Here is a 56,143-nt window from a genome sequence, read left to right as displayed (position 1 = left end):
CGCACTGCCCGGCCAAGGATGGAAGCACTCCCACCCATCGTTCGAGGAGAGCAACGACATGCGCGTTTTCGTCACCGGGGCCACCGGATTCATCGGCTCGGCCGTCGTACCCGAACTGATCGGCGCCGGGCACGAGGTCGTCGGCCTAGCCCGGTCCGACGAGGGGGCCGCCCGGCTGATGGCCGCGGGCGCCGAGGTGCACCGGGGCGGCCTGGCCGACCCCGAGGACCTGGCCCGCGTCGCCGACAGCGCCGACGGCGTGATCCACCTCGCCTTCGTCCACGACTTCGCCGACGTGCGTGCGGCGGGCGAGACAGACCTGAACGCCATCCGGGCCATGGGCGCCGCGCTCGCCGGCTCCGGCCGGCCGCTCGTCGTCACGTCCGGCACCGCCATCGGCCCGACCGGCCGGCTGATCACCGAGGCCGACGCCCCCGCCCCCGGCACCCACCGCACCGCCTCCGAGGAGGCCGCGACCGCGCTGGCCGAGGACGGTGTGCGCTCCTCCGTGGTCCGGCTCGCGCCCACCGTGCACGGACGCGGCGACCACGGCTTCGTCCCCCGCCTCATCGCGGTCGCCCGCGAGAAGGGCGCCGCCGCCTGCGTCGGGGACGGCGCCAACCGCTGGCCCGCCGTCCACCGGCTCGACGCCGCCCGGCTGTTCCGGCTCGCCCTGGAGAAGGCACCCGCCGGACAGCGCCTGCACGCCGCCGCCGAGGAAGGCGTGCCGTTCCGGCGGATCGCGGACGTCATCGGCCGTCACCTGGACGTCCCGGTCCTCGGCCTGACGAGCGAGGAGGCCGAGGCCCGCTACGGCTTCGTCGGCCGCTTCGCCGGCGTCGACAACCCCACGTCGAGCACGCTGACCCGCGAACTGCTCGGCTGGCAGCCGGTGGAGACCGGACTCCTCGCCGACCTGGAGGAGGGCCACTACTTCCGCGAGACGGACTGACCCCGGGCCGGTTTGAAGAAACCCGCGGGCGGTTAACTGCACCGCATGACCGAGGAGGGAACGCGCACAGGCCGTAGCGAGACCGAGGAGGAGCGGGCCGACCGGCGCTGGGGGGAGCTCATCCAGGAGGTCCGGGTGGCCCAGACCGGCGTCCAGATCCTCTTCGGCTTCCTGCTCACCGTGGTCTTCCAGCCCAAGTACGGCGAGCTGGCCCGCACCGACCAGATCATCTACATCGTCACGGTCGTCCTCGGCGCCTGCGCGACCGGCGCCCTCATCGGCCCGGTCTCCCTGCACCGCCTGGTCTCCGGACGCCGCGTCAAACCCCGCGCGGTACGCCTGGCCGGCCGGCTCACCTTCGTCGGCCTGATCCTCCTCCTCGCCACCATGGCCTCCTCCCTGCTCCTGATCCTGCGCGTCGCCACCCACGACGGCTACGTCCCCTGGCTGGTCGCGGCGGTCGTCGCCTGGTACCTCACGTGCTGGTACGGCCTCCCGCTCTGGGTACGCCACCGGCACACCGACCGGGACTAGCGCCGGGACCGGTGCCGGGACTAGCGCCGGGCCTCCAGCGCGGCCAGCTGCCGGTCGTGGACCCTGCTCAGCAGCAGTAGGGACAGCACCGCGCCGATCAGGGCGCAGAACATGTCCCACTGGGTGTCCCAGACATCGCCCTGGGTCGCCAGGAAGGCGTCCGCGCCGTGGCCGCCGATCTCGGCCGCCGCCCACTCCAGCAGTTCGAAGCAGGCGCTGAAGGCGAGACAGGCGCACACGGTGAGCGGCGCCAGCCAGCGGCTGCCGCGCAACGGCGAGGTGCGGCTGAGGAGTTCACGGACCAGGATCGCCGGCACGAAGCCCTGCATCAGATGGCCGAAGCGGTCGTACGGGTTGCGGCTGAGGTGGAAGGTGTCCCGGACCCAGTCGCCCGCGGGCACCTCGGCGTAGGTGTAGTGGCCGCCGGCCGCCAGGACCAGGGCGTGCGCGGCGAGGAGACCGCACAGCAGGCCGGTCAGCGGGAAGCGCCGCCAGGTGAGCAGCACCAGCGGCAGCCCGATCAGCACCCAGAAGGTCTCCAGGAACCAGGTCGTACGGTCGCGCACGCCGATCGCGGAGACGGCGAGTCCCAGAACGGCGACGCCCGCGAACAGCAGGGGCGGTATCCGGCGGGGCACGGTGCGCGGGGCGGAACGCACGGTGGTCATGGCGGCCTCCAGGCGGGGGTCGGGGAGCCCCCATGGTGGCGTCGCCGGGCCGCACCGGTCATGAGTACGGCTACTCAGGCGCGGAAGGTACGCAGCGCGGTGCGCAGTACGGTCCGGTTCGCCGAGTCGTCCCAGTCGGACGCCGGGGTGGTGAAGCGCAGGGAGTAGCCCCGCCCCCCGCCGAGCACGAAGCCGCGCCCGAAGGTGTGCGTGCGCGCCTGCCCGGTGCCCGACAGCCACTCCATGTCGGCGGCCGGATGGCCCTGTTGCTCGGTGGCCTCGATCTCGCCGACCCGCTGGTAGCCGTCCTCCTGGGCGAGCCCGGGTTCGACGTCGTCGCGCCACACGGCCACGGGGTCGGAGCCCACCCGTTCGCTGTAGGTGACGGCGAGGGTGGGGGAGGAGTCGCCGCCAGGGCCGAAGGTGACCCGGTACGAGTTGGCGGCGCCGGACCTGATCCCGAGGCGCCGCCACTCCTCGGGCAGCGCGAGCGAGAAGCCTTCCGGGGCGGTGTACGCGCGGAACCCGGCGGGGAGGGCGGCGCCTGTCGGGGTGCCGGGCGTCAGGGTGGCGTGGCCCTGGGTGCGGCCGGAGGACGGGGTGGTGGTGGGGCCCTTGCCGGGGGCCGTGCCGTGGCCCGGGGCGGCGTGGCTCGGGCCGGGGGGCGTGGCGCCGCCGGGGCTCGCGGCGGCCGACGTGCCCGTGCCCCCGGCCGCCCCGGAAGGCCGCGCCCCCGCGACCCTCTCCGACGACTGGTGCGCCACGGCCAGCGCGGCGGCGGCCACGGCGGCGACCGCCAGGCACACCCCGGCCACCAGGGCCCGTCTGCTGCGCAGGGGACCGCCGCCCGGCGGGGCCGCCTCCGCCTCCGTCACCGCGTTGGCCCCGGGAGCGGGCACGGGGGCGCCGTACGCGCCGGCGTCCTCCTCCAGCACCCGCACCAGCGACGCCCGCGCCACCGGACGGGTCAGCCGTTCGCGGGAGTTCTTGCGCAGCAGCCCCTCCATGGTCCGGGTCAGCGGGCCCGTGCGCAGCGGGGCGCGCAGCGGCAGCCGGTCCACGGCCCGCAGGGTGGCCTCGGTGCGGCCCCGGTCGCGGAACGGCGGCCGGCCCTCGGTCATCGTGTAGAGGATCGCGCCGAGCGCCCACAAGTCGGCGGCGGGGCCGATCCGTTCGTCCCGGGCCTGCTCCGGTGAGGCGTACGACGGCGCCGCGACCCTCGGGGCGAGGGTGGTGCCCGCGAGGCCGAAGCCGGCGAGCACGACCGTGCCGCCGTCCCGTACGAAGATCTGGCCCGGGCTCAGCTCGCCGTGGGTGATGCCCTCCTCGTGCGCGGTGCGCAGCACGTCCAGCACCTCAAGGCCGATCCCGGCCGCCCGTACCGGATCGAACGGGCCCTCCTCCTGAAGGAGTTGGGTGAGCGGTACGCCGTCGATCCACTGGGCCGCCGTCCACAGGGTGCCCGGCTCCACGACGGCGTCGATCACCGAGGCGACCCCGCCCGGGCACAGCAGCCGCATGGTCTCGGAGGTGCGCACCACCCGGGACCTGGTCCGGCGCAGGGTGTCCGGGTCGGACGTGGACGGCAGCGCGGTCCGGGTCACCAGGCAGGCGCGGTTCTCCCGTACGTCCTCGGCGCGCCACCACTCGCGGCCGGTCTCCCGGGCGAAGACCTCCACGAGCCGGAACCGCCCGGCGACCAGTTCATCTGCGACGACGTACGCCTCGGCCATGGCCATCCCTCGCTGTAACCCTGCCGTTGTCTCCCAGGGTTACGCGAAGGTCACGGTGGAGCGTTCAAAACGATCGTGTTCCGGCCATTCCTGACGGGTCGTCAGTGCTGCTGCGCCGACTGCGGGGTCACCTCGCTCGGCCGCACCACCACGACACCGTCGCCCCGGAGCATCAGCTGCACGGCCTCGCCCGAGCCGCCGCGCAGCATCGAGCCGAAGGACTGGGAGCGGTGCAGCGACGTGTCGAGCCCGGCCGTCCAGCCGACGACGGCGTCCGTGTCGACGTACACCGGGTTCTCCGGGGACACCGGGATCACCAGCGGGTTGCCCTCGCAGACCAGGCCGAGGCGGCCGTGCCCGCTGAACACGCTGTTGAACAGGCCGCCGCCCGCGATGCCGGAGCCCTTCACGGTCTTTATCTCGTAGGAGAGCGTGGCGTCGAAGCACAGGACGTTGCGGCCGTTGACCGTGAACCGGTCGCCGGGCTCCACCTCGACGACGAAGCAGTTCTGCGCCTCGTGCGCGAACCACGCCTCGCCCCGGCCGCGCACCGTCATCAGCGGCAGCCCCTCACCGGTGACGGCGCGCTTGATCATGCCGCCGATGCCCTGGCCCTTGTGCTCGAACTTCAGCTCGCCCCGGTGCGCGACCATCGCGCCCTGCCGGGCGAGCATCTCGCCGTTCACGGTGTACTTCAGACACTTGGCGTTCTCGACGGTCAGGCCCGGCTCCACGGCCGGGCGCACCATGTGCTCGCTGGAAAACAGGTCACCCTTCATGCGGGGCATGGTGTCCCGGAGGGGCGCGTTCCGACAAGATCGCGGAGCGCGCCTGTCCGGGACCCCCAAGACGGCGCCTGTCCGGGCCCCGCCGCTACTGCCGCAGATCCCCCTCGCGCTCGTGCAGTACGGTGCCGCGCCGGGCCGTCCTGGCCGGCTTGCCGCAGAACGCCGACTCCAGGGTGCCCGCCAGGGTGTCCAGGACCTGGCCGTTGTTGGAGGTGTTGACCAGCGCGGTGAGGCTGCGGCCGCCGTCCTTGCTGGTGAACGCGTAGGTGTAGTAGCCCTGTACGGCGCCCGTGTGGCCGTAGACCGAGACGCCGCAGGACAGGTCGCGGCGGCGCAGCCCGAGGCCGTAGGCCGTGGTGCTGTTCACCTTGCTGAAGCGCTCCATCTCGGCCAGGCGTGCGGCGGAGAGCAGCCGGCCGCCCACCAGCGCGGAGTAGAAGGTGTTCAGGTCCTTGGCGCTGGAGATGATCGCGCCCGCGCTCTGCGCCCAGGACACGGTCTGGGCGGTCGCGTCGACGAGCGGCGCACCGGCCTTGTCCGGGGTCAGATAGCCGCGCGCGGAGCGGCCGGGGATCTTCGTGTCCGGGTGGACGTAGAAGGTGTCGGCCAGCTTCAGCGGCTTGATGACGCGGCTCTGGTACTCGGTCTTCACGGAGTGCCCGGTCAGCTTCTCGATGAGCAGGCCCGCCACCACGAAGTTGGTGTTCGAGTAGGAGTAGGCCGCGCCGGGGGCGTTGGTGCGGGGCTTCTTCAGGGAGAGCGCGACCAGTTGGCGGTAGGTGAAGACCTTGTTCCGCACGGCCTCGAAGCCGGAGACGCTCTGGGCGAACATGTCGTTGCTGAAGTCGTACAGCCCGCTGCGGTGGCTGAGCAGATGGCGGACCGTGATGCGGTCGTCGGGGAGCAGCCCGGGCAGATAGCGGTTCACCGGGGCGTCGAGGTCGAGCTTGTGCTCGTCGGCCAGTTGCAGCAGGACGACCGTCGAGAAGGTCTTGGTCACGCTGCCGATCCGGAAGCGGTCGCCGGTGCTCATCGCCCGCTTCGCGCCCCGGTCCGCCAGGCCCCGGCTGATGAGATACGTCCTGCCGCGGTCGTCGATCCGGGCGGCGGCGCCCGGCGCCCCCTGTTCCCGCGCGGTGCGCAGCACCCTGTCGACGCCCGCCGTGTCGGGTGCCGGGAGCGCCGCCGCGCGACGCGGCGCCTCGTCCGCCGCCCGCGCCGGGGCCGCGAGGAGAGACAGCGCGACCGCTCCGAGTACCGCACCCCTGCCCACCGTTGCTGAGACCATCCGGTTCCCACTCCTCGTCCACGCGGTTGTTGATGCGACTTCGGTCACATTCCGGCCTGGAACCTAGGGGATTGAGGCGGAATCCCGCGCTCCGACACACACATGGTCAATCACTGATCACTCTGTGACGTATATTCGCAAAGGATTGTCATCGGGAACCGCGAAATGGATCATTCCGTGTTTACGTGGCCATGACTCATCCGGAAGGGTGAACGCGAGGCCCGGCCCCGGGCCTCCTGGTGCCCAACGGCGCCATGTCGCAAGGCGGTTGGCGCGCCCGGCCGCCTTCGGACAAAGGAACCCTTCCTCGTGCGCAGACCGCACATACGCAGTGTGGCCGTCGCCGTCGCGGTGACGACGGCCATCACGGGCCTGGTCGGCACGGCCGTCGCGGGCCCCACCTCCGTGGACGCACGGGCCGTTCTCAACACCGCCAGGACCGCCCCGGTGGTCCACGCCGCGAGCGCCGCGGCCTTCGCCCACGCGGCCGAGACCGGAGTCGCCACCGGCGACGAACTGGAGCCGCAGGACGTGATGTTCGACCCCGAGGGGGGACGCCACGTCCGCTTCACACGCACCCACGACGGACTCCCGGTCCTCGGCGGCGACCTCGTCGTCCACCTCGACGGGAAGCTCGCCTACGCGGGCGTCACCCGCGCCGCCGACCACGCGGTCCGCCCCGCCACCACCGACGCCAAGGTGACCCCGGGCCAGGCGGCGGCCGCCGCGGCCCAGGCGGCCGGCGGCCAGGCGGGCACCCCGCAGCTGGTGGTCGACGCCCGCGGCGGCTCCGCCCACCTCGCCTACCAGGTGCCGGTGACCGGCAGCGGCCTCGACGACGACGGCGGCTCCCACACGGTCGTCGTGGACGCCCTCACCGGCCACGTGCGCAGCGACACCCCCGACGCCGACGAGTTCATCTCGCCCAAGCTGGTCAGGGCCCTGCGCAGCCACGGCGAGACCATCGCCCCGGCCACCGGCAGCGGCACCACGGCCGCGGCGAGCCCGCTCGTCGCCGGGGTGGCCGCCTCGAAGTACCCGGCCACCGCGCACGGCACCGGCAAGACCCTCTTCGTGGGCAGCGTCGGCCTGACGACCACGCAGACCTCGAAGGGTCACTTCCAGCTCAAGGACCCGAACCGGTACGGCACCGAGACCCGCGACGCCAAGAACCGGATGTCGGAGAAGTTCAGCTCCGGCACCAAGATCACCGGCACCTCCAACACCTGGGGCAACGGCAAGACGACGAGCCGCAACAGCGCCGCCGCCGACGCCCAGTACGGCATCTCCAAGACGCTGGACTTCTACCGCACGACCTTCAACCGCAAGGGCATAGCCGGCGACAGCAAGGCCGCCCGCGCGATGGTCCACTGGGGACGCTCGGTCGCCAACGCCTTCTGGGACTCCGAGTGCGGCTGCATGCTGTACGGCGACGGCGACGGCGACATGATCAAGAAGCCGCTCGTCGTCCTCGACGTCACCGGCCACGAGCTGACCCACGGCGTCGTCGACGCCACGGCCCAGCTGGAGCCGACCTTCGTCGACAAGGACGGCAACCAGTACGGCGAACCCGGCTCGCTGAACGAGTCGCTGGCCGACATCTTCGGCTCCAACGTCGAGTTCTACGCCAACAACGCCAAGAACCCGCCGAACTACCTGATCGGCGAGAAGCTCGGCCTCAAGCAGAAGTTCCTGCGCCGCCTGGACCACCCGTCGCTGGACAAGCTGGAGCAGACCGTCGACTACTGGTCGCCCGCGGCCTACTCGACCGAGGTGCACGCCGGTTCCGGCGTCTCCTCGCACGCCTACTACCTCCTCGCCGAGGGCAGCGGCAAGAAGACGATCAAGGGAGTCGCCTACAACTCCCCGACCTACGACGGCGGTTCCGTCAAGGGCATCGGCCGCACCAAGGCCACCGCCATCTTCTACCGCGCCCTGACCCGGTACATGGTCTCCACCACCGACTTCCACGACGCGCGCGTCGCGACGCTGAAGGCGGCCAAGGACCTGTACGGCGCGAGCAGCACCGAGTACAAGACCGTGGACCGGGCGTGGGCCGAGGTCAACGTCACCGCGGCCAACACCCCCGCCTCCTGACACACGGCGGCCGCACGGCGCCACAGCGCCTGCGGCCGCCCCTTCGGGACCCCTGGACGCCCCGCCCCCGCGCGGGGCGTCCGCACGTCCGGCACCGGCCGGACCGTCCATCGACATGCGCGCGCGGGCCCCCCGGTGGGACCATGACACGCGTGGGGTACGCGGAAGTCACCCGGCCGGTCCGGGAGTCCGGCGCACCGGCCGCTGCCCGGGAGCGGGCCCGGTGACCGGCCGCCTGGGGCGCGCCTGCCGGGCCGGCGTCCTGCTGCTGGCCGCCCTCGCCCTGCAGCCCCCGCCCGCCGCCCATCCCGCCGGGGAGACCGCCCACGCCCTCGGCGTCGTCACCTGGGCCGCGAGCGCCCAACGCCTCGGCGACGCCCCGGCCGGCCGCGGCTACCGGCTCGTCGTGCGCACCAGCGTCGGCGGCAGCGGGCTGCGCGTCCGGCTGTCCAACGCCTTCGGGGACCGCCCGCTGCGCGTCGGCGCCGTCTACGCGGGCCTGCGCGAGCGGGGCGCGGCCGTGCGCGACAACCGCCGGCTCGCCTTCCACGGCCGCCCGTCCGTCACGGTCCCCCGGGGCGCCGCCGTCTGGAGCGACCCGCTGCGCGGCCATGTCCCCGCCGGCACCCTGCTCGCCGTCAGCCTGTACACCCCGGACGCCGCGGGAGAAGCCACCGGACACGCGATGGCCCTGCGCACCTCGTACACCTCACAGGGCGACCACACCGCCGACGGGAGCGCCGCCCCCTGGACCGCCACCACGGACTCCTGGTGGTACCTCGACGCCGTCTCCGTACGCCCCGACCGCCCCGCCACCGGCGCGGTCGCCACGCTCGGCGACTCCATCACCGACGGCCGGGACTCCACCTTCGACCGGGACCTGCGCTGGCCCGACCTGCTCGCCGGGCGGCTGGCCCGCACACCGCTCGCGGGCGTCGCCGACGCGGGGATCTCCGGCAACCGGGTCCTCACCGGCGGCGACACCAGCGCGCCGGGCCGTCTGGACCGGGACGTGCTGGAGCTGCCCGGCGTGCGCACCGTGATCCTCTTCGAGGGCGTCAACGACCTCAAGGACGGCACCGGTGTCACGGCCGCCGCCCTCTTCGCCGGATACCGGGAGATCGTCCGGCGGGCGCACGCGGCCGGGATGTGCGTGACGGGCGCGACCGTCGCACCCTTCCAGGGCTGGCCGGAGTGGAGCCCGGCGGCGGAGGCCGTGCGCCGCGAGGTCAACCACCGGATCCGCACCGGCGGCGACTTCGACGCCGTGGCGGACTTCGACCGCGCCCTGCGCGACCCCCGCCACCCCGAGCGGCTGCGGCCCGCCTACGACAGCGGCGACCACCTCCACCCGGGCGACCTGGGGATGCGGGCGCTGGCCGACGCGGTGGACCTCGGCCGGCTGCGCTGCGCCCGCTGAACCGGGGTGAACCGGCGGGGACCGCTCCGAACCGGCGGGGACCGGCCCCGAATCGGCGAGGACCGGCCCCGAATCGGCGAGGACCGGCTCCGAACCGGCGGCGACCGGCTCCCAGTGGCGCGGACGGCAGGTCAGCGAGTGGTGCGGACGGCCCGTCAGCGCAGCGTCTGCGCCCAGTCCGCCGGAACCCGCCCCGCCGGGCCCGGCACCGGCTGGTCGGCCGGATGGCTCTCCGGGGGCGCCAGTTCGGGACCCGAGCTGTAGATCTCGTTCGTGTCGTAGTCCCAGAACCAGCCCTCGCCCGGCTCGTAGCTGCGGATGACCGGGTGCCCGGTCGCCCGGAAGTGGGCGGTGGCGTGTTTGGACGGCGAGTCGTCGCAACAGCCGATGTTGCCGCACTGCGCGCAGCGGCGCAGGTGGAACCACCACCCGCCCGACTTCTCGCACTCCGCGCAGCCCGTACCGCTCGGCGGCACACTCGGGTCGATGGCGTCCTCGGCGCTCATGCTGCCTCCTCGGGGGTCGGTCCGGGCGCCTGGTCGGGCGCCTCGGCGGTCAGCGGAAGGAAGACCTGGAAGCGGGTGTCGCCGGGCACCGACTCGACCTGGAGGGTGCCGTGATGCTTGTCGACGACGATCCGCCGCGAGATGTCCAGGCCGAGCCCGGTGCCCTCACCGGGCGGCTTGGTGGTGAAGAACGGGTCGAAGACGCGCTCGCGCAGCCCGTCCGGGATGCCGGGCCCGGTGTCCCGGATCTCCACCAGCGCCCGGTCGCCGTCTCGTGTGGTGCGCACCGTCAGCCGTCCCGAACCGCCCATGGCGGAGACCGCGTTGTCGACGAGGTTGGTCCACACCTGGTTCAGCTCCGCCGGATAGCCGGGCACCGGCGGCAGCGCGGTGTCGTACTCCCTGACCACCTCGATGTGCGGGCCGATCTTCGCCGACAGCATCAGCAGCGTGCTGTCCAGGAGTTCGCGCACGTCCACCGGCCGGAACGGCGCCCGGTCGAGCTGGGTGTACTGCTTCGCCGCGTCCACCAGGTGCGAGACGCGGGCGGTGGAGTCCTCGATCTCGTTCATCAGCAGCTCGGTCTCGACGGTGGACTCCAGCCAGCCCATCGCCCGGGGCACCACGTCCTCGCCCACCGCCGCCGCGACCTGCTCCAGCCAGTCGGTGTCGAGGCCCGCCTGCGTGAACGTCGGCGCGTACCGCACGGCCTGCTCGACGCCGTGGTCCTCCAGCCAGTCGGCGAGCGCGTCCTCCCGGTCCGCCGCCTCCAGCGGGCCGAGCGACGGCGCCTTCGCGACCCGCTCGGCGGTGCGCTCCTGGACCTCCACCAGGCGGGCCAGCGTCTCGCGGGAGAGCGGGCCTTCGGCGATCAGCGCCAGCTTGTGCCGCATCTTCGCCACCCGCTCGCGCAGCGCGGAGGTCGCCCGCACCGCCGCCGACGCCGGGTTGTTCAGCTCGTGGGTCAGCCCCGCCGACAACGAGCCGAGCGCCAGCAGTCGTTCACGCCGGGCCACCAGCGCCTGGGCGCTCTTCGAGCCGAAGAACAGCCCCTCCAGCAGATGCGTCGCCATCGGGAACCACTCGTGCATCACGGCGGCGAAGGTCGCGGCGGGCAGCACGAAGAAACGGCTCGGCTCGGTCACCCGCATCGAGTTGTTGTACACCTGCCGCACCCGGTCCCCGAGATACGCCTGCATCGCACCCGCGTACACCCCGCGCTGCGCGGTCCGGGTCACCTCCATGTCCTCGGCGCCGACCCGCCGCGACAGCACCACCGTGCCCTCGATCAGCACGTAGAAGCAGGTCGCGGGCTCGCCCTCGGCGTACACCGGACCCGGCTCGAACAGCTCGACCCGGCCCTCGGCGCACAGCCGCCCGAGCTGCGAAGGCGTCAGCCGGTCGAACAGGAACAGGGTGCCGATCTCCCCGGGGCTGCACGGCATGGGGTGTCCGCTCACGACTGCTCCAGATACCGGTGGACGAGCATCACGGCCATCGCGCCCTCTCCCACGGCGGACGCGACCCGCTTGGCCGACTCCGCGCGCACGTCGCCCGCCACGAACACGCCTGGCACATTGGTCTCCAGGTGGTACGGCGGCCGGTCCAGCTCCCAGCCGGGCGGCGGCGTCCCGTCGGGGGTCAGGTCCGGGCCCGCGAGGACGAAACCGCGCGCGTCGCGCAGCACCGTCCCGTCCAGCCAGCCGGTCAGCGGGGCGGCGCCGATGAACACGAACAGCCACTGGGCGTCGGCCTGTTCGGTCTCACCCGTCGCGGTGTCGCGCAGCGTCAGCCGCTCAAGACGGCCCTCGCCGTGCGCGGCCACCACCTCCGTGTGGCCGCGCACCGAGATGTTGGGGGACTCCCCGATCTGCTGGACCAGATAGTGCGACATCGACGCCGACAGATCGGCGCCGCGCACCAGCAGCGTCACCGACTTGGCGACCCGGGAGAGGAACATCGCCGCCTGGCCCGCCGAGTTGGCGCCGCCCACGATGTACACGTCCTGGTCCTGGCAGGAGGCCGCCTCGGTCAGCGCGGAGCCGTAGAACACCCCGCAGCCGGTCAGCTCCGCGCACCCCTCGGCCGCGAGGCGCCGGTACTGCACCCCGGTCGCCAGGATCACGCTGTGCGCCCCGACCGTCGAGCCGTCCGCGAACCGTACGACCCGCGCGGCCCCGCAGACCTCGAGTCCCGTCACCTCGCGCGCGGTCAGGATCTCGGCGCCGAACCGCGCCGCCTGCCGCCGCGCCCGGTCGGTGAGCTGGGCACCGGAGACACCGTCCGGGAAGCCGAGGTAGTTCTCGATCCGGGAACTCTGCCCGGCCTGCCCGCCGGTCGCCGAGCGCTCGACGAGTACGGTCCGCAGCCCCTCCGAGGCGCCGTACACGGCCGCGCCGAGCCCGGCCGGGCCGCCGCCGATCACCACCAGGTCGTAGAAGCCGGCCGTCGGTGTCGTCGCCAGACCCACCCGGGCCGCCAGCTCCGGCGCCTCCGGCTCGACCAGCGCCGAGCCGTCCGGGGTGATCACCAGCGGCAGCCGCCGTCCGTCCTGCCCGGCCGCCGCCAGCAGCCGCCGCCCCTCCGGCTCCTCGGCCGAGTACCAGCGGTAGGGCACCTGGTTGCGGGCCAGGAACTCCCGTACGTCCGAGGAGCGCGCCGACCAGCGGTGGCCCACCACCTTGGTGCTCGGCACCGCCCGGTGATCGCTCGCGTGCCACGCCTCAAGCAGGTCGTCCAGGACCGGGTAGAGCTTCTCCTCCGGCGGGTTCCACGGCTTGAGCAGATAGTGGTCCAGGTCCACCACGTTGATCGCGTCGATGGCCGCGCCGGTGTCCGCGTACGCGGTCAGCAGCACCCGGCGCGCCCACGGGTAGACGTCCATCGCCTCTTCGAGGAACTCGATGCCGTTCATCCGGGGCATCCGGTAGTCGGCCAGCAGCACCGCCACCTGGTCGCCGCGCAGCTTCAGCTCGCGCAGCGCCTCCAGCGCGGACGCGCCGGACTCCGCGCGCACGATCCGGTACGACTCGCCGTAGCGGCGCCTTAGATCGCGGGCGACGGCGCGGGACACGCCCGGGTCGTCGTCCACGGTCAGGATGACCGTACGGGCGGCGTCGGTGGCCTGTGCCATGGGTCTCCGTCCCGAGCGGTCGGCTGCACGGGCTTCCCTGCGGCGGTGGTACGGGTGCGCGGGTGGCGCGGGAGCGGAACACCGCCTTCCGCCCATCGTAGGTGCGGCCGCCCGGCTTCGCCCCGGCGCGGGAGGTCCTCGTCGCGGGTGCGGGGGTGGTGGTCCGTACGGCCCCTTTCTGTGACAAGGTCATGCCCGAGCGCCGCCCGCGCGGACGGCGGCGCGCGGACGCGGTGATGCGGACGCGGTGACGACGAGGAGGCCACGCATGACACGCCCGATCACGGCCGGGGTGGACGGTACGCCGGAGAGCCTGGCGGCGCTGGACTGGGCCGCCAGGGAGGCCGTACGCCGGGGACTGCCGCTGCGCGTGCTGCACGTCTGGCGCCACGCCGAGTCACCCTCGGCGCCCGACCCGGTCGTCCAGCGCGGCTGGGCCGAGACGGCGGCCGCCGAGGCGGTACGCCCCGTCACCGAGCGCCACCCCGCCCTCCACGTGAGCCTGGAGGTGCCCGAGGGCGACCCCGCCGAGACGCTGACGAAGGCAGCCGACGACGCCGAGCTGCTGGTCCTCGGCTCGCGCGGGCACGGCGGCGTGGTCGGCTTCCTGCTCGGCTCGGTGGGCGGCCGGGTGATCGCCGAGGCCGCCCGGCCCGTGGTGCTGGTGCGCGCCGGGGACAAGGCGGCCGCGGAGGCCGCCGGGCGCGAGATCGTCGTGGGCCAGGACGGCACCCCGGAGGACAGCGCCGCCGCGCTCGGCTTCGCCTTCGCGACGGCGGCCGCGCGCGGCGCCACCGTACGCGTCGTCCGCGCCTGGACCCTGCCGCCCGTCTTCGCCTACAGCCCCGCCTCCCTCAAGCTCCTGGACGACGCGGGCGGCCTGGAACCCTACGAGCGCAAGGCCCTCGCCGAGGCGGTACACCCCTGGCGCGAGCGCTACCCCGACGTGTCCGTCTCCGAGCACGTGGAGATGGGCAGCGCGGGGCAGGTCCTGCTGTCCGTCTCCGGGGGAGCCCAGCTGGTCGTGGTCGGCCGCCGGCGCCACCACACCTCGGTGGGCACCCGCATCGGCTCGGTGGCCCACGGGGTCCTCCACCACGCGCCCTGCCCGGTGGCGGTGGTGCCGGGAGCGGCGCCGCGGGAGTGACCTGTCCGCGCCGCTACGCGGCCCGCTCCACCGCGAGTCGGGCCGCCTCCCGGACCGGGCCCCGGTGCACCGGACCGTGCCCCGGCAGCAGCGTGTCGCCGTCCAGGGCGGCGATCAGGTCCAGGGAGTCCACCGCGCGGCGCCGCTCGTGGTGGAAGAAGCCGGCCAGGAGCTGCGGTCCCTTCACCCGGGAGATCGCGTGCCCGGTGACCAGCGCGTCACCGGAGATCACCACGCCCAGGCGCGGCAGATGGTAGACGCAGTGGCCGTCCGTGTGGCCCGGGGTGTGCACCGGGACCGGGTTCCCCGGCAGGTCGAGCGCGCCCTCGGCGGGGAAGGGCTCCGGCTTGGCGACGGGGTGCTGCTCAAGCCCGCCGACCTGGACGAGGTGCGCCGCCCAGGACAGCACACCGGGCCGCCAGGCGTTCCGCACCACGTCCCCCACCGTGGCCTGCTGGAGGAATTCCCGCCGCGCGTGCGGGACTTCGGCCGGGTGCAGCTGAACCGGCGTACCGTACGCGGCCCGCAGGTGCTCCGCCGAGCCCAGATGGTCGTTGTGCGCGTGCGTGATCAGCACGGCGGCCACCGCCTCCGGTGAACTCCCCACCGCCGCGAGGGACTCCAGCAGCCCCGCGCGGTCGCCCGGGTACCCGGTGTCCACCAGGGTCACCGCGTCCCCGTCCTTGAGGATCACCCAGTTGGTGTGATGACCGTGCACCAGGTAGGTGCCGTCGGCCACTTGGTGTACTTCCGCGCTCATCCGCTCCTCGTCCCCTCGCCGTCGAACCGTCGGTGACAGCCAAGCAGACCCGGCGCGGTAGACGCGTCAGCGCACCCCGTGCGGACGGAACTGCACACTGATCCGGGGCCCCGCCGCGCGGGCGGTCTTCGGTACGCAGTGCTCCCAGGTGCGCTGGCAGGAGCCGCCCATCACGATCAGATCGCCGTGCCCCAGCGGCCGCCGTACCGTGGCCGCCGCGCCGCCACCGCCGTCGGCCGGGCGCAGCAGCAGGTCCCGGGGCGCGCCCACGGAGAGGATCGCGACCATGGTGTCCGCCCGCGCCCCGCGCCCGATCCGGTCGCCGTGCCAGGCCACGCTGTCGCGCCCGTCGCGGTAGAAGCACAGCCCGGCGGTCGTGAACGGCTCGCCCAGTTCGGGCGCGTAGTGCGCGGTGAGCGCGGAGCGGGCCTCGTCGAGCACGGGGTGGGGGAGTGGATCGCGCTGCTGGTAGAAGGCGAGCAGCCGGGGCACGGCCACCACGTTGTCGTACATCTTCCGCCGCTCCTCCCGCCAGGGGACCTCGGCGGCGAGCCGCTCGAACAGCGCGTCCGCGCCGCTCAGCCAGCCCGGCAGGACGTCGATCCAGGCACCCGCCCCGAGTTCGGTACGGCGCAGCCCGGCCAGTGGACCGAGCCGGAGTTCGTCGGTCTGGTCGAACAGGGAGCCCTGGAGGTGCGTGGACATGGGGACAGCGTACTCCCGAATCGAATATATGTTCCCTTCATTGGATCGTGGTGCAGGACTCTTTCGATACGGCGATGTATCGAATACATTCGTGTATCGAACGGAGGTGGCCACCATGACGGACGGCCCCGGCGCCCCCCGCGTCACCAGACGCCGGGCCAGGACCCGCGCCGACCTGCTCGCCGCCGCCTTCGCGGTGTTCGCGGCCAAGGGGTTCGGGCGGGTCTCCATCGAGGAGGTCTGCGAGGCGGCCGGGTACAGCCGGGGCGCCTTCTACTCCAACTTCGCCACCCTGGACGAGCTGTTCTTCGCCCTGTACCAGGAGCGCGCCGACCTCATCGCCGCCCAGGTCGCCGGCGCCCTCGCCCAGGACGGCCCCGGACTCGACGTGCCCGCCTGCGTCGACCGCGTCACCGAGGTGCTGCTGCTCGACGTGGACTGGCTGCTGGTGAAGACCGACTTCCTGGTGCACGCGGCCCGCGACCCCGGCACCGCCCGCGCTCTCCTCGCCCACCGCGCCCGGCTGCGCGAGGCCGTCGCCGAGCGTCTGCGCCGGGCCCGTGACCTCGCCGTCCTGCCCGCCGTGCTCGGTGACGCCGACGGCGCGGCCCACGCGGTGGTCGCCGCCTACGACGGCGTCACCACCCAGCTCCTCCTGGACAAGGACGTGCCCGCCGCACGCGCCTGGCTCAAACAGCTCCTCACGGCTCTGCTGACCGACGGCAGCCGGACCTCCTGACCCACCCGACGGAAGGACACGCACACCATGGACGCGGACGCGATAGTCGTCGGAGCGGGCCTCGCCGGCCTGGTCGCCGCCCACGAACTCACCAGCCGGGGACGGAAGGTGGCCCTCCTCGACCAGGAGAACGCCGCCAACCTCGGCGGCCAGGCGTACTGGTCCTTCGGCGGGCTCTTCCTGGTCGACTCGCCCGAACAGCGCCGCCTCGGCGTCAAGGACTCCCTCGACCTCGCCTGGAACGACTGGCAGGGCAGCGCGCAGTTCGACCGCACCGAGGACGAGGACTCCTGGGCGGTGCGCTGGGCCCGCGCCTACGTCGAGTTCGCGGCCGGGGAGAAGCGCCCCTGGCTGCGCGGCCACGGCATCGAGCTGCTGCCCACCGTCGGCTGGGCCGAGCGCGGCGACCTGCGCGCGGACGGCCACGGCAACTCCGTACCCCGCTTCCACATCGCCTGGGGCACCGGCACCGGCGTGGTCGAACCCTTCGTCCGCTACGCCCGCGAGGCCGCGCGGGACGGACTCCTCACCTTCCACCACCGCCACCGCGTGGACGAACTCCTCGTCCAGGACGGCGCGGTGCGCGGAGTACGGGGCACCCTGCTCGCCCCCGACGACTCCCCGCGCGGTGTCGCCTCCAGCCGCGAGGCCGCCGGCGACTTCGAGCTGACCGCCGGCGCCGTGATCGTCACCAGCGGCGGCATCGGCGCCGACCACGACCTGGTCCGCCGGTACTGGCCCGAACGGCTCGGCACGCCCCCCGCGAAGATGGTCACCGGCGTCCCCGCCTACGTCGACGGCCGGATGCTCGACATCACCGCCGGGGCGGGTGCGCGCCTGGTCAACCGCGACCGGATGTGGCACTACACCGAGGGCATCGCCAACTGGAACCCCGTCTGGCCCGGCCACGGCATCCGCATCCTGCCCGGCCCCTCCTCCATCTGGCTCGACGCGCTCGGCCGCCGTCTGCCCGACCCCTGCCTGCCCGGCTACGACACGCTCGGCACCCTGCGCCATCTGCGCACCACCGAGGACATCGCCGGGTACGACCACTCCTGGTTCGTCCTCACCCGGAAGATCGTGGAGAAGGAGTTCGCGCTCTCCGGCTCCGAGCAGAACCCCGACATCACCGCCAAGGACCGCAAGGCCGTGCTGCGCGACCGGCTGCTCGGCAAGGGCGCGCCCGGACCCGTGCAGGCCTTCCTCGACCACGGCGCCGACTTCGTCACCGCCCGCACCCTGGAGGACCTGGTCGGCAAGATGAACGGCCTCACCGGCAAGTCCCTCCTGGACCCCGCCGAGGTACGCCGCCAGATCGAGGCCCGCGACCTCCAGCTCGCCAACCCCTACAGCAAGGACTCCCAGATCCAGGGCATCCGCAACGCCCGCCGCTACATCGGCGACCGCCTGGGCCGCGTCGCCACCCCGCACCGCATCCTCGACCCCGAGGCGGGCCCGCTCATCGGCGTACGGCTCAGCGTGCTCACCCGCAAGACCCTCGGCGGCATCCAGACCGACCTGGACTCCCGCGCCCTCGGCCCGGACGGCACCCCGGTCGGCGGTCTGTACGCGGCCGGCGAGGTCGCCGGGTTCGGCGGCGGCGGGGTCCACGGCTACAACGCGCTGGAGGGCACCTTCCTCGGCGGCTGCCTCTTCTCGGGGCGCGCGGCGGGACGGGCGGCGGCGAAGGAGACGGCCTGAGACCCCCAGGGCCGAAGCTCCATTCCCGAGGCGTCTCAGTGCTGCTGGAGCAGCTCCAGCAGCACCTCCGCCTGACTGCTCTCCGTGTGCTTCGTCGCCGTGAGCAGCGTGACCGGGCCCTCGCGGACCGACTTCCTGAGGCCGTCGAGCGCGGCGGCGGCCTCGGGAGCGGTCAGCTCCCGCTCGTAGCGGCGCCGGAACTCGTCGAAGGAGCCGCCGTGGTGGTACCAGCGGCGCAGCTCCGTCGACGGGGTCAGCGCCTTGGGCCATTCGTCCAAGTGGGCCTCCTCCTTGGAGACCCCGCGCGGCCACAGCCGGTCGACCAGCACCCGCAGTCCGTCGTCCGGCTCCGGCGGGTCGTAGATCCGGCGCACACGCACGCTCATGACCGGGCTCCCTCAGGTCGGCGGGGGACGCGTCCTGCGAGCGTACTGCGGGCGCCCCGGGGCCGCCGTACGGAGCACAGCGCGTGACGTGACCCGCGCCGGGGCGAAACCGCCGGGTCCCCGCCCTACGCTGTGGACGAAGCGATCATCGCCGGACCCGAGGAGCGCACGTGAGGTCACCCCGCAGAGCCGCCGCCCGACGCACCACGGTCCTCAGCCGCGAGGCGGTCCTGCTCACCGTGCCCGCCGTGGTCGCGGCCCTGCTCGGCGCCGCCGCGCCCGCCGGGTCCGCCGGGTCCGCGAAGCCCGGCGCGCCGGGCGCGGGCGACGCCTACTTCCCGCTCAGCGGCAACGGCGGCTACGACGTGAGCCATTACGACCTCACCCTCCGCTACGACATCGCCTCCCGGCACCTGGACGGCAAGGCCGTTCTCACCGCCCGCGCGACCCAGAACCTCGGCCGCTTCGACCTCGACCTCAAGGGCCTGGGCGTCACCGGCGTCACCGTGGACGGCGCCGCCGCCCGCTTCACCCGCGACGGCCAGGAACTCGTCGTCACCCCGCGCCGCGCCCCGCGCAAGGGCCGGGAGTTCCGCGTCACCGTCACCTACCGGGGCACGCCGAAGCCCGTCAGCGACCCGGACGGCTCACCCGACGGCTGGATCCCCACCGACGACGGCGCCTTCGTCGCGAACGAGCCCCAGGGCGCCATGACCTGGTTCCCCTCGAACAGCCACCCCGAGGACAAGGCGTCGTACGACTTCACGGTCACCGTGCCCAAGGGCTACACGGCCGTCGCCAACGGCGTCCTGCGCGGACAGAGCACCGCCCACGGCCTGACCACCTTCCGCTGGCACGCGGCCGAGCCCATGGCCGCCTATCTGGCCACCGCCACCGTCGGAAAGTTCCGGACCGAGAGCTACACGACCCGCGACGGCCTGAGGGTGTACAACGCCGTCGACGCCCGCGAGGCCGAGAAGGCCGCCCCCGTCCTCAAGAAGCTGCCCTCCGTCCTGGAGTGGGAGAGCAGGCTCTTCGGCCCGTACCCCTTCCGCGCGGCGGGCTCCATCGTGGACCACGCGCCGAGCGTCGGCTACGCCCTGGAGACCCAGACCCGGCCCGTCTACGACTCCGCGCCCGACCTCTCCACCCTCGTCCACGAGAACGCCCACCAGTGGTTCGGCGACTCCGTCTCGCTGACGAGCTGGAAGGACATCTGGCTCAACGAGGGCTTCGCCAGCTACGCCGAGTGGCTCTACAGCGAACAGCACGGCGGCGCGAGCGCCCAGAAGACCTTCGACACGCTCTACGCCCGCCCGGCCAAGGACGGCCTGTGGGCCTACCCGCCCGGCGACCCCGGCAGCGGCAGGAACATCTTCGGCACTCCCGTGTACGCGCGCGGCGCCATGGCCCTGCACGAACTGCGCCGGGCCGTCGGCGACAAGACGTTCTTCCGCATCCTGCGCGCCTGGGCCGGCGCCCACCGCGACGGGCACGGCACCACCGCCGAGTTCATCCGGCTGGCGCAGCGGGAGTCCGGCAAGGACGTGGGCCCGCTGCTGCGCACCTGGCTGTACGCGAAGGGCAAGCCCGCGCACGCCTGAACACGTCCGAGGCGTGCGCGGTCACTTTCGCAGCGCGGCCGCCGCCGTCTCGGTGACCGCGTCCGCGAGGGCGGCCAGGGCGGGGGAGTCCAGCTTCCACTGCTGCCAGTAGAGGGTCACGTCCACCCAGGCGCCCGGCGCCAGCGGCACCAGGCTGCCGTCGGCCAGCAGCGGCAGCGCCTGCGGCTCCGGGATCAGGCCCCAGCCGAGCCCCGCGACGACCGCCTGGAGGAACCCCTCCGAGGTCGGGATGCGGTGGCGCAGCGTGGCCGCCCCGGTGCCGCCGAGCGAGCGCACGAAGCCGTCCTGGAGCCGGTCCTTGAGATCGAAGGTCACCACCGGGACCTCGGTGAGCGCCTCGGCGAGCGGCCCCTCGGGCAGCCGGGCCGCGAACTCCGGTGCGGCGGCCGGGAGATAGCGCAGCCGGCCGAGCGGGCGCACCGAGCAGCCCGGCACCGGGTCGGGCGCGGTGGTCACCGCCGCCATCACCAGGCCCTCGCGCAGCAGCGCCGCCGTGTGGCCCTCGTCCTCCCGGTGCAGCTCGAAGCAGAGCCCGGTCACCCGGGTCAGCGCGCCGAAGAACCAGGTGGCCAGCGAGTCCGCGTTCACCGCGACCGACACGCGCGCGGGCTCCCCGGCCCCGCTCAGACCCAGCTCGCGCCGCGTGTCCTGCTCAAGGCGGGCCAGCTGGCGGGCGTAGCGCACCAGCACCGCGCCCGACTCGGTCGGCCGTACCGGCTTGGTCCGCTGGAGCAGGACCCGGCCGGTGCGCTGCTCCAGCGCCTTGACCCGCTGGCTCACCGCCGACGGCGTCACGTGCAGCGCGGCGGCCGCCGCGTCGAAGGTGCCCTCGTCCACCACGGCCAGCAGCGTCCGCACCTGGTCCAGGGGGAGGTCCGGCATCATGAAGACATCACGAGAGCTAAGGATACGTAAGAATCTTTAGCTGTACGCGCGGTGATCCGTTGCCTAGCGTCGAGGGCATGAACCACGCACTGGCCGCCGCGGCCGCCGGATTCGGTACCGGCCTCTCCCTGATCGTCGCCATCGGCGCCCAGAACGCCTTCGTCCTGCGCCAGGGGATACGCCGCGACGCGATCCTCGCCGTGATCGGCATCTGCGCGCTGTCCGACGCCGTGCTGATCGCGCTCGGTGTCGGCGGCATCGGCGCCCTGGTGACCGCGTGGCCGGACGCGGTGCGCGCCGTGGGCGTCGTCGGCGGGCTGTTCCTCATCGGGTACGGCGTCCTGGCCGCCCGCCGGGTCCTGAGGCCCGGCGGCACCGGGCTGCGCGCCGAGGGCGACGCGGCCGGCTCGCGCCGGCGCGCGGTGCTCACCTGTCTCGCGCTGACCTGGCTCAACCCCCACGTCTATCTCGACACCGTCTTCCTGCTCGGCTCGCTCGCCGCCGACCGGGGCCCGCTGCGCTGGACCTTCGGGCTCGGCGCGGCCGTCGCCAGCCTGTGCTGGTTCGCCGCCCTCGGCCTCGGCGCCCGGCTGCTCGGCCGCGTCCTGGCCCGGCCCGCCGCCTGGCGCGTGCTCGACGGCGTCATCGCCGCCACGATGCTCGCCCTCGGCGCGGCCCTGCTCGCCGGGTACTGAGCCCGCCCGGGGCGGTATCCGGCCGGATCGCGAAACGGGTTCGGCCACAGGCGGGAGTTGCTGCGATAGTGAGGCCCGAATCGAAAGATGTATCGAGCAACGGATCGAGTGACCAGGAACCCCGTGGACACGAGCGAGAGCAGCAGCACCGACCCCGGCACCGCCACCACCCCGCCCGCCGGGACCGCGCCCGCCGATCCGCCGCCCCGGCGCGGCTGGCGCCGCTGGGCCATGGACACCCGGCCCCTGCGCATCCCGGCGTACCGGCGCCTGTGGACGTCGACCATCGTCACCGCCGTCGGCAGCCAGCTCACCGCCGTCGCCGTACCCAAGCAGATCTACGACATCACCCACTCCTCCGCCTGGGTCGGCTACGCGAGCCTCGCGGGCCTGGTGCCCATGGTGGCCTTCGCGCTGTGGGGCGGCGCCGTCGCGGACACCGTGGACCGGCGCAAGCTGATGCTCGTCACCAACACCGGCATCGCCGTCACCTCGCTGCTCTTCTGGGTCCAGGCGTTCGCCGGACTCGACTCCGTGGCCGTGCTGATGGTGCTGCTCGCCGCCCAGCAGGCCTTCTTCGGGCTCAACTCCCCGGCCCGCAGCGCCTCCGTGGCCCGGCTGGTCCCGGAGTCGGAGCTGCCCGCCGCCAACGCGCTCGGCACCACCGTCATGCAGACCGGCCTCGTCGCGGGCCCGCTGCTCGCCGGTGTCCTGATCCCGGTCGTCGGCCTGCCCGAGCTGTATCTGATCGACGCCCTCGCGCTGTGCGTCACCGTGTGGGCCGTCTTCCGGCTCCCCGCGCTGCCGCCGCTCGGCGGGACGGCCGCGCGCCGGGCCGGGGTGCGCGAGATCGCCGCCGGGTTCCGGTACATCGCCGGGCACAAGGTGCTCCTGATGTCCTTCCTCGCCGACATCATCGCCATGGTCTTCGGCATGCCCCGGGCGCTGTTCCCGGAGATGGCCGCCGAGACCTACGCCTCCTGGGGCTCGGGCTTCGCGCTCGGCCTGCTCTTCGCGGCCGTACCCGTAGGCGCCGTGCTCGGCGGGCTGTTCTCCGGCGTGTTCTCCCGGGCGCGCTCCCACGGCTGGATGGTCATCGGTGCCGTCGTCGCCTGGGGCGCGGCCATCGCCGGGTTCGGGCTGAGCGGCAACCTGTGGGTGGCCGTCGCCTTCCTGGCCGCCGCGGGCGTGGCCGACATGGTCTCCATGGTCTTCCGGGGCGCCATCCTGCTCTCCGCCGCCACCGACGAGATGCGCGGCCGGATGCAGGGCGTGTTCACCGTGGTCGTCGCCGGCGGCCCGCGCCTCGCGGACGTGCTGCACGGTACGGCGGGCGCCGCCTTCGGCACCCGGGCCGCCGTGGCGGGCGGCGGCGCGCTGGTCGTGGCCGTGATGCTGGTCCTGGCCGCCGCCGTCCCCGCGCTGCGCCGCTACCGCGTCTGAGCGCTACAGCGGCGTGGTCCGCCGGATCGCGTACTGGTCCATCAGCTTGCCCCGCGTGGTCTCCAGCCGATGGGCCAGGATCTCGGCGACCGTACGCACCAGCGACAGGCCGAGCAGCGGGTCCTCCACGCACAGCCCCAGCACGGAGGGCCCGTCGAACTCGTAGGCCCGTACGTTGCTGAAGGCCACCGCGCCGAAGTCCCACTGGTAGGGCGGGAAGAGCCAGGACCAGCCGAGCAGATCGCCCGCGCCGAGCGTGGCCACCGTGACGTGCTGGCGCGAGGTGACCTGCTGGTCCAGCGAGACCGCCCCCGAGCGGATCACCCAGAACCGGTCGGCGACCCCGCCCGCCTCGAAGATCCGGCTGTCCTCGGGGAAGGACACCTCCTCGGCCAGTTCCATCAGCCGCTCGCGTTGCGCTCTGGGCAGGGCGGTCAGCAGTTTTATCGCCTTGGTCATACGCGGGGCTCCTCACCGGGCGGCGGTTCGGGTGCTGTCCCTCGGACCCGCCGCGGACGTCCCGTCTGCCCCGCAACCGGCCCTAAGCCCATTTCAGCCGCAACCGCCCCGCCGGGCACCTCGGCGGCCCGGCGCCATTCCGGAACACCGGCGCGCGGGCAGAGAAAAGCCCTGGCTGGACGGGGGAAACCAGCCAGGGCGGTCGGACGTGACGCGCGGAAGGGCAGGCCGGGAAAGCCTCGCGTCGCTCCCTCGCCACGTATGGATGAACGATAAACCACTCTCCGGGGCGGAGGCCAACCCCTCTCCGCTCACGTGACCCGCCTCACTCCGGAGCCGACCGGACCCACCGGTCCCGCCGGCCCGGGCTCGTGGGCGGCCAGCGCGCCCGGCGCGATGATCTCCGTCAGCACACTGCCCACCACCTCGTACGTCCGCGCCCGCTCGGACGCCTCGCGCGCCTGGTCCGGATCGGTCGCCGTCAGGCTCTGCGCCCGCTCCCGCCAGACCCGCTCCTCCTCGGCGGCCACGTCCCGGCTCCGCCGGATGCGCCGCAACAGTTCGTCCGCGTCCACCACATCGGTCATACCCGTCCCCTACCCCTTCCGGGCCGGGTGATGACAACGGCACCGACCGTGTTTGACACCGCCACGACAGGCCAGCCGCAGGGAGAGGCCCGGCGCACCCGAGCCACGGGACGGCCGGGGACTTCCGCGAGGGAGGGATCAGGATGATGCGCGAGCGGCAGCACACCCCCGGCCCGGTCACGGCGCCCGAGAAGGCGCCCCGGACCCCGGCCTACCGCCCGGCCGACGCGCGCAGTGCCGTACGGCGCACGCTGAGCGAGCACTGCCGCACCAGGGCCGTGCCGTGCGCGGACGAGACCCTGGACGACGCCCTGCTGGTGGCCTCGGAGCTGACCTCCAACGCCATCGTGCACGGCGGCGGGATCACCGGCTTCGAGGTGGACGTCGACAGCGCGGGCGTACGGCTCTCCGTGAGCGACCGCAGCGACGAACCCCCGGTGTGCACGGCCAGGTCCCGCGAGAGCGACCACTCCCGCACCGGCGGCCGGGGCTGGCCCCTGGTGTGCCTGCTCGCCCGGGACATCCGGGTCTCGGGGCTGCCGTGCGGCGGCAAGCGGGTCACCGCGGTCGTACCGCTGCGCTGACCGACGCCCCGCAGAGACGGGCCTACCGCCGGGCCTTCTCCGGACGGTCGGCCTTCCCGGCTTTACCGTCCTTCCCGGCCTTCTCCGCCTTGCGGGACTTCTCGCTCTTCTCGCCCTTGTCGGCCTTCTCGCTCTGGCCGATGTCCGGCTTCTCGACCGGCACGCCGAGCGGACGCGCCAGACCCGAGACCGCCTCGTCCAGCCGCTGGAGATGGCGCAGCACGCGGTCGGTGACCCGGCCGTAGCGCGGGGTGCCGAAGGTGCCCGGCTCCAGCATCGACGCGATGCTCGGCCCGGTCTCGATCTCGGCCTTGGACCGCGGGTCGCGCACATGCTCGGCGATCGCCTCGATGTTGTGCACGATCCGCCCGCACACCCCGCTCAGACGCGGGTCCGCCGCGATCGAGGGATGGCTCGGCAGCAGCTCGGCCGTGGCCGCGAGCGCCCGGCAGTGGTACGCGCAGGTCTCCAGCAGCGCCAGCACATAGCGGGCGGTGTCCCGGCGCGAGCGCAGCGGGGTGATCGGATGCGTCAGCGGCTGGACGGCGGTGCGCAGATCGGCCAGCGCCTGGTCCATGTCCCGCGCCTTGTCCACGAGGTCGAAGTGGCGCCGGCCGCTGAGCTGGTCCACCGCCGCCCGGGTCGCGTCGGCCAGCTTGTCGAGCACGTCCGCCAGCAGCTCGTTGGTCCGCCGGTCGGTGCGCACCGGCAGCACCACCGCCGCCGTGATGATCCCGCAGGCCGCGCCGAGCGCCGTCTCCTCGATCCGCAGCAGCAGCACCGCCATGCTGTAGGTGTTCAGCAGGGTGTACAGCAGCCCCAGGGCCGCCGTCACGAAGAACGACATGAGCGTGTACGACAGGGGTGCCGTGTAGAACATGGCGAACACACACACCAGCACCAGGATGAACGCCGTCCAGGTGTGGTGCCCCACCACACCGGCGAGACCGATACCGGCGACCACGCCGAGGATCGTGCCGAGCAGCCGCCGGTAGCCCTTCACCAGGATCTCCCCGGTGGAGGCGGTGTTGATGAACACGATCCAGCACGTCAGCACCGCCCAGTACCAGCGCTGGCTGGAGAGCAGCTCGCCGCCCGCGATGGCCAGCGCCGAGCCCACGGCCACCTGGATCGCCGCCCGGGTGGTCGGCCGGTGCAGGCCCGACTCGTCGTGCTTGTCGTCCTCGCTCTCCTCGCTGCCCTCGATGCCCGCCTCCTCCGCGTCCAGCTCCTCGCGGGAGCGGGCGGTGGCGGGGGAGTCGTCCGACTCGTCCTGCGGGCCGTCCAGCGCGGTCCGCAGACCGAGCACCGCGCGCGCCGCCTCACCGATGCCCCGGAACACGTCCTGGAGGGGCGGGGACGCCTTCGGCAGGTTCTCCGCCTCGCGGTAGCCGAGCAGCCGGTTGCGGACCTGGGCCAGCGCCGTGCCCGAGGCCTCGCCCGCCGGGCGCATCACCAGCAGCCGCAGCGCCTCCAGGTCCCGGCGCACGGTCGCCCGCGCCTCGTCGCGCACCGGCAGCTGACCGCGCGAGGGCAGCGAGGCGCCCGGCAGATGCAGGGTCAGGGTGTCGGTCCGCTCGGCGCTGCGCGCGGTCAGCAGCAGCAGCCCCAGGCGCTCGGCGGCGATCTCCGCCTCCGCGGTGCGGCGCTGCAGCAGCCGTGCCACCGCCTCGTCGGTGGTGCCGCGCTCCAGCCGGCCCTGGATCATCAGCGCCGTCTCGTGCAGCCGCGCGGTGCCGGTGCGCAGGTCGCCGAGGACCTTGTCCACGTCGTCCGGACCGGCGTCCAGCAGCTCGATCTGGCTCGTGATCAGCAGGCCGAGCCGGGCGCGGAAGGCCCGCCGCAGCCGGTCCAGGGTGCCCGCGGCGGTCTGCGGAAGGAGCACGAACCGGGCCAGCGCGCTGCACACGAACGCCACCGAGATGACCACGAACAGCGAGGGCAGCAGATCGACCGTGGCCCGTACGAACAGCGACAGGAAGTAGACCTGGAAGCCGATCAGACCGAGCCCGGTGCCCCGGTCGCCGAATCTGCGCCCGTACACCGCGCAGAAGATGAGCAGCAGGAAGCAGACGTCGCTGACCAGCGGCCACTGGTTGAGGACCGCGCCCAGCGACACCGCCGCGAACGCGACGGGCACGCACAGCGCCAGCGTGATCACCTGCGGGCGCCGGTCGATCTCCCGTACGGCGAAGGTCGCGGACATCGCCGCCATGGCGCCCGCGACCAGCTGCGGCACCGGGAAGCGGAGCAGCCCGAGCGCCACCAGCGTCATGGCGATGGCGATGACCGTGCGCAGCCCCGCGGTCAGCCGCAACAGTCCGGGATCGGACGCGGAGAGCCGGTCCCACATGCGTACGCGCACCGCACGTCCCACTGCCTTCACGCCGCCGCGCTCTTTCTTCCGTGCCGGAACATGATCCGCACACCAGCATGTCACGACGTGCGGCGCCGCTCGCCTTCACCCGGCGGGCGGCGCCGCACGTCAGGGTCCCGGGGCCGGGCCCGGGTGCCGTCTCAGGAGCCGCCGACGGCCTTGCCCTTGACCCGTCCCTCGATCCGTCCCTCGGCCTCGGCCCGGTCCACCTCGCCGCGCGCCTGCTGGGGCGTCAGATAGCTGTCGGTGTACTCGAAGTCCTTGAGCTTGGCGGGCTTGCGGGCCTGGAAGCCGGTGCGCACGAAATCGTCGCCCGCGACCGCGTTGAGGAGCCAGTTCACCAGCACCCGCGCCTTGGCGACGTTGGTGCGCAGCGCGGACCAGTGATAGCCGCGGGCCACGAGCTGGGCCAGGATGCCGCGCAGCTCGATGCCGAGCGGCCGCGAGACGGCGTCCTTGCCGCCGAGGTCGACGACCAGCCCGAGGTCCTTGTGCACGTACGGCTTGAGCGGCTGTCCGCGCAGGGAGGCGAGGACGTTCTCCGCGACCCGCTTGCCCTGCCGCTGGGCGTGCTGCGCGGTGGGCGGGCAGATCGCGCCCTCCTCGTGCTTGGCGAGGTCCGGGACGGCGGCGGCGTCGCCGAGGGCGAACATCCCGTCGTGGCCCGGCACCGTCATCTCCGGGGTGACGGCGAGCCGCCCGCGCACCGTCTCGGCGTCGAAGGTGCCGACGAGGGGGCTCGCGACCACGCCGGCGGTCCAGATGAGGGTGTGGGAGGGCAGCACCCGGCCGTCGGTCAGGGTCACCTCGTCCTCGGTGACCTTGGCGACGGAGACGCCGAGCGAGACGTCGATGCCCCGGTCCCGCAGGATCTTCATCGCCTGCTTGCCCAGCCGGTCCCCGAGTTCGGGCATCAGCTTGGGCGCGATGTCGAGCAGATGCCACTTGATCAGGCTCGGATCGAGGCGGGGATAGCGCTGGATGGCGGCGTGGGTGAGGCGTTGCAGACAGGCGGCGGTCTCCGTGCCCGCGTAGCCGCCGCCCACGACGACGAACTGCAGCCGGGCCTCGCGCTCGGCGGGGTCGTCGCTCGCGTCGGCCAGATCGAGCTGGGAGATCACATGGTCACGGACGTACGCGGCCTCGGCGAGCGTCTTCATCCCGAAGGCGTGCTCGGTCAGGCCCGGGATGTCGAAGGTGCGGGTCACGCTGCCCGGGGCGAGGACGAGGTAGTCGTACGGCTCGTTGACGATCTCGTCGGTGATGGTGCGGATGACGCACACCTTCGCCTCGGGATCGACCCCGATGGCACCGCCCGGGATGATCCGCGTGCGGTACTTGCGGCTGCGGCGCAGGGAGACGGCGATCGACTGCGGGGTGAGCACCCCGGAGGCGACCTGGGGGAGCAGGGGGAGGTAGAGCTGATAGGAGAACGGCGTCACCAGTGCGACGTCGGCCTCCCCGGGTGCGAGTTCGCGTTCCAGACGGCGAACGCACTCGACGCCGGCGAAACCAGCGCCGATCACCAGAATCCTGGGTCGTGTCACGGTGTTCATCCCTTTCTGCGGCTCCCGGCGGACCGGCCCGACTGCCGTCCGCCTGCCCTGCACCGCTGCCACCACACACACCGATCCCACCGCGCTGCGGGCCGTTGTGCCAGCCGGGCGGGGCAGGCAGTCGAACATCAGCCGCACCCATGGGGATCACCCTGCCCCCCTGACGGCGGCGGCAACCGGACCCCGCCGGGGCGCCGGTCACCGGCCCTCACCAGGGCAGGAACGCGTGGATGTCCTTGCCGTGGTCGTCCACCACCACGCTCACCTGGTCGCACAGCGTGTGCAGCAGATGCCAGCCGATCCCGCCCCCGCCCGTGGCAGGCCGGAAGGGGCGCGGCTCGGGCCGCACCGTACTGGTGTCGTGCATGATCACATGCACCCCGTCGAAGGTACGGCGCAGCCGCAGCCCGAACGGGCCGGGCGCGTACTGGATGGCGTTGGCCGCCAGCTCCGTGACCACCAGCAGGATGTCGTCCCAGTACTCGGGCGCCCGGGGCGGTGTGTCGGTGGCCAGGGAGCGCAGGAACTGCTCGGCGGCCAGCCGGGCGCCGGTCACGTTGGACAGCTCGCCCGGGAAGGAGAACACACGCTCGTGCGTCTCCTGTGAGGGCGGTGTCCCGTCCCAGCGCGGCTCGCTCGCCATCTCGCGTCCCAGGCCCCGGAAAGCCGGGGCGGTCGTGTTGACCGGTCACTTTCCCTGCTGCGGGTTCCCCTCGCTCACAGGACTACGCGTCCGCCCGGCGACCGGTGATCTCCCACCCGCCGCCAAGCTCGCGCACCCCGTCGGGCCGGCACGACGCCGTCCGCTACCGGAACACGTTGTCCGAGTCGTCCCAGTCGGTCGGCTCCTGCGGCCGCGACCGCCGCGCGGCACGGGACCGGGCCTCGTACATCGCGTCGATCTCCGCCGCGAAGTGCCGCACGATCGCGTCCCGGCGCAGCTTCAGGGACGGCGTCAGCAGCCCGTTGTCCGGCGCGAACGGCTCCGGCAGCACCCGGTAGACGCGTATCGACTCCGCGCGCGAGACCGCGCTGTTGGCCGAGGCGATCGCCCGCGCCAGCTCCTCGCGCAGCGCGTTCTCCTCGCGGGCCTCCCGGCCGCCCGGCTCGCCGTGGAAGGCCAGCGCGGTCCGCCAGTGCGCCAGGAACTCCGGGTCCAGCGTGATCAGCGCGCCCACACAGGGCCGGTCGTCCCCGACGACCACCGCCTGGTGCACCAGCGGATGTTCCCGCAGCCGCTGCTCCAGCGGGGCCGGGGCCACGCTCTTGCCGCTGCTGGTGACCAGCACGTCCTTCTTGCGCCCGGTGATCGTCAGATACCCCTCGCCGTCGAGGCGTCCGATGTCCCCGGTGGCCAGCCAGCCCGAGCGCAGCGCGGCCCGGGTGCGCGGCTCGTCGCCCATGTAGCCCTGGAACACGGACGGACCGCGCACCAGGATCTCCCCGTCGTCGGCCACCGCGATCTCGGTGCCCGGCAGCGGCAGCCCCACCGTCCCCGTCTTCTCCCGGCCCACCGGCTGCATGGTGATGCCGCCGCTGGTCTCGGTCAGCCCGTAGCCGTCGTGGAGGTAGAGCCCGATGCCCTCGTAGAACAGCGACAGATCGCGGCTGAGCGAGGAGCCGCCCGAGGTACCGCGCTGGGCCCGGCCGCCGAGCGCGGCGCGCAGCTTGCGGTACACCGTGCGCTCGTACAGGGTGTGCTGGAGCCGCAGGTCGAGCCCCGGCCCCGGTCCGGTGCCGAGCCGGGCCCGCTCCTGGGCCTCCGCGAAGTCCCGCGCCGTCTCGGCCGCCCGCTCGAACACCGGCCCGCGCCCGGCTTGCTGGGCGGTGCGCAGGAAGGTCTTGTACAGCTTCTCGAACACCGACGGCACGCCGTAGAGGTACGACGGCCGGAACGTCGCCAGCGCCGAGGCCAGCGCCTCCTCGGTCATCTCCGGCTCGTGCGCCATCAGGAAGCCGCCGCGCAGGCACATCTGCATGATCATGAGCCCGTACACGTGCGAGAACGGCAGGAACGCCAGCACCGAGGGCTGCTCACCGGGCGGCCCCGCGGTGTGCCCCCAGCCGGCCAGCAGCACGTCGCACGGGTAGGCCAGGCCACGGTGGCTCAGCGCGCAGCCGAGCGGCCGCCCTGAGGTGCCCGAGGTGTAGGCGATGGCCGCCGTGGAGTCCGGCAGCACGATCCGGCGCAGCGACTCCACCGTGGTCAGCGGGATCTCGGCGCCGCGCTCGGCCAGTTCGGCAAGGGCGCCCGCGTCCAGCTGCCAGACGTGCTTGAGCCGGGGCAGCGCCGCGCACACCGTGCCGACGGTCATGATCCCCTGCTCGTCCTCGACCGCCACGGCGACACAGGACGCGTCCCGCAGGATCCACTCCACCTGCTCCCGCGAGGAGGTCGGATGAATCGGGACGATCTCCGCGCCGACGGTCCACAGGGCGTGCGCCAGGACCGTCCACTCGACGCGGGTGCGGGCCATCAGGGCCACCCGGTGGCCCGGTGATATCCCGGCGGCCACCAGCCCCTTGGCCAGGGCGACCACCTCGTCCCGCAGCGCGGCGGCCGTGACCTCCTCCCACACGGTCGCGGCGGCGTTCTTGCGCCACGCGAGCAGGGGCAGGCCGGGGTTTCGGACCGCGGTCTCGAAGACGGTGTCGGCGAGCCCGCCGGTGGGAGGCGGGACCGCTGCTGGAGCGAGGGCGACGTCGCGCATGGCGCTGCTCCTGGTATGTACCGAGGGTGACTCCGCCGATCGGCTCTGTGTCGGCGGTGCACGAATCTAGCCCAGGTAAGCGCTTTCGGTGAGGGGAAGCGGAAACTCGTGATCGGGTGATGATCTTTCCGTGTCCGGTGGGCCCCGTGAACCGCCCTTCCGCGTGCATATGAGGACGGCGCCCAGGAGCCGGACACGGGGGTACGGCGCGAGGGGCGGCCGGGGTCGTCGTGACCCCGGCCGCCCCTCGGCGGTCTCCCCGGCGGCTCAGCCCGCCGGCGTCAGCCAGACCGTGGCGAGCGGCGGCAGCGTCAGCCGCAGCGCACCCTCCTCCGGCTTGATCCCCCCGGCCGCGCCCGTGGCCACGTCGCCGCCGCCGTACCGGGCCGCGTCCGTGTTCAGCGCCTCCCGCCACACCGGAATCTCGCCGGGCACGTGGAGGGCGTAGTCGTGGCGGACGACGGGGGAGAAGTTCGACACCGCGAGCAGCGGGGTGCCCGCCTCGTCGTAGCGCAGGAACGCGAAGACGTTGTCGTCGGCCGCGTCGCACAGCACCCAGCGGAAGGCGCCCGGGTCGGTGTCCCGCTGCCACAGCGCCGGGGTGTCCCGGTACCGCGCGTTCAGGTCCCGCACGAGATCCTGCACGCCCCGGTGGTCGCCCGCCGAGCAGTAACCCTCGTCCAGCAGCCACCACTCCGGGCCGTGCGCCTCGGACCACTCGCCGCCCTGGGCGAACTCCTGCCCCATGAAGAGCAGTTGCTTGCCCGGGTGGGCCCACATGAAGCCCAGGTAGGCACGGTGGTTCGCGCGGCGCTGCCACCAGTCGCCGGGCATCTTCGACACCAGCGCCTGCTTGCCGTGGACCACTTCGTCGTGGGAGATCGGCAGGACGTAGTTCTCGCTGTACGCGTACACCATCGAGAACGTCATCTCGTGGTGGTGGTACTTGCGGTGCACCGGCTCCTTCTGCACGTACTCCAGCGAGTCGTGCATCCAGCCCATGTTCCACTTCAGCCCGAAGCCGAGCCCGCCGCTGTCCGTCGGCCGGGTCACGCCCTCCCACGCGGTGGACTCCTCGGCGATGGTGACCACGCCGGGGCAGCGCCGGTAGACGGTGGCGTTCATCTCCTGGAGGAAGGCCACCGCGCCCAGGTCCTCGCGGCCGCCGAAGACGTTCGGCTCCCACTGCCCGGAGTCGCGCGAGTAGTCGAGGTAGAGCATCGAGGCGACCGCGTCCACGCGGAGCCCGTCGATGTGGAACTCCTCGCACCAGTACACGGCGTTGGCGACAAGGAAGTTGCGCACCTCGGTCCGCGCGAAGTCGAACTCGTACGTCCCCCAGTCCGGGTGCTCGGCGCGCCGGGAGTCCCCGGGCTCGTAGAGCGGGTCGCCGTCGAAGCGGGCCAGCGCCCAGTCGTCCTTGGGGAAGTGCGCGGGCACCCAGTCCATGATCACGCCGATGCCCGCCTGGTGGAGCTTGTCCACCAGGTACTTGAAGTCGTCGGGGGAGCCGAGGCGCGGGGTGGGCGCGTAGTACGAGGTGACCTGGTAGCCCCACGACCCGCTGAAGGGGTGTCCGGCGACCGGCATCAGCTCGACGTGCGTGAAGCCCATCTCCTTGACGTACGCCGGGAGTTCACCGGCGAGCTGACGGTACGTCAGTCCCGGCCGCCAGGAGGGCAGATGGACCTCGTACACCGAGAACGGCGCCCGGTGCACGGGAGTGTCCCCGCGATGGGCCATCCAGTCCGCGTCCTGCCACGCGTACCGCGACACCGCCACCACCGACGCGGTGTCCGGCGGGACCTCGGTGGCGCGGGCCATCGGGTCCGCCTTCAGGAAGCGGTGACCGTGGCGCGAGGTGATCTCGAACTTGTACCGGGCGCCCTCGCCGATCCCCGGCAGGAACAGCTCCCACACCCCGGACGCGCCCAGCGAGCGCATCGGGTACTGGGTGCCGTCCCAGAAGGTGAACTCCCCGGCCACGCGCACACCTTGGGCATTGGGCGCCCACACCGTGAACCGGGTGCCCGCCACCCCCTCGTGCGTCATCGGCTCCGCGCCCAGCGCCTTCCACAGCTCCTCGTGGCGGCCCTCGCGGATCAGATGCAGATCCAGCTCGCCGAGCGCGGGCAGGAAGGCGTACGGGTCGTGCACCTCGTGCTCGCCGTCGTCGTACGTGACGAGCAGGGTGTACGACGGGATCTCCCGGTACGGCAGGACGCCGGCGAACAGACCGCCGCCCTCCGACTCCAGGGCGGAGCGCTCGCCGTCCACCACGACGTGCACGGCACGGGCGTTGGGGCGCAGCGTCCGGAACAGCACGCCGCCGGGCACCGGACGGGCGCCGAGCAGGGCGTGCGGGTCGTGGTGGGCGCCGCCCAGCAGCCGGTCGCGGTCGGCGGCGTCGAGCGGCGGCGCGAGGGCGCGCAGCGGGCCCGCGCTCTCGGGGGGGGAGATGTCGCGCAGTGCCATGTCAGCCTCCCCACGCGGCGAGTCGCTCGATCGCTGCCATCGGTACCGGCAGCCAGTCCGGCCGGTGTCTCGCCTCGTACAGCACCTCGTACACCGCCCTGTCCGTCTCGTGCGCGCGCAGCAGCGCGTGCTTCTCGCGTGGGTTCCAGCCGGCGCGGGCCGCGTAGCCCGCGCAGAACGCCTCCCGGCAGCGCAGCGCCCAGTCGGGTCGCCAGGGGCGGCGCTGCCGGGCCGCGTAGTCGAAGGAGCGCAGCATCCCGGCGATGTCACGCACCGGGGACTGCGGGGCACGCCGTTCGTCCAGCGGACGGGACGGCTCGCCCTCGAAATCGATCACGAACCAGTCGCGCCCGGCCCGCAGCACCTGGCCCAGATGCAGATCGCCGTGCACGCGCTGCACCGGCGGCCCCGAGTCGCAGGAGGCCAGCGCCGCGAACGCGGCCCGCAGCCCCGGCACATGGGGCCGCAGCCCGGGCACCGCGCGCGCGGCCGCCTCCAGCCGCGCGCACATCTGGTCCGCCGTACGGCCCCGCTCGCCCGGTCCGGCCGGCGGGAACGCCTCGGCGAGCGCCAGATGCACCTCGGCCATGGCGCTGCCCAGCTCCCGCGCCTCGGTGGTGAAGTCCTGGCCGTCGGCCAGCGCCCGCAGCGCCAGCGTCCACCCGTCGGCGGCGTCCGGCAGGAACGGCTGGAGCACGCCCAGCGTCGCCGGCTGCGGACTCGTCGTGCTGAACCACGCCACCGGCGCGGGCACCCGCGCACACCCCTGCGCGGCCAGCGCGCCCGGCACCTCCAGATCCGGGTTGACGCCCGGCTGGATACGGCGGAACACCTTCAGGATGTACGCATCGCCGTACACGATCGAGGAGTTGGACTGCTCCGCGGTCAGCAGCCGGGGCGCCAGACCGCCCGGCACCCGGGTGGCCGGGTCCGTCTCGAAGCGCAGCGGGCCCGCCTGGCCGGGGCGGCGCAGCCGCTCCAGGAGGAGATGCGCCGAGCGCGGATCGTGCAGCGCGTCGTAGACGGCGAGGCCCTTGAACGGCCCTTCCTCGGCGCGCCCGATGAAGGCCCGCTCCAGGCGGGGTGCCATCTCCTCCCGCAGGCCGAGCAGGAGTTGGTAGCAGTCGCCGGGCGGGGGAGTGCCGCCCGGGGTGGGCAGCGGCGCGTGCGAGGCGTTCACCAGCAGATGCAGGCAGCCCGGGAACAGCTCGGTCATGGACAGCACCGTGAGATCGGTGACCGGCCGGTCCTTGCCGGCGAACCACCGCTGTTCGGGGAGCCATTCGAGCAGCAGGCCGCGCAGCGAGGCCGGCCGCCGTCCCGCGTCGAGCGCGGCGCGGGGGGAGAGGGTGATGGTCTTCGGCATGGTCACGCGTCCTTTCCTCGGCGCCTGGCGCTCAGCGGCGGCGGCCGATGCGGGATGCGACTCGGGTGAGCCGGAACCAGTAGAAGCCGTGGCCCGCGAGGGTCAGCAGATAGGGCAGTTCACCGATCGCCGGGAAGCGCACCCCGCCGATCAGCTCGACCGGGTGACGTCCGTCGTAGGCCCGCAGATCGAGCTCGGTGGGCTGCGCGAACCGGGAGAAATTGTGCACGCACAGCACCAGGTCGTCGCCGTGTTCCCGCAGGAAGGCGAGGACCGCCGGGTTGGAGGACGGCAGTTCGGTGTAGGTGCCGAGTCCGAAGGCGGGGTTCTGCTTGCGGATCTCGATCATCCGGCGGGTCCAGTGCAGCAGGCTCGACGGGGACGACATCGAGGCTTCCACGTTGGTGACCTGGTAGCCGTAGACCGGGTCCATGATCGTGGGGAGGTAGAGCCGGCCGGGGTCGCAGGGCGAGAAGCCCGCGTTGCGGTCGGGGGTCCACTGCATGGGGGTGCGGACGGCGTCGCGGTCGCCGAGCCAGATGTTGTCGCCCATGCCGATCTCGTCGCCGTAGTAGAGGATCGGCGAGCCGGGCAGGGAGAGCAACAGGGCGGTGAACAGCTCGATTTGGTTGCGGTCGTTGTCGAGGAGGGGGGCAAGGCGGCGGCGGATGCCGATGTTGGCGCGCATACGCGGGTCCTTCGCGTATTCGGCCCACATGTAGTCGCGTTCCTCGTCGGTGACCATTTCCAGGGTCAGTTCGTCGTGGTTGCGCAGGAAGATGCCCCACTGGCAACTCGACGGGATCGAGGGCGTCTTGGCGAGGATTTCCGAGACCGGGTAGCGCGACTCACGCCGTACGGCCATGAAGATCCGTGGCATGACGGGGAAGTGGAACGCCATGTGGCATTCGTCGCCGCCCACTTGGTAGTCGCCGAAGTAGTCGACCACGTCCTCGGGCCACTGGTTCGCCTCCGCGAGGAGCACGGTGTCCGGGTACTGCGTGTCGATCTCGCGCCGGACGCGCTTGAGGAAGGCGTGGGTGGCGGGCAGGTTCTCGCAGTTGGTGCCGTCCTGGGCGTAGAGGTAGGGCACCGCGTCGAGCCGGAAGCCGTCGATGCCGAGGTCCAGCCAGAACTTCAGCGCGGCCAGGATCTCCTCCTGCACGGCCGGGTTCTCGTAGTTGAGGTCCGGCTGGTGCGAGAAGAAGCGGTGGAAGAAGTACTGGCCGCGCACCGGGTCGAAGGTCCAGTTGGAGACCTCGGTGTCCACGAAGATGATCCGCGCGTCCTGGTACTGCTTGTCGTCGTCGGCCCACATGTAGTAGTCGCCGTACGGGCCTTCGGGGTCCTTGCGGGACTCCTGGAACCACGGGTGCTGGTCGCTCGTGTGGTTCATGACGAAGTCGATGACGACGCGCATCCCGCGCTGGTGGGCCGCGTCCACGAACTCCACGAAGTCCGCGAGGTCCCCGAACTCCGGCAGCACCGAGGTGTAGTCGGCCACGTCGTAACCGCCGTCCCGCAAAGGGGACTTGAAGAACGGTGGCAGCCACAGACAGTCGACGCCGAGCCACTGGAGATAGTCCAGCTTCGCGGTGAGGCCCTTGAGGTCCCCGATGCCGTCGCCGTCGCTGTCGTGGAAGGAGCGGACCAGCACCTCGTAGAAGACGGCGCGCTTGAACCACTCCGGGTCGCGGTCCCGGGCGGGGGTGTCCTCAAAAGTGTCCGGCACGGGTTCGTTCACGGTCATGACGCTGAAGGCCCTCCGATCTGTGGCGTCGCCCGCCCGGCGGCGTGCAGTACGTGCGCGGGTGCGTGGCCGGGGCTGAGACGGACGTAGTTGGTCCGGCCCCAGTGGTAGGTCTCGCCTGTCAGTTCGTCGTGTACGGACAGGGCGGCGTTCCAGTCCAGGCCGAGTTGCGGCATGTCCAACGAGACCGTGGCCTCCTGGGTGTGGTGCGGGTCGAGGTTGACGACCACGATGACCGTGTCCGTCCCCGTGCTCTTGCTGTAGGCGAGCACGGAGTCGTTGTCGGTCCGATGGAAGCGGAGATTCCGCAGGCGCTGTAGCGCGGGATGCCGGCGACGGATGTCGTTGAGGCGGGTGATCAGGGGGGCGATGGTGCGCCCCTCGCGGGCGGCGGCCTCCCAGTCGCGGGGCTTGAGCTGGTACTTCTCCGAGTCGAGGTACTCCTCGCCGCCCGGCTTCAACGCCTGGTTCTCACACAGCTCGTAGCCGCTGTAGACGCCCCAGGCCGGGGAGAGCGTGGCCGCGAGGACGGCCCGGACCTCGAAGGCGGGACGGCCGCCGTCCTGGAGACAGGCGGGCAGGATGTCCGGGGTGCTGGTGAAGAAGTTGGGCCGCATATAGGCGGCGGACTCCCCCGACAACTCGGTCAGATAGTCCGTGAGTTCCTGCTTGCTGTTCCGCCAGGTGAAGTACGTGTACGACTGCTGGAAGCCGACCTGGGCGAGGGTGTGCATCATCGCCGGGCGCGTGAACGCCTCGGCCAGGAAGAGGACGTCGGGGTCGGCGCGGTTGATCTCGCCGATGACCCGCTCCCAGAAGACGACCGGCTTGGTGTGCGGGTTGTCCACGCGGAAGATCCGTACGCCGTGGTCCATCCAGTGCCGCAGAACGCGCACGGTCTCCGTCACGAGACCGTCCATGTCCGCGTCGAAGGCGATCGGATAGATGTCCTGGTACTTCTTCGGCGGGTTCTCCGCGTACGCGATCGTCCCGTCCGGGCGATGGTGGAACCACTGCGGGTGCTTCTCCACCCAGGGGTGGTCGGGGGAGCACTGGAGGGCGAAGTCGAGCGCGATTTCGAGGCCCAACTCCCGTGCCCGGCCCACGAAATGGTCGAAGTCCTCCAGCGTGCCCAGCTGCGGGTGGACGCTGTCGTGACCGCCCTCCGGCGACCCGATCGCCCACGGCACACCGACGTCGTCCGGCGTCGCGGTCAGCGTGTTGTTGCGGCCCTTGCGGTGCGTGGTGCCGATGGGGTGGATCGGCGGGAGGTACACCACGTCGAAGCCCATCTCCGCGATGGCCTCCAAGCGCCGCTCTGCGGTACGGAAGGTGCCGTGCGGCTGCTCTTCCGTCCCCTCCGAGCGCGGGAAGAACTCGTACCAGGAGCCGTAGAGGGCCCGCTCGCGCTCCACCAGCAGCGGCATCGGATCGGACGCGGTCACCAACTCCCGCAGCGGGTAACGCTCCACGAGGTCCGACACCTGCGCCGACAGCGCGCCCCTCAGCCGGTCGTCCACGCCGAGCGTGTCGTCGCCGAGGTCACGGGCGGCCGCGAGGACCAGGTCGCGTTCCGCGCCCTTGGGCACTCCGGCCGCGGCCCGCTCGTACAGCTCGGCGCCCTCCTCCAGGACCAGGCCGGTGTCGATGCCCGCCGGGATCTTGATCCCGGCCGCGTGCCGCCAGGTCGCCAGCGGATGACTCCACGCCTCGACACGGAAGGTCCAGCGGCCCGTCATGTCCGGCGTGACCTCGGCACCCCACACGTCACTGCCGGGGGACAGCTCCCGCATCGGCAGCCAAGGGCCGCGCCGGCCCTTGGGATTGCGCAGGACCACGTTGGCGCCCACCACGTCGTGTCCCTCACGGAACACGGTGGCGGTCACCAGGAACGTCTCCCCGGTCACCGCCTTCGCCGGGCGCCTTCCGCACTCCACGGACGGCCGGACATCACGTACCGGTACGCGGCCGATGGCCGGGGTCCTGCGCATGGATCTCACCTCCGCCGTGCGCGAAGCCGGGCACACGGGCCCGGCTTCGCGATCCGAGCACGGGCCGGCTGCTGCCGCCCCGTGGGGAACGCCATGTACGGTGCCAGGTCAGGGCCGTGGCGCCGTGGAACGCCGCTCCGGGGACTGCGCGCGTCGCGCCGCCCGGTCCGGTCGCGGCCGGCCGTCCTGCTCGCGCAGATAGCCGGTCAGGGTGGAGCGCAGATACCGCTCGGCCGCGTCGGCGGCCTCCCGCGCGCACCGCTTTCCCATCAGCACGCACAGGGTGTAGCCCGAATCCTCGAAGGTGCCCCGGACCGTGCGGTCGTGGGGCGAGGCGAGCATCACACGCTCCCACGCCCGGTAACGCCGCAACTGCCGGGCCACTTCGGCCTTGGCCGGTAGCAGCATGGCCCTCTTCACCTTTCCCGCTCTCGACCGGGCGCGTTCCCGAGGCTCGGGTGGCACCGCGCACGGGAGCGCACGGCGCCATGACGTCGATCGAGGTTTTCACTCATGGTGCACGCGTACACACGCATCGTCCTGTTGGAGCTTCAACGACCCGGCCGTTCGTGATGCTCGTGTTGCACGAATGGCGTAGCCCCCGCACTGTGGGAGTGACTCAGAAGCGATCGGAGCTCACGCCGCGTGACCGGGAATCCCTCCCGAGCGGGGCGACGGGGCGGGAGCTTCGCCGGTGAGGAGCAAGCGACGATGAAGACCGCAGTGCCCTGCTACTACCACCTCGACGTGGAAGTCGGCCCGGAACGGGTCGGACAGGTCAGCCGCATCATGGCCGCCCATCTGCGCTACTGGGACCTCGAGAACCTCGTCGGTCCCGTCCGGCACGGCACCGAGCTGCTGCTGCGGGCCATCGACCGGCACGCCACGGACAAGGCCACCTCCATCGAGATGTGGTGGACCGGCCAGCATCTGATCACCGCCGTCGGCGGCGACGACCGGGAGCTGCGCCCCGACCAGGACCTGCGGGCCTGCCTCGCGGACCTCGCGGCGATGAGCGACGGCTGGGGATGCTGCGCCACCGCGAACGGCGGCAAGGTCATCTGGTTCTCCCAGCGCGCCCGCTCCGACCAGCGCGTCCCGCTGGTCGCCACCGCTCCCGTGCCCAGCCTGCGCCGGGTCCTCGACCTGCCGCGCGCGCTGCCCGTGGCCGCCCTCGCCGCCCCCGGCGTCCTGGCGGGCGCCCGGTGACGGCGCGCAAGTCCCGGAAAGGGGTGCCCGTGTGGAGCGGGCACCCCTACCCGTTGGGCGCCTCCTACGACGGGCAGGGCACCAACTTCGCCCTCTTCAGCGAGGTCGCCGAGCGCGTCGAGCTGAGTCTCGTGGACGACGACGGACGCGAGAGACGCGTGCCGCTGCACGAGGTCGACGGCTTCGTCTGGCACGCCTACCTCCCCGGCGTCGGCCCCGGGCAGCGCTACGGCTACCGGGTGCACGGCCCCTGGCAGCCCTCGCTCGGCAACCGCTGCAACCCCGCCAAGCTGCTGCTCGACCCCTACGCCCGCGCGGTGGACGGCCAGACGGACAACGATCCCTCCCTCTACGAGCGCGCCCCCCAGGGGCCGGACCCGGCCGACAGCGCCGGGCACTCGATGCTGGGCGTGGTCACCGACCCGTACTTCGACTGGGGCGACGACCGGCCGCCGGACATCCCGTACTCCGGGTCCGTCATCTACGAGGCCCACGTACGCGGCCTGACCCGCACCCACCCCGAGGTCCCCGAGCGGCTGCGCGGCACCTACGCGGGCCTCGCCCACCCCGCCGTCACCGGGCACCTCACCTCGCTCGGCGTCACCGCGGTCGAGCTGATGCCGGTCCACCAGTTCGCCCAGGACGGTGTGCTGCGCGACCGGGGCCTCGCCAACTACTGGGGCTACAACACCATCGGTTTCTTCGCCCCGCACAACGCCTACGCCGCCCTCGGCTCGCGCGGGCAGCAGGTCGACGAGTTCAAGGCCATGGTGAAGGCGCTGCACGCGGCCGGCCTCGAAGTCATCCTCGACGTGGTCTACAACCACACCGCCGAGGGCAACGAGAAGGGCCCCACGCTCTCCTTCCGGGGCATCGACAACGCCTCGTACTACCGCCTGGTCGACGGCGACTGGGCGCACTACTACGACACCACCGGCACCGGCAACAGCCTGCTGATGCGCCACCCCTACGTGCTCCAGCTCATCATGGACTCGCTGCGCTACTGGGTCACCGAGATGCACGTCGACGGCTTCCGCTTCGACCTCGCGGCCACCCTGGCCCGGCAGTTCCACGAGGTGGACCGGCTCTCGGCGTTCTTCGACCTGATCCAGCAGGACCCGGTGATCAGCCGCGTCAAGCTGATCGCCGAGCCGTGGGACCTGGGCGAGGGCGGCTACCAGGTCGGCAACTTCCCCCAGCTGTGGTCGGAGTGGAACGGCAAGTACCGTGACGCCGTACGGGACTTCTGGCGGGCCGAGCCCGGCTCGCTCGGGGAGTTCGCCTCCCGGCTCACCGGCTCCTCCGACCTCTACCAGGCCAGCAACCGCAGGCCCCGGGCCAGCGTCAACTTCGTCACCGCGCACGACGGTTTCACCCTGCGCGACCTCGTGTCGTACAACGACAAGCACAACGAGGCCAACGGCGAGGACAACCAGGACGGCGAGAGCGTCAACCGGTCCTGGAACTGCGGGGTCGAGGGCGAGACGGACGACGCCGGCGTGCTCGAACTGCGCGCCCGCCAGCAACGCAACCTGCTCGCCACGCTGTTGCTCAGCCAGGGCATCCCGATGCTCGCCCACGGCGACGAACTCGGCCGCACCCAGGGCGGCAACAACAACGCCTACTGCCAGGACAACGAGGTCTCCTGGGTGGACTGGGACCTGGACGGCGAACAGCGCTCCCTGACCGAGTTCACCCGCCGGATCATCGCCCTGCGCGCCGGACACCCGGTGCTGCGCAGACGCCGGTTCTTCCACGGCGAGCCCGCCGCCAGGGCCGACCGGCGGCTGCCCGACCTGGTGTGGCTGCGCCCCGACGCGCGCGAGATGGCCGACCAGGACTGGCAGCGCGACGACGCGTACTCGGTGGGCGTGTTCCTCAACGGCGACGCCATCGCCGAACGCGACGCCTACGGACGGCGCGTGGTCGACGACTCCTTCCTGATCCTGCTCAACAGCTACTGGGAACCGGTCGACTTCAGGCTGCCCGGCGAGTCGTACGGCGAGCGCTGGACAACCCTGATCGACACCGCCGACCCCGACGGCGTGCCCGACGAACGCGAGCGCAAGGCGGGCAGCAGGCTGCGGGTCGAGTCCCGCAGCCTGATCCTGCTCTCCCGGCCCTCCCGGGGCCGCTGACACGAACGGCCGAAGGGGCGCCCACCAACCGGTGGGCGCCCCTTTGCGCACGTGGACGTCAGCCGCGCGGGTCGCGCGAGGTCACCGTGAACTGCGCCCCGTCCGGGTCGCGCAGCACGGCCTCGGTCGCCTGCTCGCTCAGCACGCTGCCGCCGTGCTTCTCGGCACCACGCGCGCAGCGGGCCACGTCGGACACCGCGAAGTGGACCTGCCAGTGCGGCCGTACGGACGGATCGGGGGCCGCCTCCACCGCGCCCGAGTCGATGCGCGCCACCACGTCGCCCTGGCTGCGCAGCACCACCTCGCCGCCCTCGTACTCCACCTCGCAGCAGCCCGGCGCCCCGGTCGCCCAGTCGAGGACCTCGCCGTAGAAGATCGCGGAGTCGAAGGCGTTGCGGGTGTGCAGCCGGATGAAGGTGGGGGCCGAGCGGCGCCAGGTCTCCCAGTTGGAGACCAGCTCGCCCTGCCAGATCCCGAAGGTGGCGCCGTCACGGTCGGCGAGCAGGGCGGCCCGCCCCGGCGGGAAGGACAGCGGGCCCACCGCCGCCGTGCCGCCGCGTTCGCGCGTCCGTGCCGCCGCCACGTCGGCGTCCGGTACCGCGAAGTACGGCGTCCAGGCCACCGCCGTCTGCCACATCGCGGCCACGGCGGCGATGCCGGCCACCGGCACCCCGTTCGCCAGCGCGACCCGGAACCGGTCGCCCAGCTCCGCCTCGCGCCAGCGCCAGCCGAGCACGGCGGTGTAGAAGTCCTCGGTGGCCTGCAGGTCGCGGCTGGTCAGGCTCACCCAGCAGGGCGCGCCGAAGAAGGAGTGGGTCGAGGGGGCGTTCTTGCGCTTCCTCGGTTCACCGCTGACGGCTGTGTCGTGATTCATGGCAGTCGCGTCCTGCTCTCGGGGCCGGGCGGCCACCGGTCCGCACCAGTGTCCGGCCGGACGGGGGTCGAATGCCTCCCGAGTACCCCGGCGCGGCCCGGCCAGGCAGGGGCGTCGGACACCGCCGCCGCACGGCTGCGCGGGGCCGCGGCGGGAGAGGGGGCGAGTAGACCGAACGGGTGAGGTGAGGGGCTGGCGGGGGTGCCCCGAAGGGGTGAATATCCGGTGCGGAACCGATGGGCCTCGCTCAGCGCGCTTCCGCTCGGTGCGTCCTCGCTCCGTCCGCTCCCGCTCCCGCTCCCGCTCGGCGCGGCCGCGCTCAGCCCGCTTCCGCGAGCAGCTCCTCGCGCAGCCGGTCGAAGCAGCCCGTGAGCAGCCGGGACACGTGCATCTGCGAGATCCCGAGCTGGTCGGCGATCCGGCTCTGTGTCATGCCCCGGAAGAAGCGCAGATAGAGGATGGTGCGCTCACGCTCCGGCAGCGCGGCGATGAACGGCGTGACGGCCACCCGGTCCACCACCAGGTCGAACCCCGGGTCCGGCTCGCCGAGGCAGTCTCCGAGGGCGAACCCCTCGGTGCCGGCCACCTCCGCGTCCAGCGAGAGCGCGGAGAAGCACTCCAGCGCCTCCATGCCGGTGCGGACCTCGTCCTCGGTGAGCCCGGTGCGCTCGGCCAGCTCCTCGACCGTCGGGGCCCGCCCCGAGGTGGTCTGGGCCAGCTCCTTCCAGGCCACCCGCACCCGGTTGCGCAGGTCCTGCACGCGCCGGGGGACGTGCAGGGTCCACATGTGGTCGCGGAAGTGCCGCTTGATCTCGCCGGTGATGGTCGGGACCGCGTACGCCTCGAAGGCGCGGCCGCGTTCCGGGTCGTAGTGGTCGACCGCCTTCACCAGACCCAGCGCCGCGACCTGGTAGAGATCCTCCAGCGACTCGCCGCGGCCGCGGAACCGCACCGCGATGCGCTCGGCCATGGGCAGCCACAGCCGCACGAGCTCGTCCCTCAGCGCCCGGCGCCGTGGACCGTCGGGCAGCGCGGCGAGCCGCTCGAAGGCTTCCGCCGTGTCGGGAGCGTCGTCATGGGAGTGAGTCTTCGTGCTGCCGGTGACAGGCATCGCGCACTTCTCTCAGCGGGTACAGGGTCACGAATGTGCCCTGTGAGGCACTCGGGGGTTCGCCTTCCCGGTGTCCGGCAAACCAAAACAAGTATGTACACAAGCCGCCAAACGGTGCGAAATGCTTGACCGACTGTTGAGGTTCATTACCTCTGCAACAGAGGTAATCTCCAGGAGTGACAGAGGAAAGGGCCAGACCCGACGCCTTCCCCGAGGAACTGGCCGACACCCTGGTGCGCGTCCAGCGGCTGATCCGGCGGCGACTGCGCGGCGGGCTCACCGCACCCCGGCTGCGCGGGGCCGAGGTCGAGCTGCTGCGGCTGGTCGAGGAGCGGCCGGGCCTCGGCGTCTCGGAGGCCGCCCGGGCCCTGCAGCTGGCCGGGAACTCCGTGTCCACCCTGGTCAACCGGCTGGTCCGGGACGGCTATCTGTTCCGCGAGACCGACCCCGCCGACCGCCGCGCCGCCCGGCTGCGGCTCACCCCGGCCGCGTCCGGGCGTCTCGGGGAGTGGCGCCGCCGCCGCGCCGAACTGGTCGGCCGCGAGGTGGCCGCGCTCGACGCGGCCGACCGCGAGGCCCTGCGCGCCGCGCTCCCCGCGCTGCGCCGGCTGGCCACCGCCCTGCACGAGGAGCCCGAGGACACCGGCGCCGGCCGGCGCACCCCGGGGGAGACCGAGGAGCCATGGTGAGCGACGACCCGGCCGCCCCCGGCGCGGCCCTGACCTGCGCCGGACTGACCTACGCCTTCGGCGGCACCCGAGCCGTCGACGGGCTCGACCTGACCGTCCGCGAGGGCGAGGTCTTCGGACTGCTCGGCCCCAACGGCGCGGGCAAGACCACCGCCATCCGCTGCGTCACCACCCTGCTGCCGGTCCCCGCCGGCGCCGTCCGTGTCTTCGGGCACGACGCGGCCCGCGAGCGCATGGACGTGCGCCGCATGATCGGCTACGTCCCCCAGCGGCTCTCGGCCGACAGCGGGCTGACCGGACGCGAGAACGTCGTCCTGTTCGCCCGCGTCTTCGACGTGCCGCGCCGCGAGCGCGCCGAGCGCGTGGCCCACGCCCTGGCGGCCGTCGGGCTCAGCGACGCCGCCGACCGGCTCGCCGGCACCTACTCCGGCGGCATGGTCCGCCGGCTCGAACTCGCCCAGGCCCTGGTCAGCGAGCCCCGGCTGCTCATCCTCGACGAACCCACCATCGGGCTCGACCCCATCGCCCGCACCGGCGTCTGGGAGCACATCGACTCGGTACGCGCCGCCACCGGCATGACCGTCCTGCTCACCACCCACTACATGGACGAGGCCGACCAGTACTGCGACCGGGTCGGCCTCATGCACCACGGCCGCGTCCGCGCCCTCGGCACCCCCGCCGAGCTGCGCCGGGGCCTGGCCGAACGCCTTGGCACCGACACCGTGCCCACGCTGGAGGACGTCTTCCGGGATGTCGCCGGAAGCGGCCTGGACGACCGAACGGGAGGAGATTTCCGCGATGTCCGGAGCACCCGCCGCACCGCGCGCCGAGTCGGCTGAACGCGCCCCCGCGCCGAGTGGGCCGCCCCGCCCCCGGTCCGGGCTCCTGCTGCTGCCCACCCGGGTCGCCGCGATGTGCGCCGTGGAACTGCAGAAGCTGCGCCACGACCGCACCGAGCTGTACACGCGCGCCGTGCAGCCCGCCCTCTGGCTGCTGATCTTCGGCCAGACCTTCACCCGCATCCGGGCGATCCCCACCGGGGGCATCCCCTACATCGACTTCCTGGCACCCGGCATCATCGCCCAGTCCGCGATGTTCATCGCGATCTTCTACGGCATCCAGATCATCTGGGAGCGTGACGCGGGCACCCTGGACAAGCTGCTCGTCACGCCCACCCCGCGCTCGGCGCTGATCACCGGCAAGGCCTTCGCGGCCGGGGTGAAGTCGCTGATCCAGGCCGTCGTCGTGATCGTGATCGCCGCCCTGCTCGGCGTCGCCCTCACCTGGAACCCGCTGAGGCTCCTCGGGGTCGCCGTCGCCGTGATCCTCGGCGCCGCCTTCTTCTCCTGTCTGTCCATGACCATCGCGGGCATCGTGCTCAGCCGCGACCGGCTGATGGGCTTCGGACAGGCGATCACCATGCCGCTGTTCTTCGGCTCCAACGCGCTCTACCCGGTCTCGGTGATGCCGGGCTGGCTCCAGGCCGTCAGCCGGGTGAACCCGCTGAGCTATCAGGTGGACGCCCTGCGCGGACTTCTGCTCGGCACCCCGGCCCACCTTCCGGCCGACTTCGCCGTGCTCGCGCTGGCCGCCGTCCTCGGGATCACGGCCGCCTCCTCACTGCTCGGCCGGCTGGTGCGCTGACCGGGAACCGGGCCTGGCCGCGACGCGTGTCGGCCGGGCCCGGACGTGATGTGCGGCACGCGCGCCGGACGGCGCGGAACCCCCTCCCACGCCGTTCCTCCTGCGCAGGGCTTGATCACCGATCAAACCGGGCGAACCGCCAGGCCACGCCGTATTCGGCTTATTTGACAGTGCGCTCGGCCCATGGATAGACAGCAGGTCCCGGATGGCCGAGAGGGGAAACGTGTACGAGCCGAACGTGGTCGGTGACTGGCAGGAGTACGACGACTTCGCCGGTCTGCGGGTCCGCGTCCACCGCCTGGAGCGCACCGAACCGGCGCGCGGGCGGGACGACGCCGCCGCCGGGCTCACCTACTTCGGTCTCCGGGTGACCTTCGAGAACCGGGGCACACGGCCCTACGGCGTGCAGCTGGAGGACGGTCAGATCGACGTCCGCGTCGGCCCCGACGGCGAGGGCGCCTTCATCGACTGGCGCAACTCCCAGTTCATCGAGGGCTTCGACATCCACCCGCTGCGCCGGGCCACCGCCGTCGTCTGCGCGGCCGCGACCGAGGCCGCCCTCACCCACGTCGACGTCCAGGTCCAGCCGCGCGTGGACGAGGAGTGGGCCGACCGCCGGCTGTGGACCGGCGGCATCGGGATCACCGAGACACCGCCGGCCGCGGCCACCGCGAGCGCCGGGGCCGGGGGCCTCGCGCACGAACTGGCCGCCTTCCTCAAGGACCAGGCCGAGCCCGGAAGCGCCTGAGGCCTCCCGCGGACACAGCCGACACGAGGGGCGGTTCACCGGCAGCGGTGAACCGCCCCCCGCGTTGTCAGGCGTTCGGGTCGAACGGAATCCCGGCCGGCTTCGCCGCGTTCAGGTGCGAGGCGAAACTCGCCTCCTTCAGCGGGAAGTTGGCGCTACCGAAGTCGTACGAGCTGAGCTTGTCGCGCAGGCCCGCCGGGTAGCCGTTCCAGCCGACCAGCGGCGGGTACTGCCAGGTGTGCTTGTGGTTCTCCGGCGGCTCGTCGTTGGAGTTGGCCAGCCGGAAGCAGTGGGTGCTGATGCCGTCCTTGTGGTACACGGCCTTGGCGTGCGTGCCCTCGAAGCGGACCTCGGAGGCGGGGTGCACGGTGAACTTGCCGTGGTTGGACGTCGAGACGTACTTGACCTGGCCGTCCTGCACCCAGACCGCCACATGCTCCCAGTCGTTGCGGTGGCCGCCGAGGCTGATACCGGGCAGCGCCTGGTCCTTCTCGAAGTACAGCGTGTACAGATAGCCGCACCAGCCGTTGTTGCACTTGTAGCGCGAGTAGCTGTTGGTGTTGTCCAGGTCGGACGCGTCGTGGCAGTTGCCGTTGAGCGCGCCGGTCGGGTTCAGGCCCGGGTTGATCCTGCCGTCGGGGCCTATCGCCGGGGTCGAATAGCAGCCGTCGGTGTCGTAGTCGAACGCGGGCTGGTACGTCAGCTCACCGGCCTCGGCGTTCTGCGGCAGGGCCTGCGGCGGGCCGTCGGCGGCGAAGGCGGGGGTGGCGAGCACGAGCGTGGCGGCGCCGGTGAGCGCGGCCAGCCATCTGCCGCGTCTCCGAGGGGACGTGAACGAAGCCACTGAGTCTCCAACTCGATTGGGGGGTAAGGGAGTTCAGCATCCTGGCACAGGTGTGCGCCCCCGTGTCACCCCGGGTGTCCCACCGGTGAACCCTGGCCGACGGATCACCTTCCGTCTCGGCCGGTGTCCTCCGGCACATCCGCCGCGGACTCCTCGGGCGTCAGATCCGGGCGCAGCCGCAGCCACGTCGGCTGACGCAGCAGGCCCGCGCGGGTGCGGGTGCTGTAGCCGACCTCGCCGACCAGCCGGGGCAGCACCCAGTGCGCCTCCGCGATCCTCGGTGCCGGCTCGAAGGGGCACCGGTCACTCGCCAACTCGCCCAGCATGGCCGCCAGTTCACCGCGCTCCGCCTCGCTCCAGCCGGTGCCCACCCGGCCCGCGTACCGCAGCCGCCCACCGCCGCGCTGCCCCAGGAGCACCGCACCGGGCAGTCCCGACAGGCGGCCCTTGCCGGGCAGCCAGCCGCCCACGATCACGTCCGCGCTCCGCTGGTTGCGGATCTTGATCCAGGCGCGGGAGCGCACTCCCGGCTCGTACGCCGAGTCCAGCCGCTTGCAGACCAGCCCCTCCAGGCCGTGCTCCCGGGTCGTGCGCAGCGCCTCGGCGCCGTGCCCCACCATCGCGCCCGGCACCGACCAGTGCGGCCCGTCGAGCCCCAGCGCCTCCAGTGCCGTACGCCGCCGGGCGTACGGTGTGCGCAGCAGGGAGTCGCCGAGGAAGGGCACGTCGAACAGCACCAGATGGACCGGGACCTGACCGGCCCGGCGGGCCGCGAGCACGGGGGAGTGGGCGAGGCCCATGCGGCCCTGGAGCAACTGGAAGTCGGCGCGCCCCTGTTCGTCCAGGGCCAGCACCTCGCCGTCCAGCACGGCCGGGGTGCTGCCCAACGCCGTGCCCAGCGGGGCGAGTTCGGGGTAGGCGGCGGTGATGTCCTCGCCCGAGCGGGCGCGCAGCAGCACGGTGCCGTCGCCGGGCAGGTACACCATCACCCGCTGGCCGTCCTGCTTGGTCTCGTACGCCCACCGGTGGTCCTGCGCCGGGGGCGGCAGGGTGCCGGGTGTGGCGAGCATCGGCGCGACGAGCGGCAGGGTGGTCACGGCTGAAGATCTCGACCGCCGGGCGTGCTTCCACGCACGTCAGGGCGGTGTTTCCCCCGAACGGACCGCGCCGCCGGACCGCGCGGGGTGCCCCGGGATCCGCGCGGTGACTACCCTGCAGTAATATCCGGCGTCAGGTCACCTGGAGGAGGCACCGTGCCCCGGTCCGAACGCTCACCCCTGCTACTGGCCGGCCTGCTGGCCGCCGCCGGGGTCGCCCACTTCGCCGCCCCGCGCCCGTTCGACGCGACCATCCCCAAGGCGCTGCCCGGCTCCCGGCGGGCCTGGACGTACGGCAGCGGAGCCGTCGAACTCGCCCTCGCGGCGGGCATCGCCGCGCGCCGCACCCGGCCGCTGGCCGCGAAGGCCGCCGCCGCGTTCTTCGTCGGGGTGTTCCCCGCCAACGTGAAGATGGCCGTGGACTGGCGGAACCGCCCGGCCCCGCAGCGCAACGCCGCCCTCGCCCGGCTGCCCCTCCAGGTGCCGCTGGTGCTGTGGGCCCGGGGCGTCGCCGCCCGCGCCGGGGAGGGACGCGCATGAGCGACGACATCCGGATCGGCGACACCGTCGAGGACTTCGCGCTCCCCGACGAGAGCGGCGCCACCCGCCGTCTGAGCGAACTGCTAGCGGACGGCCCCGTGGTGCTCTTCTTCTACCCGGCCGCCCTCACCCCGGGCTGCACCGCCGAGGCCTGCCACTTCCGCGACCTGGCCGCCGAGTTCGCCGAGGCCGGGGCGCGTCCCGTCGGCATCAGCGGCGACGAGGTGGACCGGCAGCGGGAGTTCGCCGACAAGCACACCCTCGGGATGACGCTGCTCTCCGACGCCGACGGCACCGTCCGCGAACTCTTCGGCGTCAAGCGGGGCTTCACGCTCGCGCCCACCAAGCGGGCCACCTTCGTCATCGGGCCCGACCGCACGGTCCGGGAGATCGTCCGCAGCGAACTGCGCATGAACACCCACGCGGACCGGGCCCTGGCCGCGCTGCGGGCTGCCCGGGGATAGGGGCGGCCACGCAGTTACGGCTGTGGGGAAGAGTCCTCCGGAGAAAAGTCCTCCGGGGAAGCGCATTGTCTCCGGCCATAGCCGCGAATACGCGTGCGCCCGCCGGCATTGAGCTTGGCCGGGCGGGCGGTCTCGCGAGGTGATCGAGTGGAACGGGGCTTCGGCGTACGCGAGTTGCCCGGTGTTCCCTCGGGAAGACAAAGAGAGGTGACGACGCCTCAGATGGTCGGGGTGTCGTCGACGACCGGCCGGTGAATCTCGACGACCGGCTTCCAGCCCGCGGTGAATTCGATGAAGTCCGCGCGGGTGGGGTAGGTGTCGATCGCGCGACGGTCACGCTTGGGAGCGTCGCCCCCCTTGCGTCCCCGGGGAACCTGCTCCTCGAAGATGTCGACCTTCACGTCGGGTACCTCCTTGAGGCCCTGGCGCCAGATCTGCACGACATCGGCGCCGAACGCCTGCCGGGCCGCGGCGTAGAGGGCGCTGAGGGCCCCCTTGTCCCCGCCGGGGACGAAAAGCGCCAGGTCCAGCACGACACCGGCGGACTGGAGAACCTCGATGGTCACCGGGCCGTTCTCGTCGGCCACGTGGATTCCGGCTTCGTTCTCGTCGTCCGGAAGGCAGGAGACCTCTTCCTGGAATATGGTGCGCGCCGTGATGGAACCGCCCTCGAAATGCTCACCGGGCTTAGTCAGAAAAGCGGGGACATAGCAGCCGGGAAGCTTGAGTTCTGCCGTGTCGGCGGAAACGAAGAGCTTGTCCTTGACGTCGAGTTCCGTCACCTCTTCCCATGAGAGGCGGCGAGCGGCGATCTTCTCCGTGTTCACGATTTCCCTTTCAAGTTGCCCTGTCCCTCCGAGCGAGGACCCTATCACGAAACGCCGAGGTCAACTGCCCAGTAATCGTTGGGTAAATGGCCTCTGACGGGCTGCGCGGGAGGGCGTCGAAGCGAGTCCCGCCCGGTCCGGAACGCCCGGTTGCATTTCGGTGCGTTGGGTGGCCTGGGGGAGGTAAAAGAGAGTTTGTGGTAGATATCGCCCATAGCGCTTTCAGGGGGGTGGGGAAAGGCGTTTCATTCGCCGTGCATCTCGAAGAGCGCGGCGGAAACGGACCGGATGTCGCCAGAACGGGTGTCCGGCTGACACGATCACCCTGGGACCACGGACGAAGACCAGGGAGCGCACACATGACGACGGACAACGTGGTGGACCCGATCAAGGGCGTGGAGGTCCTGCCCGCGGCGGGGCACATCGGCGCCGAGATCACCGGCGTGGACCTCGCCGCGCCGCTCGACGACGCGGTGGCGGAGCTGATCAGGGAGACGATGCTGCGCTGGAAGGTGGTGTTCTTCCGGGACCAGCACCTCGACCACGCCGCACACGTCGCCTTCGCCCGCCGCTTCGGCGAGCCGGTCGTCCTCGGCCGCCGGGGCAGCGCCTCGCCCGAGGACTTCCCGGAGGTGGAGACCACCGCCGACCGGCTGGAACTCGGCGGCCGCTTCGGCATGGAGCAGGACGAGTGGCTGCGCCGCCGCCGGCACACCCTGCTGCGCGGCTGGCACTGCGACCACGGCGCCCGCGTCGACCCGCCCGCCGCGACCATCCTGCGCGCCGAGACCGTACCGCCCTACGGCGGCGACACCACCTGGGCCAACCTGGCCGCCGCCTACGCGGGTCTGTCCGCGCCGGTGCGCGCCTTCGTGGACGGCCTGCGCGCCGAACACCGGCTCGGCGTCGGCTACCAGCCCCGCCCCGGCGACGACGCCTACCTCCGCCGGCTCCTGGACCACCAGGTGGCCTCCGTGCACCCGCTGGTCCGCGTCCACCCGGAGACCGGCGAGCGGGTGCTCTTCGTCAACGGCTACTACGTCGAGCAGATCGAGGACGTCTCCCGCCCCGAGAGCGCGGCCCTGCTGGAGATGCTGCTCGAACAGGTCGTACGGCCCGAGTACACCGTCCGCTTCCGCTGGGAGCCGGGCAGCGTCGCCTTCTGGGACAACCGGGCCACCGTGCACCTCGCGCCCAGCGACAACGTCCATCTCGGCCACCCCCGCATCATGCACCGGGTGATGCTCGCGGGCGACGTGCCGGTGGGCGTGGACGGCAGGCCGTCCGAGGCGCTGACGGGTACGGAGCCCGGCCGCTGGTGATCAGCCGCCGACGGAGAGGTCCGGCGCCGGGCGCCCCAGCGCGGGGCCGAGCCTGGTCGCCATGTCGGTGAGGATCTGTACGTAGTCCTCGTGCCGGAAGGTGAACGGCAGCGCGAACGCCACCTCGTCCACCTCGCGGAACGCGGCGTGGGCGTGCAGCCGTTCGGCGATCTCCTCGCTGGTGCCCACCAGGTCCGGCGCGAACAGCAGCCGCGCCGGACCCTGCGGGGAGGTCGTACGGGGCAGCCGGGCGGCGGCGAACTCGGCGTACCGCGCCCGCTGTTCCGCCGTCGCGGAGTCGGTCGGGATCACCACCAGACCCTGCGAGACCCGGGCCGCCTCCCCCTCGGGGTGCCGGGCGCGGAACTCCCGGATCTGGGCCAGCTGGATCGCCGCGAAGTCCGGCGGCCCGTCCGGGTCCTCGGCCTTGACGACGCTGCTGGTGAGCAGGTTCACGCCCTGCTCGCCGGCCCAGCGCGCCGAGGCCAGGCTGCCGCCGCCGTACCACATGCGCCGGGCGAGTCCGGGGGAGTGCGGCTGGACGACGTCGGAGTACTGCTCGAAGCCCTCGGCGCCCTTGAAGTCCGTGGCGGGCACACCCGCGACGAAGTCGAGCAGCCGCCGCACCCGCCCGTACCCGAAGTCCTCCATCTCGGCGGAGGCCGGATACAGCGCCTCCCTGACCTGGTCGTAGTGGATCGGCGGTCCCACGCTGACCCCGGGGTTGAGACGCCCGCCGGAGAGCACGTCCACCGTGGCGAGGTCCTCGGCCAGGCGCAGCGGGTTCTCCCAGCCCAGCGGGATCACCGCCGTACCCAGCTCGATGCGCCGGGTGCGCTGCGAGGCGGCCGCGAGCACGGCGACCGGCGAGGAGATGCCGTGCTGGAGATGCCGGTGGCGGACCCAGGCGCTGTCGAACCCCAGCCGCTCGCCCAGTTCGATGATCTCCAGGGTGGACTCGTGCCCACGGGCGGGTTCGGCCGGGTCGAACAGACCGATGGTCAGGAATCCCAGCTTGCGCAGCGGACGGGACATGGACGCCACGGCCTCCTCCAGCACTCGGACGGCAACGGGCCGATTCTCGCAGCCGAGTGTGACAACCGTGTGATCGGATACGGCGCCCGCCCAGCCGTCGGCCCCGGGCCACTCAGCCGCCCGCCGCCAGCCGTCCGCCCGTCCAGCCCACCGCCGCCCAGCCGCCGCCCGCTCAGCCCGTCGCCGCCTCCCGCAGGCCGCCGGCCACGCGGCGGTGGGCCCGGGTCAGTGACGCGACCGTCAGCAGGAGGATCAGGTCGAGCAGGGCCACGGCGGCCAGCGGCGGGAGCCGGACCGTGGCGACGGCCGCCGGGACGCAGGCCGCGCCCGCCGGCAGACGTTCGGTCCAGGCACCGTGCGCCGTGGCCCGGAAGAACCAGGCCGTGGCCGCCAGATACAGGGCGAGACCGCCGAAGAGCAGCAGCGCCAGGGTGACCGAGCCGTGGCCCAGCGGATGCGTGACGACCAGCTCGCTGCCCACCGCCATCGCCACCAGCGCGGCCGGCACCACGTACGCGCTGTTCACGCCCAACCGGACCGAGCGCAGCGGTGGGGCGCGGGTGCGCGCGGGGTGTGCGGCCGTTCAGGCGTCGACGACGGCCGTCCCGGCCGCGTCGTGGCGGTCCCCGGCGGCCGGGGACAGCCGGTCGAGGCGGGCCGGCTGGGCGTCGGTCGGTACGAGAGCGTCGGCGGCCGAGTTCTCCTCGGCCCGGGAGACCCGCTCGGTGCCCGGGAGGGGCGCGATGCCGTCGCCCTGGGCGAGCAGCCAGGCCAGGGCGACCTGCGCGGAGGTCGCGCCCGCCTCGGCGGCCACCGTCCCGACCTCGTCCGCGATCCGCAGATTGCGCCGGAGGTTGTCCCCGGTGAAGCGCGGGTTGGTACGGCGCCGGTCGTCCTCGGCGAAGTCGTCCACCGAGCGGATGCGCCCGGCGAGGAAGCCGTGGCCGAGCGGCGAGTACGGCACGAAGCCGATGCCCAACTCGCGGACCAGCGGCAGCGGTTCCGCCTCCGGGTCGCGGTTCCAGAGCGAGTACTCCGTCTGCAAGCGCGGCCACCGGGTGCACGGTGTGGGCGCGCCGGATCTTCGCCTCGATCGGGGTGCCGGGATCGACGCGGTGCTGGTGGTACAGGTCGATGCGGTCGATGCGGTCGGTGCCCAGGCGTCGCAGCGAACCCTCAGCCTGGACGGCGGGGCCGACGGGCTCGCCGTCCAGCGACGGGTCGCCGCCGGGCGCCCTCTCGCACACCGGCCGCGCGGGCCTGGACAGCAGCCCGGCCGGCATCCGCCTCGCCGTGACTGCATTTTCCGGGCCTCTCGGATCAACCGTCGCACGCGTCCCGTCCCCACAACAGAGGAGGATTCCCTCCCTGGGTGCGCTTATCCAGGGAGGGAACTCTCCCTGGATAAGGGCGCGCGCTGCGGAAGAGAATGAGGCATGAGCGGTGACGCGCGCCCCGGGGAGCTCGGGGCCTTCCTCAAGGCCCGGCGGGCCGGGCTGAGCCCGGCGACGGTGGGGCTTCCCGAGACCGGGCGGCGCCGGGTGGCGGGGCTGCGGCGCGAGGAGGTGGCGGTGCTCGCGGCGATCGGCACGGACTACTACACCCGCATTGAGCAGGGACGCCTCCAGGCTTCCGGGCCCGTCCTCGAGGCGCTCGCGCGGGTCCTGCGGCTCGACGACGACCAGCGGGCGTATCTCTTCGACCTCGCGGGGCGCCCCTCCGGCCGTCCGGTGCGGCGGGCCGTGCAGAAGGTCCGGCCCGGGCTGCGCCGGCTGATCGACGACCTGGGCGGCATTCCCGCGATCGTGCTCGGGCGGCGCATGGACATCCTCGCCTGGAATCCGCTCGCGGTGGCTCTCGTCACCGATTTCGGCGCGATTCCGGAAAAGGACCGGAATTACATTCGGCTGGTGTTCACCGACCCCGCGATGCGGGAACTGTACGCCGACCGGCAGGGCGCCCGCAGGTGTGGCCCAGTTGCGCAGGGAGGCGGCCCGCGATCCGCGCAATCCCCGGCTCACCGCGCTCGTGGGCGAGCTGTCGGTCCAGGACCCCGATTTCCGACGCTGGTGGGGTGCCCACGACGTGGCGCTGCGCGGGGTCGGCACCAAGGTGCTCCGGCACCCGGTCGTCGGCGAGCTGACCCTCGACTGGGACACCCTCGCCGCCACCACCGACGCCGACCAGCACCTCGTCGCCTGGTCCGCCGACCCCGGCTCCCCCTCCCACGACGCACTGCGCATCCTCGCCTCCTGGGCGGATCCCGCCCGGGAGACGGACCGCGACAGCCGCTTCCGGCCCGGCTGATCGCCGGGCCGCGCGCCTCGGCGGGTCGCCGGCCTTCGCGCCCGGGCGGGTTCCCTGCCCGCGTGCGCGGGGTGGGGCCTTGGCCCTCGTGCGCCGGGTGGGTTCCCGGCTTTCGCACCCCGACGGGTTCCCTGCACCCCTCGTGCGCCGGGTGGGTTCCCGGCTTTCGCACCCCGACGGGTTCCCTGCACCCCTCGTGCGCCGGGTGGGTTCCCGGCTTTCGCACCCCGACG

Annotated in this window: 49 protein-coding genes and 2 pseudogenes; 21 read left to right on the top strand and 30 right to left on the bottom strand. The window is 72.8% G+C overall.

The window, feature by feature from the left end:
- Nucleotides 1–58 precede the first annotated feature (58 nt).
- Nucleotides 59–952, top strand: a complete 894-nt coding sequence (locus AB0898_RS22215; protein ID WP_366804681.1) for an SDR family oxidoreductase — start codon at nt 59–61, stop codon at nt 950–952.
- Nucleotides 953–997: 45 nt separating this feature from the next.
- Entirely contained in the window at nt 998–1,486 is a 489-nt protein-coding gene (locus AB0898_RS22210) for a DUF6328 family protein (protein WP_366804680.1), read from the top strand.
- A gap of 20 nt (nt 1,487–1,506) precedes the next feature.
- Here the strand turns inward: AB0898_RS22210 and AB0898_RS22205 are convergent, their stop codons facing one another.
- From AB0898_RS22205 to AB0898_RS22190, 4 genes are all read right to left on the bottom strand, one after another.
- Nucleotides 1,507–2,154, bottom strand: coding sequence for a DUF2238 domain-containing protein (locus AB0898_RS22205; RefSeq protein WP_366804679.1), 648 nt, complete (start codon nt 2,152–2,154; stop codon nt 1,507–1,509).
- A gap of 74 nt (nt 2,155–2,228) precedes the next feature.
- The gene (locus AB0898_RS22200; protein WP_366804678.1) at nt 2,229–3,893 is read right to left on the bottom strand and encodes a protein kinase domain-containing protein; all 1,665 of its coding nucleotides are present in this window, start codon (nt 3,891–3,893) and stop codon (nt 2,229–2,231) included.
- 95 nt (nt 3,894–3,988) lie between these two features.
- Nucleotides 3,989–4,666 carry an AIM24 family protein gene (locus AB0898_RS22195; RefSeq protein WP_366804677.1) on the bottom strand — a complete coding sequence of 226 codons (678 nt, stop codon included), beginning with the start codon at nt 4,664–4,666 and terminating at the stop codon, nt 3,989–3,991.
- A gap of 94 nt (nt 4,667–4,760) precedes the next feature.
- Entirely contained in the window at nt 4,761–5,963 is a 1,203-nt protein-coding gene (locus AB0898_RS22190) for a serine hydrolase domain-containing protein (RefSeq protein ID WP_366804676.1), read from the bottom strand.
- 309 nt (nt 5,964–6,272) lie between these two features.
- Between AB0898_RS22190 and AB0898_RS22185 the strand changes: the two genes are divergently transcribed.
- Both AB0898_RS22185 and AB0898_RS22180 read left to right on the top strand, forming a co-directional pair.
- Complete coding sequence (locus AB0898_RS22185) at nt 6,273–8,060, top strand: M4 family metallopeptidase (RefSeq protein WP_366804675.1); 1,788 nt, start codon at nt 6,273–6,275, stop codon at nt 8,058–8,060.
- A gap of 223 nt (nt 8,061–8,283) precedes the next feature.
- Nucleotides 8,284–9,480 carry an SGNH/GDSL hydrolase family protein gene (locus AB0898_RS22180; protein WP_366804674.1) on the top strand — a complete coding sequence of 399 codons (1,197 nt, stop codon included), beginning with the start codon at nt 8,284–8,286 and terminating at the stop codon, nt 9,478–9,480.
- 155 nt (nt 9,481–9,635) lie between these two features.
- Here the strand turns inward: AB0898_RS22180 and AB0898_RS22175 are convergent, their stop codons facing one another.
- Genes AB0898_RS22175 through AB0898_RS22165 form a run of 3 tightly spaced genes read right to left on the bottom strand, consistent with a single transcriptional unit; the run spans nt 9,636 to nt 13,119 of the window.
- Nucleotides 9,636–9,986, bottom strand: a complete 351-nt coding sequence (locus AB0898_RS22175) for a UBP-type zinc finger domain-containing protein (protein WP_366804673.1) — start codon at nt 9,984–9,986, stop codon at nt 9,636–9,638.
- On the bottom strand, nt 9,983–11,446 hold the full coding sequence (locus tag AB0898_RS22170) for an ATP-binding protein (protein WP_366804672.1): 1,464 nt from the start codon (nt 11,444–11,446) through the stop codon (nt 9,983–9,985). The genes AB0898_RS22175 and AB0898_RS22170 overlap by 4 nt, the downstream gene beginning before the upstream one ends.
- Nucleotides 11,443–13,119, bottom strand: a complete 1,677-nt coding sequence (locus AB0898_RS22165) for an FAD-dependent oxidoreductase (protein WP_366804671.1) — start codon at nt 13,117–13,119, stop codon at nt 11,443–11,445. The genes AB0898_RS22170 and AB0898_RS22165 overlap by 4 nt, the downstream gene beginning before the upstream one ends.
- A 268-nt stretch (nt 13,120–13,387) precedes the next feature.
- Between AB0898_RS22165 and AB0898_RS22160 the strand changes: the two genes are divergently transcribed.
- Nucleotides 13,388–14,266: a universal stress protein gene (locus AB0898_RS22160; RefSeq protein ID WP_366804670.1), complete on the top strand. Its 879-nt coding sequence runs from the start codon at nt 13,388–13,390 to the stop codon at nt 14,264–14,266.
- Between the two features lie 13 nt (nt 14,267–14,279).
- On the opposite strand, the gene AB0898_RS22155 is transcribed toward AB0898_RS22160, so the two are convergent.
- Together AB0898_RS22155 and AB0898_RS22150 are read right to left on the bottom strand one after the other, a co-directional pair.
- Nucleotides 14,280–15,026 carry an MBL fold metallo-hydrolase gene (locus AB0898_RS22155; protein WP_366804669.1) on the bottom strand — a complete coding sequence of 249 codons (747 nt, stop codon included), beginning with the start codon at nt 15,024–15,026 and terminating at the stop codon, nt 14,280–14,282.
- Between the two features lie 66 nt (nt 15,027–15,092).
- Nucleotides 15,093–15,731, bottom strand: coding sequence for an alpha-ketoglutarate-dependent dioxygenase AlkB (locus AB0898_RS22150; protein WP_366804668.1), 639 nt, complete (start codon nt 15,729–15,731; stop codon nt 15,093–15,095).
- A 115-nt stretch (nt 15,732–15,846) separates the two neighbouring features.
- Between AB0898_RS22150 and AB0898_RS22145 the strand changes: the two genes are divergently transcribed.
- Both AB0898_RS22145 and AB0898_RS22140 read left to right on the top strand, forming a co-directional pair.
- Entirely contained in the window at nt 15,847–16,470 is a 624-nt protein-coding gene (locus AB0898_RS22145) for a TetR/AcrR family transcriptional regulator (RefSeq protein ID WP_366804667.1), read from the top strand.
- Between the two features lie 27 nt (nt 16,471–16,497).
- Nucleotides 16,498–18,171 carry an FAD-binding dehydrogenase gene (locus AB0898_RS22140; protein WP_366804666.1) on the top strand — a complete coding sequence of 558 codons (1,674 nt, stop codon included), beginning with the start codon at nt 16,498–16,500 and terminating at the stop codon, nt 18,169–18,171.
- Between the two features lie 35 nt (nt 18,172–18,206).
- Here AB0898_RS22140 and AB0898_RS22135 read toward each other — a convergent pair whose 3' ends face one another.
- Complete coding sequence (locus tag AB0898_RS22135) at nt 18,207–18,557, bottom strand: DUF488 family protein (protein WP_366804665.1); 351 nt, start codon at nt 18,555–18,557, stop codon at nt 18,207–18,209.
- 170 nt (nt 18,558–18,727) lie between these two features.
- On the opposite strand from AB0898_RS22135, the gene AB0898_RS22130 reads away from it, so the two are divergent.
- Nucleotides 18,728–20,161, top strand: a complete 1,434-nt coding sequence (locus AB0898_RS22130) for a M1 family metallopeptidase (protein ID WP_366804664.1) — start codon at nt 18,728–18,730, stop codon at nt 20,159–20,161.
- A 21-nt stretch (nt 20,162–20,182) separates the two neighbouring features.
- Here AB0898_RS22130 and AB0898_RS22125 read toward each other — a convergent pair whose 3' ends face one another.
- Nucleotides 20,183–21,067 (bottom strand): LysR family transcriptional regulator ArgP, encoded by an 885-nt coding sequence (locus AB0898_RS22125; protein WP_366804663.1) that lies wholly within the window; start codon nt 21,065–21,067, stop codon nt 20,183–20,185.
- 77 nt (nt 21,068–21,144) lie between these two features.
- Here AB0898_RS22125 and AB0898_RS22120 point away from each other — a divergent pair, with 77 nt between their 5' ends.
- Together AB0898_RS22120 and AB0898_RS22115 are read left to right on the top strand one after the other, a co-directional pair.
- Entirely contained in the window at nt 21,145–21,762 is a 618-nt protein-coding gene (locus AB0898_RS22120; protein ID WP_366804662.1) for a LysE/ArgO family amino acid transporter, read from the top strand.
- A 123-nt stretch (nt 21,763–21,885) separates the two neighbouring features.
- Nucleotides 21,886–23,205, top strand: a complete 1,320-nt coding sequence (locus AB0898_RS22115) for an MFS transporter (protein ID WP_366804775.1) — start codon at nt 21,886–21,888, stop codon at nt 23,203–23,205.
- A 3-nt stretch (nt 23,206–23,208) separates the two neighbouring features.
- On the opposite strand, the gene AB0898_RS22110 is transcribed toward AB0898_RS22115, so the two are convergent.
- Entirely contained in the window at nt 23,209–23,664 is a 456-nt protein-coding gene (locus AB0898_RS22110) for a cyclic nucleotide-binding domain-containing protein (protein WP_366804661.1), read from the bottom strand.
- Nucleotides 23,665–23,975: 311 nt separating this feature from the next.
- On the bottom strand, nt 23,976–24,251 hold the full coding sequence (locus tag AB0898_RS22105) for a hypothetical protein (protein ID WP_366804660.1): 276 nt from the start codon (nt 24,249–24,251) through the stop codon (nt 23,976–23,978).
- A gap of 143 nt (nt 24,252–24,394) precedes the next feature.
- Here AB0898_RS22105 and AB0898_RS22100 point away from each other — a divergent pair, with 143 nt between their 5' ends.
- The gene (locus AB0898_RS22100) at nt 24,395–24,835 is read left to right on the top strand and encodes an ATP-binding protein (protein WP_366804659.1); all 441 of its coding nucleotides are present in this window, start codon (nt 24,395–24,397) and stop codon (nt 24,833–24,835) included.
- Between the two features lie 22 nt (nt 24,836–24,857).
- Here AB0898_RS22100 and AB0898_RS22095 read toward each other — a convergent pair whose 3' ends face one another.
- From AB0898_RS22095 to AB0898_RS22055, 9 genes are all read right to left on the bottom strand, one after another.
- Nucleotides 24,858–27,188: an FUSC family protein gene (locus AB0898_RS22095; RefSeq protein ID WP_366804774.1), complete on the bottom strand. Its 2,331-nt coding sequence runs from the start codon at nt 27,186–27,188 to the stop codon at nt 24,858–24,860.
- 164 nt (nt 27,189–27,352) lie between these two features.
- Nucleotides 27,353–28,768: an NAD(P)/FAD-dependent oxidoreductase gene (locus tag AB0898_RS22090; protein WP_366804657.1), complete on the bottom strand. Its 1,416-nt coding sequence runs from the start codon at nt 28,766–28,768 to the stop codon at nt 27,353–27,355.
- A gap of 208 nt (nt 28,769–28,976) precedes the next feature.
- Nucleotides 28,977–29,411, bottom strand: coding sequence for an ATP-binding protein (locus tag AB0898_RS22085; RefSeq protein ID WP_366804656.1), 435 nt, complete (start codon nt 29,409–29,411; stop codon nt 28,977–28,979).
- Between the two features lie 163 nt (nt 29,412–29,574).
- A complete protein-coding gene (locus AB0898_RS22080; protein WP_366804655.1) occupies nt 29,575–31,479 on the bottom strand; it encodes an AMP-dependent synthetase/ligase in 1,905 nt (634 codons plus the stop codon).
- 267 nt (nt 31,480–31,746) lie between these two features.
- Entirely contained in the window at nt 31,747–33,954 is a 2,208-nt protein-coding gene (gene glgB / locus AB0898_RS22075) for a 1,4-alpha-glucan branching protein GlgB (RefSeq protein ID WP_366804654.1), read from the bottom strand.
- A 1-nt stretch (nt 33,955) separates the two neighbouring features.
- Complete coding sequence (locus AB0898_RS22070) at nt 33,956–35,320, bottom strand: maltokinase N-terminal cap-like domain-containing protein (protein ID WP_366804653.1); 1,365 nt, start codon at nt 35,318–35,320, stop codon at nt 33,956–33,958.
- Nucleotides 35,321–35,351: 31 nt separating this feature from the next.
- Nucleotides 35,352–37,070 carry a maltose alpha-D-glucosyltransferase gene (gene treS / locus AB0898_RS22065; RefSeq protein ID WP_366804652.1) on the bottom strand — a complete coding sequence of 573 codons (1,719 nt, stop codon included), beginning with the start codon at nt 37,068–37,070 and terminating at the stop codon, nt 35,352–35,354.
- Nucleotides 37,067–39,061, bottom strand: coding sequence for an alpha-1,4-glucan--maltose-1-phosphate maltosyltransferase (locus AB0898_RS22060; protein ID WP_366804651.1), 1,995 nt, complete (start codon nt 39,059–39,061; stop codon nt 37,067–37,069). The genes treS and AB0898_RS22060 overlap by 4 nt, the downstream gene beginning before the upstream one ends.
- Before the next feature lie 108 nt (nt 39,062–39,169).
- Nucleotides 39,170–39,469, bottom strand: a complete 300-nt coding sequence (locus AB0898_RS22055; RefSeq protein WP_366804650.1) for a DUF5133 domain-containing protein — start codon at nt 39,467–39,469, stop codon at nt 39,170–39,172.
- A 303-nt stretch (nt 39,470–39,772) separates the two neighbouring features.
- Between AB0898_RS22055 and AB0898_RS22050 the strand changes: the two genes are divergently transcribed.
- Entirely contained in the window at nt 39,773–40,270 is a 498-nt protein-coding gene (locus AB0898_RS22050; RefSeq protein ID WP_366804649.1) for a pep a2, read from the top strand.
- The gene (gene glgX / locus AB0898_RS22045; protein WP_366804648.1) at nt 40,267–42,408 is read left to right on the top strand and encodes a glycogen debranching protein GlgX; all 2,142 of its coding nucleotides are present in this window, start codon (nt 40,267–40,269) and stop codon (nt 42,406–42,408) included. The genes AB0898_RS22050 and glgX overlap by 4 nt, the downstream gene beginning before the upstream one ends.
- A gap of 58 nt (nt 42,409–42,466) precedes the next feature.
- Here glgX and AB0898_RS22040 read toward each other — a convergent pair whose 3' ends face one another.
- Entirely contained in the window at nt 42,467–43,282 is an 816-nt protein-coding gene (locus tag AB0898_RS22040; RefSeq protein WP_366804647.1) for a VOC family protein, read from the bottom strand.
- 319 nt (nt 43,283–43,601) lie between these two features.
- Nucleotides 43,602–44,393, bottom strand: a complete 792-nt coding sequence (locus tag AB0898_RS22035; RefSeq protein WP_366804646.1) for an RNA polymerase sigma factor SigF — start codon at nt 44,391–44,393, stop codon at nt 43,602–43,604.
- A gap of 176 nt (nt 44,394–44,569) precedes the next feature.
- Here AB0898_RS22035 and AB0898_RS22030 point away from each other — a divergent pair, with 176 nt between their 5' ends.
- The 4 genes from AB0898_RS22030 (at nt 44,570) to AB0898_RS22015 (ending at nt 47,474) form a co-directional block, all read left to right on the top strand.
- Nucleotides 44,570–45,082, top strand: a complete 513-nt coding sequence (locus tag AB0898_RS22030; RefSeq protein ID WP_366804645.1) for a MarR family transcriptional regulator — start codon at nt 44,570–44,572, stop codon at nt 45,080–45,082.
- Complete coding sequence (locus tag AB0898_RS22025) at nt 45,076–45,921, top strand: ATP-binding cassette domain-containing protein (RefSeq protein ID WP_366804644.1); 846 nt, start codon at nt 45,076–45,078, stop codon at nt 45,919–45,921. The genes AB0898_RS22030 and AB0898_RS22025 overlap by 7 nt, the downstream gene beginning before the upstream one ends.
- A complete protein-coding gene (locus AB0898_RS22020; RefSeq protein WP_366804643.1) occupies nt 45,881–46,726 on the top strand; it encodes an ABC transporter permease in 846 nt (281 codons plus the stop codon). The genes AB0898_RS22025 and AB0898_RS22020 overlap by 41 nt, the downstream gene beginning before the upstream one ends.
- A gap of 223 nt (nt 46,727–46,949) precedes the next feature.
- Nucleotides 46,950–47,474 carry a hypothetical protein gene (locus AB0898_RS22015; RefSeq protein WP_366804773.1) on the top strand — a complete coding sequence of 175 codons (525 nt, stop codon included), beginning with the start codon at nt 46,950–46,952 and terminating at the stop codon, nt 47,472–47,474.
- 67 nt (nt 47,475–47,541) lie between these two features.
- Here AB0898_RS22015 and AB0898_RS22010 read toward each other — a convergent pair whose 3' ends face one another.
- Nucleotides 47,542–48,318 carry an NPP1 family protein gene (locus tag AB0898_RS22010; protein ID WP_366804642.1) on the bottom strand — a complete coding sequence of 259 codons (777 nt, stop codon included), beginning with the start codon at nt 48,316–48,318 and terminating at the stop codon, nt 47,542–47,544.
- 104 nt (nt 48,319–48,422) lie between these two features.
- Nucleotides 48,423–49,388 (bottom strand): ATP-dependent DNA ligase, encoded by a 966-nt coding sequence (locus AB0898_RS22005; protein ID WP_366804772.1) that lies wholly within the window; start codon nt 49,386–49,388, stop codon nt 48,423–48,425.
- 183 nt (nt 49,389–49,571) lie between these two features.
- On the opposite strand from AB0898_RS22005, the gene AB0898_RS22000 reads away from it, so the two are divergent.
- The gene (locus tag AB0898_RS22000; RefSeq protein WP_366804641.1) at nt 49,572–49,955 is read left to right on the top strand and encodes a hypothetical protein; all 384 of its coding nucleotides are present in this window, start codon (nt 49,572–49,574) and stop codon (nt 49,953–49,955) included.
- Nucleotides 49,952–50,419: a peroxiredoxin gene (locus AB0898_RS21995; protein ID WP_366804640.1), complete on the top strand. Its 468-nt coding sequence runs from the start codon at nt 49,952–49,954 to the stop codon at nt 50,417–50,419. The genes AB0898_RS22000 and AB0898_RS21995 overlap by 4 nt, the downstream gene beginning before the upstream one ends.
- Before the next feature lie 218 nt (nt 50,420–50,637).
- On the opposite strand, the gene AB0898_RS21990 is transcribed toward AB0898_RS21995, so the two are convergent.
- Complete coding sequence (locus tag AB0898_RS21990) at nt 50,638–51,246, bottom strand: hypothetical protein (RefSeq protein ID WP_366804639.1); 609 nt, start codon at nt 51,244–51,246, stop codon at nt 50,638–50,640.
- A 359-nt stretch (nt 51,247–51,605) separates the two neighbouring features.
- Between AB0898_RS21990 and AB0898_RS21985 the strand changes: the two genes are divergently transcribed.
- A complete protein-coding gene (locus tag AB0898_RS21985) occupies nt 51,606–52,568 on the top strand; it encodes a TauD/TfdA family dioxygenase (RefSeq protein ID WP_366804638.1) in 963 nt (320 codons plus the stop codon).
- On the opposite strand, the gene AB0898_RS21980 is transcribed toward AB0898_RS21985, so the two are convergent.
- The 3 genes and pseudogenes from AB0898_RS21980 to AB0898_RS21970 all read right to left on the bottom strand — a co-directional run.
- Nucleotides 52,569–53,612: an LLM class flavin-dependent oxidoreductase gene (locus AB0898_RS21980; RefSeq protein WP_366804637.1), complete on the bottom strand. Its 1,044-nt coding sequence runs from the start codon at nt 53,610–53,612 to the stop codon at nt 52,569–52,571.
- A gap of 163 nt (nt 53,613–53,775) precedes the next feature.
- Complete coding sequence (locus AB0898_RS21975) at nt 53,776–54,129, bottom strand: low temperature requirement protein A (protein WP_366804636.1); 354 nt, start codon at nt 54,127–54,129, stop codon at nt 53,776–53,778.
- 57 nt (nt 54,130–54,186) lie between these two features.
- Nucleotides 54,187–54,829, bottom strand: a pseudogene (locus tag AB0898_RS21970) (aldo/keto reductase); the annotation flags it as partial.
- A 210-nt stretch (nt 54,830–55,039) separates the two neighbouring features.
- On the opposite strand from AB0898_RS21970, the pseudogene AB0898_RS21965 reads away from it, so the two are divergent.
- A pseudogene (locus tag AB0898_RS21965) lies at nt 55,040–55,910 on the top strand (helix-turn-helix domain-containing protein).
- The last annotated feature ends 233 nt before the right edge of the window (nt 55,911–56,143 follow it).

Origin of the sequence: Streptomyces sp. NPDC005435 (genome assembly GCF_040703155.1) — a bacterium.
Taxonomy (GTDB): domain Bacteria; phylum Actinomycetota; class Actinomycetes; order Streptomycetales; family Streptomycetaceae; genus Streptomyces.
The sequence above is the reverse complement of the archived record's forward strand: the minus strand, read 5'-3'. Positions and strand labels throughout refer to the sequence as shown.

Excerpts from the sequence above, each read along its gene's own strand:
- AB0898_RS22165 (WP_366804671.1), bottom strand. The coding sequence starts at position 13,119 with ATGGCACAGGCCACCGACGCCGCCCGTACGGTCATCCTGACCGTGGAC.
- AB0898_RS22175 (WP_366804673.1), bottom strand. The coding sequence starts at position 9,986 with ATGAGCGCCGAGGACGCCATCGACCCGAGTGTGCCGCCGAGCGGTACG.
- AB0898_RS22100 (WP_366804659.1), top strand. The coding sequence starts at position 24,395 with ATGATGCGCGAGCGGCAGCACACCCCCGGCCCGGTCACGGCGCCCGAG.
- AB0898_RS22090 (WP_366804657.1), bottom strand. The coding sequence starts at position 28,768 with ATGAACACCGTGACACGACCCAGGATTCTGGTGATCGGCGCTGGTTTC.
- AB0898_RS22200 (WP_366804678.1), bottom strand. The coding sequence starts at position 3,893 with ATGGCCATGGCCGAGGCGTACGTCGTCGCAGATGAACTGGTCGCCGGG.
- AB0898_RS22040 (WP_366804647.1), bottom strand. The coding sequence starts at position 43,282 with ATGAATCACGACACAGCCGTCAGCGGTGAACCGAGGAAGCGCAAGAAC.
- AB0898_RS21985 (WP_366804638.1), top strand. The coding sequence starts at position 51,606 with ATGACGACGGACAACGTGGTGGACCCGATCAAGGGCGTGGAGGTCCTG.
- treS (WP_366804652.1), bottom strand. The coding sequence starts at position 37,070 with ATGACCGTGAACGAACCCGTGCCGGACACTTTTGAGGACACCCCCGCC.
- AB0898_RS22110 (WP_366804661.1), bottom strand. The coding sequence starts at position 23,664 with ATGACCAAGGCGATAAAACTGCTGACCGCCCTGCCCAGAGCGCAACGC.
- AB0898_RS22140 (WP_366804666.1), top strand. The coding sequence starts at position 16,498 with ATGGACGCGGACGCGATAGTCGTCGGAGCGGGCCTCGCCGGCCTGGTC.
- AB0898_RS22050 (WP_366804649.1), top strand. The coding sequence starts at position 39,773 with ATGAAGACCGCAGTGCCCTGCTACTACCACCTCGACGTGGAAGTCGGC.
- AB0898_RS22105 (WP_366804660.1), bottom strand. The coding sequence starts at position 24,251 with ATGACCGATGTGGTGGACGCGGACGAACTGTTGCGGCGCATCCGGCGG.
- AB0898_RS22085 (WP_366804656.1), bottom strand. The coding sequence starts at position 29,411 with ATGGCGAGCGAGCCGCGCTGGGACGGGACACCGCCCTCACAGGAGACG.
- AB0898_RS22205 (WP_366804679.1), bottom strand. The coding sequence starts at position 2,154 with ATGACCACCGTGCGTTCCGCCCCGCGCACCGTGCCCCGCCGGATACCG.
- AB0898_RS22020 (WP_366804643.1), top strand. The coding sequence starts at position 45,881 with ATGTCCGGAGCACCCGCCGCACCGCGCGCCGAGTCGGCTGAACGCGCC.
- AB0898_RS22210 (WP_366804680.1), top strand. The coding sequence starts at position 998 with ATGACCGAGGAGGGAACGCGCACAGGCCGTAGCGAGACCGAGGAGGAG.
- glgB (WP_366804654.1), bottom strand. The coding sequence starts at position 33,954 with ATGGCACTGCGCGACATCTCCCCCCCCGAGAGCGCGGGCCCGCTGCGC.
- AB0898_RS22025 (WP_366804644.1), top strand. The coding sequence starts at position 45,076 with ATGGTGAGCGACGACCCGGCCGCCCCCGGCGCGGCCCTGACCTGCGCC.
- AB0898_RS21995 (WP_366804640.1), top strand. The coding sequence starts at position 49,952 with ATGAGCGACGACATCCGGATCGGCGACACCGTCGAGGACTTCGCGCTC.
- AB0898_RS22155 (WP_366804669.1), bottom strand. The coding sequence starts at position 15,026 with ATGAGCGCGGAAGTACACCAAGTGGCCGACGGCACCTACCTGGTGCAC.
- AB0898_RS22215 (WP_366804681.1), top strand. The coding sequence starts at position 59 with ATGCGCGTTTTCGTCACCGGGGCCACCGGATTCATCGGCTCGGCCGTC.
- AB0898_RS22195 (WP_366804677.1), bottom strand. The coding sequence starts at position 4,666 with ATGAAGGGTGACCTGTTTTCCAGCGAGCACATGGTGCGCCCGGCCGTG.
- AB0898_RS22070 (WP_366804653.1), bottom strand. The coding sequence starts at position 35,320 with ATGCCGAAGACCATCACCCTCTCCCCCCGCGCCGCGCTCGACGCGGGA.
- AB0898_RS22005 (WP_366804772.1), bottom strand. The coding sequence starts at position 49,388 with ATGCTCGCCACACCCGGCACCCTGCCGCCCCCGGCGCAGGACCACCGG.
- AB0898_RS22145 (WP_366804667.1), top strand. The coding sequence starts at position 15,847 with ATGACGGACGGCCCCGGCGCCCCCCGCGTCACCAGACGCCGGGCCAGG.
- AB0898_RS22125 (WP_366804663.1), bottom strand. The coding sequence starts at position 21,067 with ATGATGCCGGACCTCCCCCTGGACCAGGTGCGGACGCTGCTGGCCGTG.
- AB0898_RS22160 (WP_366804670.1), top strand. The coding sequence starts at position 13,388 with ATGACACGCCCGATCACGGCCGGGGTGGACGGTACGCCGGAGAGCCTG.
- AB0898_RS22060 (WP_366804651.1), bottom strand. The coding sequence starts at position 39,061 with ATGCGCAGGACCCCGGCCATCGGCCGCGTACCGGTACGTGATGTCCGG.
- AB0898_RS22080 (WP_366804655.1), bottom strand. The coding sequence starts at position 31,479 with ATGCGCGACGTCGCCCTCGCTCCAGCAGCGGTCCCGCCTCCCACCGGC.
- AB0898_RS22055 (WP_366804650.1), bottom strand. The coding sequence starts at position 39,469 with ATGCTGCTACCGGCCAAGGCCGAAGTGGCCCGGCAGTTGCGGCGTTAC.
- AB0898_RS22035 (WP_366804646.1), bottom strand. The coding sequence starts at position 44,393 with ATGCCTGTCACCGGCAGCACGAAGACTCACTCCCATGACGACGCTCCC.
- AB0898_RS22190 (WP_366804676.1), bottom strand. The coding sequence starts at position 5,963 with ATGGTCTCAGCAACGGTGGGCAGGGGTGCGGTACTCGGAGCGGTCGCG.
- AB0898_RS22095 (WP_366804774.1), bottom strand. The coding sequence starts at position 27,188 with ATGTGGGACCGGCTCTCCGCGTCCGATCCCGGACTGTTGCGGCTGACC.
- AB0898_RS22120 (WP_366804662.1), top strand. The coding sequence starts at position 21,145 with ATGAACCACGCACTGGCCGCCGCGGCCGCCGGATTCGGTACCGGCCTC.
- AB0898_RS22150 (WP_366804668.1), bottom strand. The coding sequence starts at position 15,731 with ATGTCCACGCACCTCCAGGGCTCCCTGTTCGACCAGACCGACGAACTC.
- AB0898_RS22135 (WP_366804665.1), bottom strand. The coding sequence starts at position 18,557 with ATGAGCGTGCGTGTGCGCCGGATCTACGACCCGCCGGAGCCGGACGAC.